General features: G+C 37.3%; 45 protein-coding genes, 3 pseudogenes and 1 CRISPR repeat array (2 of these 49 cut by a window edge). Of the genes and pseudogenes, 31 read left to right on the top strand and 17 right to left on the bottom strand.

Annotated features, from left to right (window positions below; all coding sequences use genetic code 11):
- Positions 1–346, bottom strand: the start of a protein-coding gene (locus ACVIJU_RS04090; protein ID WP_456687290.1) for an IS1182 family transposase. Its footprint begins 1,508 nt before the window's first position; only the first 346 of its 1,854 coding nucleotides appear in the window; the start codon lies at positions 344–346; the stop codon falls past the left edge of the window.
- 776 nt (positions 347–1,122) lie between these two features.
- Here ACVIJU_RS04090 and ACVIJU_RS04095 point away from each other — a divergent pair.
- Positions 1,123–1,338, top strand: a pseudogene (locus ACVIJU_RS04095) (IS4 family transposase); the annotation flags it as partial.
- 630 nt (positions 1,339–1,968) lie between these two features.
- Positions 1,969–2,302: pseudogene (locus ACVIJU_RS04100) on the top strand (antibiotic biosynthesis monooxygenase family protein).
- Positions 2,303–2,762: 460 nt separating this feature from the next.
- Here the strand turns inward: ACVIJU_RS04100 and ald are convergent.
- From ald to ACVIJU_RS04120, 4 genes are all read right to left on the bottom strand, one after another.
- Complete coding sequence (ald, locus tag ACVIJU_RS04105; RefSeq protein WP_456687291.1) at positions 2,763–3,893, bottom strand: alanine dehydrogenase; 1,131 nt, start codon at positions 3,891–3,893, stop codon at positions 2,763–2,765.
- Between the two features lie 112 nt (positions 3,894–4,005).
- The gene (locus tag ACVIJU_RS04110) at positions 4,006–5,256 is read right to left on the bottom strand and encodes a PucR family transcriptional regulator (protein WP_456687292.1); all 1,251 of its coding nucleotides are present in this window, start codon (positions 5,254–5,256) and stop codon (positions 4,006–4,008) included.
- Positions 5,257–6,736: 1,480 nt separating this feature from the next.
- Entirely contained in the window at positions 6,737–7,492 is a 756-nt protein-coding gene (locus ACVIJU_RS04115; RefSeq protein WP_063387708.1) for an amino acid ABC transporter ATP-binding protein, read from the bottom strand.
- 324 nt (positions 7,493–7,816) lie between these two features.
- Positions 7,817–7,948 carry a hypothetical protein gene (locus ACVIJU_RS04120; RefSeq protein WP_339193393.1) on the bottom strand — a complete coding sequence of 44 codons (132 nt, stop codon included), beginning with the start codon at positions 7,946–7,948 and terminating at the stop codon, positions 7,817–7,819.
- Between the two features lie 1,015 nt (positions 7,949–8,963).
- Between ACVIJU_RS04120 and isdC the strand changes: the two genes are divergently transcribed.
- The 10 genes from isdC (at position 8,964) to ACVIJU_RS04170 (ending at position 18,122) form a co-directional block, all read left to right on the top strand.
- Complete coding sequence (isdC, locus tag ACVIJU_RS04125) at positions 8,964–9,641, top strand: heme uptake protein IsdC (RefSeq protein WP_339210445.1); 678 nt, start codon at positions 8,964–8,966, stop codon at positions 9,639–9,641.
- A 15-nt stretch (positions 9,642–9,656) separates the two neighbouring features.
- Positions 9,657–11,432 carry an NEAT domain-containing protein gene (locus tag ACVIJU_RS04130; protein ID WP_456687293.1) on the top strand — a complete coding sequence of 592 codons (1,776 nt, stop codon included), beginning with the start codon at positions 9,657–9,659 and terminating at the stop codon, positions 11,430–11,432.
- A gap of 129 nt (positions 11,433–11,561) precedes the next feature.
- Positions 11,562–12,443 carry a heme ABC transporter substrate-binding protein IsdE gene (isdE, locus tag ACVIJU_RS04135; protein ID WP_063387711.1) on the top strand — a complete coding sequence of 294 codons (882 nt, stop codon included), beginning with the start codon at positions 11,562–11,564 and terminating at the stop codon, positions 12,441–12,443.
- Between the two features lie 29 nt (positions 12,444–12,472).
- Complete coding sequence (locus tag ACVIJU_RS04140; RefSeq protein ID WP_063387712.1) at positions 12,473–13,453, top strand: FecCD family ABC transporter permease; 981 nt, start codon at positions 12,473–12,475, stop codon at positions 13,451–13,453.
- A complete protein-coding gene (locus ACVIJU_RS04145) occupies positions 13,443–14,240 on the top strand; it encodes an ABC transporter ATP-binding protein (protein ID WP_456687294.1) in 798 nt (265 codons plus the stop codon). The genes ACVIJU_RS04140 and ACVIJU_RS04145 overlap by 11 nt, the downstream gene beginning before the upstream one ends.
- On the top strand, positions 14,237–15,004 hold the full coding sequence (gene srtB, locus ACVIJU_RS04150; protein ID WP_063387714.1) for a class B sortase: 768 nt from the start codon (positions 14,237–14,239) through the stop codon (positions 15,002–15,004). The genes ACVIJU_RS04145 and srtB overlap by 4 nt, the downstream gene beginning before the upstream one ends.
- A gap of 74 nt (positions 15,005–15,078) precedes the next feature.
- On the top strand, positions 15,079–16,026 hold the full coding sequence (locus tag ACVIJU_RS04155; protein ID WP_327856949.1) for an ABC transporter substrate-binding protein: 948 nt from the start codon (positions 15,079–15,081) through the stop codon (positions 16,024–16,026).
- The gene (locus tag ACVIJU_RS04160; protein ID WP_063387716.1) at positions 16,023–17,018 is read left to right on the top strand and encodes a FecCD family ABC transporter permease; all 996 of its coding nucleotides are present in this window, start codon (positions 16,023–16,025) and stop codon (positions 17,016–17,018) included. Before ACVIJU_RS04155 ends, ACVIJU_RS04160 begins: the two co-directional genes overlap by 4 nt.
- Positions 17,005–17,820 (top strand): ABC transporter ATP-binding protein, encoded by an 816-nt coding sequence (locus tag ACVIJU_RS04165; protein ID WP_429645871.1) that lies wholly within the window; start codon positions 17,005–17,007, stop codon positions 17,818–17,820. The genes ACVIJU_RS04160 and ACVIJU_RS04165 overlap by 14 nt, the downstream gene beginning before the upstream one ends.
- Positions 17,790–18,122 carry an antibiotic biosynthesis monooxygenase gene (locus tag ACVIJU_RS04170; protein WP_063387718.1) on the top strand — a complete coding sequence of 111 codons (333 nt, stop codon included), beginning with the start codon at positions 17,790–17,792 and terminating at the stop codon, positions 18,120–18,122. The genes ACVIJU_RS04165 and ACVIJU_RS04170 overlap by 31 nt, the downstream gene beginning before the upstream one ends.
- 426 nt (positions 18,123–18,548) lie before the next feature.
- On the opposite strand, the gene ACVIJU_RS04175 is transcribed toward ACVIJU_RS04170, so the two are convergent.
- The 5 genes from ACVIJU_RS04175 to ACVIJU_RS04195 are packed head-to-tail and all read right to left on the bottom strand — an operon-like array spanning position 18,549 to position 21,885.
- Positions 18,549–18,977, bottom strand: coding sequence for an OsmC family protein (locus tag ACVIJU_RS04175; RefSeq protein ID WP_063387719.1), 429 nt, complete (start codon positions 18,975–18,977; stop codon positions 18,549–18,551).
- A gap of 19 nt (positions 18,978–18,996) precedes the next feature.
- Positions 18,997–19,743 carry an amino acid ABC transporter ATP-binding protein gene (locus tag ACVIJU_RS04180; RefSeq protein WP_066250100.1) on the bottom strand — a complete coding sequence of 249 codons (747 nt, stop codon included), beginning with the start codon at positions 19,741–19,743 and terminating at the stop codon, positions 18,997–18,999.
- A gap of 12 nt (positions 19,744–19,755) precedes the next feature.
- Positions 19,756–20,397, bottom strand: coding sequence for an amino acid ABC transporter permease (locus tag ACVIJU_RS04185; protein WP_130157528.1), 642 nt, complete (start codon positions 20,395–20,397; stop codon positions 19,756–19,758).
- An 18-nt stretch (positions 20,398–20,415) separates the two neighbouring features.
- A complete protein-coding gene (locus tag ACVIJU_RS04190) occupies positions 20,416–21,246 on the bottom strand; it encodes a substrate-binding periplasmic protein (protein WP_063387722.1) in 831 nt (276 codons plus the stop codon).
- Positions 21,247–21,261: 15 nt separating this feature from the next.
- Positions 21,262–21,885 (bottom strand): TetR/AcrR family transcriptional regulator, encoded by a 624-nt coding sequence (locus ACVIJU_RS04195; protein WP_232515597.1) that lies wholly within the window; start codon positions 21,883–21,885, stop codon positions 21,262–21,264.
- 894 nt (positions 21,886–22,779) lie between these two features.
- Between ACVIJU_RS04195 and ACVIJU_RS04200 the strand changes: the two genes are divergently transcribed.
- The 9 genes from ACVIJU_RS04200 to ACVIJU_RS04240 all read left to right on the top strand — a co-directional run bounded on the left by ACVIJU_RS04200 (position 22,780) and on the right by ACVIJU_RS04240 (position 36,683).
- Positions 22,780–23,727: a helix-turn-helix transcriptional regulator gene (locus ACVIJU_RS04200; RefSeq protein WP_456687295.1), complete on the top strand. Its 948-nt coding sequence runs from the start codon at positions 22,780–22,782 to the stop codon at positions 23,725–23,727.
- A gap of 182 nt (positions 23,728–23,909) precedes the next feature.
- Positions 23,910–26,336, top strand: coding sequence for a CRISPR-associated helicase Cas3' (cas3, locus tag ACVIJU_RS04205; RefSeq protein ID WP_456687296.1), 2,427 nt, complete (start codon positions 23,910–23,912; stop codon positions 26,334–26,336).
- A 255-nt stretch (positions 26,337–26,591) separates the two neighbouring features.
- Positions 26,592–27,308: a type I-C CRISPR-associated protein Cas5c gene (cas5c, locus tag ACVIJU_RS04210; protein ID WP_456687297.1), complete on the top strand. Its 717-nt coding sequence runs from the start codon at positions 26,592–26,594 to the stop codon at positions 27,306–27,308.
- Positions 27,309–29,195: a type I-C CRISPR-associated protein Cas8c/Csd1 gene (gene cas8c / locus ACVIJU_RS04215; RefSeq protein ID WP_456687298.1), complete on the top strand. Its 1,887-nt coding sequence runs from the start codon at positions 27,309–27,311 to the stop codon at positions 29,193–29,195.
- Position 29,196: 1 nt separating this feature from the next.
- The gene (gene cas7c, locus ACVIJU_RS04220; protein WP_094244424.1) at positions 29,197–30,048 is read left to right on the top strand and encodes a type I-C CRISPR-associated protein Cas7/Csd2; all 852 of its coding nucleotides are present in this window, start codon (positions 29,197–29,199) and stop codon (positions 30,046–30,048) included.
- A complete protein-coding gene (gene cas4 / locus ACVIJU_RS04225; protein ID WP_130158742.1) occupies positions 30,038–30,697 on the top strand; it encodes a CRISPR-associated protein Cas4 in 660 nt (219 codons plus the stop codon). Before cas7c ends, cas4 begins: the two co-directional genes overlap by 11 nt.
- Positions 30,694–31,725 (top strand): type I-C CRISPR-associated endonuclease Cas1c, encoded by a 1,032-nt coding sequence (cas1c, locus tag ACVIJU_RS04230; protein WP_094244426.1) that lies wholly within the window; start codon positions 30,694–30,696, stop codon positions 31,723–31,725. The genes cas4 and cas1c overlap by 4 nt, the downstream gene beginning before the upstream one ends.
- 9 nt (positions 31,726–31,734) lie before the next feature.
- Entirely contained in the window at positions 31,735–32,025 is a 291-nt protein-coding gene (cas2, locus tag ACVIJU_RS04235; protein WP_094244427.1) for a CRISPR-associated endonuclease Cas2, read from the top strand.
- Between the two features lie 168 nt (positions 32,026–32,193).
- A CRISPR array of direct repeats spans positions 32,194–34,289; the repeat unit is 32 nt; unit sequence GTCGCATCCTTTATGGATGCGTGGATTGAAAT.
- A 690-nt stretch (positions 34,290–34,979) separates the two neighbouring features.
- Complete coding sequence (locus tag ACVIJU_RS04240; RefSeq protein ID WP_456687299.1) at positions 34,980–36,683, top strand: methyl-accepting chemotaxis protein; 1,704 nt, start codon at positions 34,980–34,982, stop codon at positions 36,681–36,683.
- Positions 36,684–36,798: 115 nt separating this feature from the next.
- Here the strand turns inward: ACVIJU_RS04240 and ACVIJU_RS04245 are convergent, their stop codons facing one another.
- Positions 36,799–37,128, bottom strand: coding sequence for a CHY zinc finger protein (locus ACVIJU_RS04245; RefSeq protein ID WP_066250083.1), 330 nt, complete (start codon positions 37,126–37,128; stop codon positions 36,799–36,801).
- 655 nt (positions 37,129–37,783) lie between these two features.
- Between ACVIJU_RS04245 and ACVIJU_RS04250 the strand changes: the two genes are divergently transcribed.
- The 3 genes from ACVIJU_RS04250 to ACVIJU_RS04260 are packed head-to-tail and all read left to right on the top strand — an operon-like array spanning position 37,784 to position 40,141.
- Positions 37,784–38,350, top strand: a complete 567-nt coding sequence (locus ACVIJU_RS04250; RefSeq protein WP_456687300.1) for a tyrosine-type recombinase/integrase — start codon at positions 37,784–37,786, stop codon at positions 38,348–38,350.
- A 54-nt stretch (positions 38,351–38,404) separates the two neighbouring features.
- The gene (locus tag ACVIJU_RS04255; protein WP_066250077.1) at positions 38,405–38,905 is read left to right on the top strand and encodes a cation:proton antiporter regulatory subunit; all 501 of its coding nucleotides are present in this window, start codon (positions 38,405–38,407) and stop codon (positions 38,903–38,905) included.
- A gap of 9 nt (positions 38,906–38,914) precedes the next feature.
- Complete coding sequence (locus ACVIJU_RS04260) at positions 38,915–40,141, top strand: cation:proton antiporter (protein WP_144598418.1); 1,227 nt, start codon at positions 38,915–38,917, stop codon at positions 40,139–40,141.
- 344 nt (positions 40,142–40,485) lie between these two features.
- Here the strand turns inward: ACVIJU_RS04260 and ACVIJU_RS04265 are convergent, their stop codons facing one another.
- Complete coding sequence (locus ACVIJU_RS04265) at positions 40,486–41,664, bottom strand: M20 metallopeptidase family protein (RefSeq protein WP_456687301.1); 1,179 nt, start codon at positions 41,662–41,664, stop codon at positions 40,486–40,488.
- A gap of 1,125 nt (positions 41,665–42,789) precedes the next feature.
- Between ACVIJU_RS04265 and ACVIJU_RS04270 the strand changes: the two genes are divergently transcribed.
- Entirely contained in the window at positions 42,790–43,965 is a 1,176-nt protein-coding gene (locus ACVIJU_RS04270) for an acetyl-CoA C-acetyltransferase (protein WP_063386832.1), read from the top strand.
- A gap of 323 nt (positions 43,966–44,288) precedes the next feature.
- Here ACVIJU_RS04270 and ACVIJU_RS04275 read toward each other — a convergent pair.
- Positions 44,289–45,717: pseudogene (locus ACVIJU_RS04275) on the bottom strand (DHA2 family efflux MFS transporter permease subunit).
- A gap of 177 nt (positions 45,718–45,894) precedes the next feature.
- On the opposite strand from ACVIJU_RS04275, the gene ACVIJU_RS04280 reads away from it, so the two are divergent.
- From ACVIJU_RS04280 to ACVIJU_RS04295, 4 genes are all read left to right on the top strand, one after another.
- Positions 45,895–46,737 (top strand): TetR/AcrR family transcriptional regulator, encoded by an 843-nt coding sequence (locus tag ACVIJU_RS04280; RefSeq protein ID WP_456687302.1) that lies wholly within the window; start codon positions 45,895–45,897, stop codon positions 46,735–46,737.
- A gap of 66 nt (positions 46,738–46,803) precedes the next feature.
- Positions 46,804–47,574, top strand: coding sequence for a threonine/serine exporter family protein (locus tag ACVIJU_RS04285; protein ID WP_063386830.1), 771 nt, complete (start codon positions 46,804–46,806; stop codon positions 47,572–47,574).
- A 17-nt stretch (positions 47,575–47,591) separates the two neighbouring features.
- On the top strand, positions 47,592–48,017 hold the full coding sequence (locus ACVIJU_RS04290) for a threonine/serine exporter family protein (protein WP_063386829.1): 426 nt from the start codon (positions 47,592–47,594) through the stop codon (positions 48,015–48,017).
- 273 nt (positions 48,018–48,290) lie between these two features.
- A complete protein-coding gene (locus ACVIJU_RS04295) occupies positions 48,291–48,677 on the top strand; it encodes a gamma-glutamylcyclotransferase family protein (protein WP_456687303.1) in 387 nt (128 codons plus the stop codon).
- Between the two features lie 256 nt (positions 48,678–48,933).
- Here the strand turns inward: ACVIJU_RS04295 and ACVIJU_RS04300 are convergent, their stop codons facing one another.
- From ACVIJU_RS04300 to ACVIJU_RS04315, 4 genes are read right to left on the bottom strand one after another with little or no spacing between them, the layout of a single operon-like run.
- Complete coding sequence (locus ACVIJU_RS04300; protein ID WP_456687304.1) at positions 48,934–50,088, bottom strand: mannitol-1-phosphate 5-dehydrogenase; 1,155 nt, start codon at positions 50,086–50,088, stop codon at positions 48,934–48,936.
- 2 nt (positions 50,089–50,090) lie between these two features.
- On the bottom strand, positions 50,091–50,525 hold the full coding sequence (locus ACVIJU_RS04305; protein WP_063386826.1) for a PTS sugar transporter subunit IIA: 435 nt from the start codon (positions 50,523–50,525) through the stop codon (positions 50,091–50,093).
- A gap of 1 nt (position 50,526) precedes the next feature.
- Positions 50,527–52,629, bottom strand: a complete 2,103-nt coding sequence (locus tag ACVIJU_RS04310; RefSeq protein WP_456687305.1) for a BglG family transcription antiterminator — start codon at positions 52,627–52,629, stop codon at positions 50,527–50,529.
- Positions 52,630–52,669: 40 nt separating this feature from the next.
- Positions 52,670–54,109 (bottom strand): PTS mannitol transporter subunit IICB, encoded by a 1,440-nt coding sequence (locus ACVIJU_RS04315; RefSeq protein WP_456687306.1) that lies wholly within the window; start codon positions 54,107–54,109, stop codon positions 52,670–52,672.
- Positions 54,110–54,398: 289 nt separating this feature from the next.
- Here ACVIJU_RS04315 and ACVIJU_RS04320 point away from each other — a divergent pair, with 289 nt between their 5' ends.
- Positions 54,399–56,174: a putative bifunctional diguanylate cyclase/phosphodiesterase gene (locus ACVIJU_RS04320; protein WP_235600410.1), complete on the top strand. Its 1,776-nt coding sequence runs from the start codon at positions 54,399–54,401 to the stop codon at positions 56,172–56,174.
- Positions 56,175–56,411: 237 nt separating this feature from the next.
- A protein-coding gene (locus ACVIJU_RS04325; protein WP_456687307.1) for a hypothetical protein crosses the window boundary here: on the top strand, positions 56,412–57,671 show its 5' portion. It continues 96 nt past the right edge of the window; 1,260 of the gene's 1,356 nt are visible here — the first part of the coding sequence; it begins with the start codon at positions 56,412–56,414; the stop codon falls past the right edge of the window.

Consider the following 57,671-nt stretch of genomic DNA (forward strand, 5'->3'; position numbering starts at 1 on the left):
CTTTAACGAGTTTTTCGATTCCTCGGCAGGAATAAACCTTTTGAGAATAAGCATACAGAATGATTTTCAGCATCATTTTGGGATGATAGGAACTTCTGCCGCCGCCTTTATAATGAGAAAACAATTGTTTATCTGGTATCGCCTCCACCATTTCGTCCACGACACGTGCCACGTGATGTTCGGGTATAAGAGATTCAATATCATAAATCATTTGAACTTGACGGTTGTCATATGGTTTGAAAGTAGGGGCTAAATTTCTTTTGGCAGGAGTTTTTTCTTCTTTTCCATCTAGAGGAAGTGTCATTTGTGTGTTATAATTTTCACGAGTAATCATTTGATTGCTCATAAAAAATCGTCCTTTCTGTAATGTTGTGTGGTAACTTCATTTTACTAGAAAGGACGATTTTTTTGTGCATTTTTTTTAAAAAGTGAAAAAATGAGGGGCTCCAAAAAGTCAGTTACCCTGACTTTTTGGACAGCCCCAAATAAAATCTATATTAACCAAATTATTTAATAAAAAATACTTGACTAGAGGTAAGAAAGAGGGATGTCTAATAAGTCGTTTTTTCGATTTATAGACCTCCCCTTTAATGTTTTAGTAACGTTTATATATTGATGTTTATGTGTTTTTTGTTTTAATGACGTTTTGATTTTTGATATGCCTCCCCATTAGGTAGACAGATTAAAAAATAAAAATCTGTTTATCTTCATGGGGAGTTTTATTATGATAACCAAAAGAGTTTATCCTTACGGTGTTACACACCCTATTAACAGAAAAATGTTCATGTGAGTCGACTAATCGTAAGAAATAAATATTTAATAATTTTCGAATTTTAAAAATAGTATAATTTAGAATGAACAGCAACAAATCCGTATTAATAGCATTGTTTACTAGTCCGCTTTATATGTTGATCACATGTTTTGATTTATCTATACAGACTGATAGAATGAATGCACTAATGTTCCTTGGATATACGTATCCGATATTTTTCCTTTTGTATTATTTAGTTAACTCAACTGTCTCACAGTAAATTGAATTTCTAAGCCTTACGGTTAAGGGGTTTGTTGGTTGTTTAGAATACTTCTTGACATAAAAATTTGCAAAAAAAACCTCAACTTTATCGAACATTAGGCGGCATTTTTTATGAACTTTGTGATGAAATCGATGAACTAGATTGGACCTTTGCACTTCAACTACTCATTGAAATTCTTGAAGATGCACTTCAAAATGTAAATCAAAAGATTAAAAAATTAATCGAAAGTCAATTACGTAAATGGATTGTAGTTTTGCCTAATTATATCAAGGCTTATTTGCCAAAATTGAGCTGCGAAAGTTGAGTAAACAAGTTATTCTTTATAATACTGCAATCATGAGTGCAGGTACTGAAAAATACAAAACTTATTATGATCAAATACTCACATGCGGAATTTGAATGGAATTATGGAGAAGCCATTTTTGACAATAAAGAGCTTGCTCTGCCGCAGCCTTAAAAGAATTGTAAAACTTGTGTTCGTAAAAAGACACCTGTCTTGGATAAGATTTAAACTTATTTATCAAGATTGACAACAATATTGCCACGTAAAAAACACATGTTAGGAGTTGATTTCGTTTGACTTCATAAACGTGTGTTTTTTGTTGCGCAACTTTTATATTAAAATAGTTTTTTAAAATAATGAACGAATATTATCTTGGCTAATGGAGTATCTGATACGAAAGCCGGACAAGTAGAGAACAATTAAATAGTGATAGTGTGCCGGCAATTCAATTTTTCATCTGATGGGGACAGCGGAGCCATATCGTCATATGTTGTGCTGCGGATCAGGCGCTTTGCTATTGGCCATCATCTTTTTAAATGAATTGATTGAGAAGCGTTTTGAAAAAGATGAATATTTCTTGCGGGTATTATTGAAAATGATAATTGTTATCAAATATAATAATGTATAATCACTATGAAAGGAGCAATGTGAGTGTTTGTTCAAATAAAAACTATTTTAGTGACAGAAGGACATGCCGATCGAATTGTTGACCGCTTCACTTCACAGGGAATAATCGAACAGCAGCCGGGTTTTATCGATTTAAGCGTGCTTAAAAAAAGGCAGAGAAAAAGGGAATGAAGAAGTACTCGTTATGATTCGCTGGGAATCAGAAGAGGCTTGGAAAGCCTGGGAGAAGAGCGAGGCTCACCTTGCTGGTCACCGGGCGAACCGAGGCAAGCCTGCTCCCTCCTACATTTTGGAGAGTCGTCAAGATGTCTTCTATGTGCTGGGTCAGAAAGGCTATGTAGAGTCCTCTACTCGATAAAATAAAGCAGCCTCCAGTCCAAAAGTAGGTTTTTCCTGAACATATGCTCTAAAAATTTTTAAGTGCCCATTCATTTTTAGATGATGGTCTATTGTGAATGGGTGTTTTTTATTGCTTAAGAATCTATTCATGCGTGGGGTTTCTGGATGCAATTGAGCGTCAAAAAGGATTAGAAGAACTTATTAGAAGAATAGTAGATACATAAGAAGGGGAGATCGTTTTGATTATCATGTTGGACGCGATCTCCCCTTCTGGATTTTATGGTATGCAAAATCCGTACACGGTGGCATTAAGACACACATCTAATTTTCAGTTGCTGAGTGTTGTTGAGAATTATTATTCAATAATTGGCATGATGTGCCGAAAAAAAAGTGGAATAAATGCAAATGAACGTTCGACCATTTAAAGAATCCTAAAAACACCCTTCACAGCTAAGCATGAAGGGTGTTTCATCACCGTTTTAAGAATACAATCGTTCGGAGATAACGTCATCGACTGGAACATAGTCATAGCCAAGGTCATGTGCTACTGCTTTAAAGGTTATATTCCCATTCATGACGTTCACGCCTGTTTTAATCGCTTCACTTTCTTTAATTGCTTGAACTACACCTTTGGAAGCAATTTGCACAGCATATGGAATCGTGACATTTGTTAGGGCAATTGTTGCTGTACGTGGAACCGCACCTGGAATGTTGGCGACTGCATAATGCAGCACTCCATATTTTTCGATAATAGGATTGTCATGAGTTGTTGCATAATTAATCGTTTCAAAGTTTCCGCCTTGATCAATAGCAACGTCGATTATGACTGACCCGGGCTGCATAGATTTTACCATTTCTTCCGTTACAAGCTTAGGTGCTTTTGCACCGGGAATCAGCACCGAACCGATAACTAAATCGGAGTCTTTGACAGATTCTGCAATATTATAAGGATTTGACATTAACGTCTGCACAGTTGAACCAAAAATGTCTTCTAATTGACGCAGGCGTGCAGGATTTAAGTCAATAATCGTTACATCTGCACCAAGGCCGTGTGCAATTTTTGCTGCATTCGTTCCGACTACACCGCCGCCAATAATCGTGACTTTCCCGCGTTTGACACCAGGAACACCGCTTAGCAGTATTCCCTTTCCTCCTTTAGATTTTTCCAAATATTGCGCCCCGAGTTGAGCTGCCATGCGGCCGGCAACTTCGCTCATTGGTGTCAATAATGGCAATGTATTATTGACAGTAATTGTTTCATAAGCAATAGCGGTCACTTCATTTTCCACTAAAGCTTTGGCCAATTCCGGTTCATTTGCCAAATGGAGATAGGTAAATAAAATTAACCCTTTTCGGAAATATACATATTCAGCCGGGAGGGGCTCTTTTACTTTCAGAATCATTTCTGCTATTTCCCAAACCTCTGAAGCTCTTTCAACAATCTCGGCACCAGCCTGTTTATACTCTTCATCGGTAAAACCGCTTCCGATTCCAGCGTTTGCTTCAATAACTACTTTATGTCCTGCATTTATTAATTGCACAACCCCTGCAGGTGTGATAGCTACACGATTTTCATTATTTTTAATTTCTTTCGGTACCCCGATGATCATCCTCACCATCTCCTTAAAATAACATCTGCACCACTATCATATCTCTTTTAGTTGAACCTTACTTTATGAAAAAATCAGAAAACCGCAAAAGTAATTTGTGTAAATATACAAATTACTCGACATTCATGCTTTCAAGTTTTAAATCCAGAAATAATGTTATTTTCTGGTTAGGGTCTTTCAGGTTTACTCCTGTTATTTCTACTACTCTTTTTAAACGGTAATTTAACGTATTCGGATGAACATGTAATAATTGCGCTGCTTGATAAACATTGCAGTCACATTCTAAATAACTTTTAAGCGTAAGCAATAAATCGGTGTGATGCTTGAGGTCATACTCTCTTAATTTTTTGATTGCCTCACTTTGATAGTGGTCACGAACTCGGATTTGATAAAGTTCATCTAAAAACTGATAGATGCCGATCTCCTGAAAACTATACTTTTGCTGTAATTCATCGGGGAATTTTTCCTTAAGCCTTAATACTTTCAATGCTTGTTTATAGCTGCAATGAACATGCTCCGGAGAATGATAAACAGAGCCGAAAGCACCAGATATATTTCGGATTTGTAAACGCATACTTATTTTGTTGATAAAATCTTTAATAAAACCGGAAAGAGCGTTAATCGCCTCTTTTTCTGTTCTGAGCCGGGTAAGCAATATTAGTTGATTTTGATCAAATAATTTGCTGACTACTTGAACTTGGTGCAATGTTTCAGCTAAATAATAGGCATGTTTTTCAATAGCTTGTGTTATATCATTTTCAAAGTTAATGATAGCAACAGCAAGATTTCCATCCAGATTAACCCCAACTCGTTTAGCCTGGTGTTTAATCTTAGACACATCGTTCAGATGACCTGTTAATAGCTTCCATAGAAATTCTTGATGACTCTCTTCTTCTTTTCGTTTTCTTATTCGCTGAAGGAGGAGCTGGTTTTTCACAAGCTTTGCAGCTTCCTTTAGCAAATGCAATTGATCATCGCCCATTGTTTTATCATTGATTTGTGCCCATATAAAACCTAAAACCTCATTATGTTTTCGAATCGAAACAGCGACACGGTTGCCAAGTCCAACTTCTTCGATTGCAGGGACAATAACAGGTTCATCGCTTTCGAACAGTTTTGACATAATCCCATTTTTCCAAAGGCTGTTAATGATTTTATCTGGCACTTTTCTACTCATAATCGTGGCCATTCTTGCTTCATCTACATTTTCTTTATGTCTGCTGTAGGAAATGATCTGATGATTGGAATCCTCTATCGTAATTGGACATTCAAGCATTTCACCAATACGGTCTGCCAAAAGGTCTAGGGAATCGTCTTGCCGCAACTGCGAAAGTAATTGTGGATAGCCTAATGAATTCCTCATTAATTCTTGCCCCCTTTTGCATTTTTACAGTCTTAAATCCAATAATGAAGGGTCAATTGAAATGAACAAGAATCACCCGTTTAGTCGATCATTATTGAAAAAATTCTAAACAATTAGAAGAGTCTAAACAATATTCGTACTAAAATATCCTGCGCAAGAAGCTCATACCGCCGAAGGTAACATAAAGAGTAAAATAGCGAAAAAAAGAATATCTACATGGTCAGCCAAACACCGAGAATCGCAGATTACATTTTGTTTGCTTCTATAAATGCAGCCAATTCTCCAAGGATTTACAGTTATGAAGAAAACTAAATATTTGCTTTTCCTTTTTCAATTACGTGTTTTGCTAATTTCATGATATTGATTTTTCCTAAATTCGGCCTGGCTTTCCTTTTTGATTGATCGATTCTTTGCCGATCATTTATCCTGCAAAAGGGATGTAATACGAAAAATTACTAATAGGAAACGCACTTTTTGCTAAGTAGAAAAACACGGGGTCAGCATATATAAAAATCTCTGTTAGTTCATAGTTATTTTTAATTAATCTTGCCGATTGTTCAGCAGTTTCACAAATCAAAGGTGTCGTCATCAATTTATTACATTCGGCAGCGATCTTACCAATTTCATGGTATTAGGCTCAAGCACAACATCTGCAATCATTAATTGAATGATTCCACCTCCTTAAAATGGTTTTAATAATCTATAATGAAAATATTCCGTCTTTATTAAAAGCAGCATCCCATATAAACTGTCTTTAAATAGATTATTTTTTTAAAATGCAGCATTCTCAATATTATCGTCAGGAAATCTGACAAATTATAAAAAGTAAACGTTTTCAAAACCACCTATTTTAGAAAAAGTTGGCGAACGTATAGGATAAAATCTGGGTAAAACCGATGAACTGCTTGTTCATTGCATAGACGACGATGCTTTACATTTTGCCGGGTTTCAAAAGAATAGGACATTTTTTCTGGAAACATATGGATAGATATTCAGCTTTGTATAATTGCCACTTGATCGAAATCTTCCTTGAAAAACTTCTTCGCATAACGGTGTGAGAATTTTGCATTACTGTTGGATCAATAAAGTGCTTGTACTCATGCATTTCGAAAGAATACTACGCTGCTGAACAGTGCTATGCTGATGCTATTATTTTACCACGTTCTTGAGAAACTTGCTTTTGCTTGTCGTGTTGTTAAAATATTTGGCAGTGATGGCTATTTAATACTTTAATGGGAAATTTCGGATCGTTTCGAAGGTTCTTTATTTTTACGGGAGAATCCACATCCTGATATGTTCATTCCGTAGGATGCCCAGTGGAAACAGCTTGAATAGTGGTGCTCGTAAAGGATATTGAAGGAAATCAATCAATATTCGGCAAAAGCCCTAAACAATTCGTATTTGAATCGTTTAGGGCTAGGAATTCTATGTTTGGGTCTGTATTTACAGTGATGTGAAAGGACAAAGGCTGTTCAATTGTTTAAATATAGTAAGTAAAATCCTCGGGTATTACCCGCTTTAAGAACTGTTTTGTTCTTTCTTCTTTTGGATGTGTGAAAATTTCTTTAGGTGATCCTTCTTCTACAATGACTCCGCCATCCATAAAAATCACCCGATTGGCAACATCTTTCGCAAAAGACATTTCATGAGTTACAACCAACATTGTTGTTCCTTCTTTGGCAATTTGCTTCATAACTGTTAAAACTTCACCAACTAATTCCGGATCCAGTGCGGAAGTTGGTTCATCAAATAAAATGATGTCTGGATTTAAAGCAATCGCTCTTGCAATGCCAACCCTTTGCTGCTGCCCGCCCGATAATTCACTAGGGTAAGCATTGTATTTGTGGGACAGTCCTACTTTATCCAATGCTTTTTTTCCAATTTCATTCGCTTTTTCTTTTGGAATCTTCCTGCCAATAATAAGCCCCTCTGTTACATTTTCTAATGCTGTTTTATTATTAAACAAATTGTAATTTTGAAATACAAATGCAGTCTTTTGTCTTATTGCATGAATTTGTTTTCTAGTTGCTTTATGAAGATCAACCTGAATATCCCCAAAAATTGCCTGACCTTGATCTGCTTTTTCAAGAAAATTTATGCATCTTAGCAATGTTGTCTTTCCTGATCCGCTCGGTCCAAGAATGACGACAACATCCCCTTTATCTATTTTTAAATCAACTCCGTTTAAAACTTTGTTTTTCCCAAATGATTTATGTACATTTTTAATTTCCAGCATGTGATCCACCTCTTGCCTTCAAGCTTAAGTCTGGTAGTTTTATAAATATTCTCCAAAACTACATATCAATATAAAATTCAAAAAATTGAGACATGTTAGACTCTTAATATTATTTCATGCAATAGCACCCTATGACTTAATGATGTGCTTTAATAAAATTGACAGTGGCTGTACAAAAATTTGAAAGTGCTTCAGCCGGCGTTTGAGGAATGAGCATTCTAAATGTCTGATCATTTATTAATCCAACTGACTGTGCAGTCAATAAGGTATATATGATTTCATTTGCATAAGGATAGGATCTGTCATATGCAAGCTTTTGAATCACTATTTTTGCAGTGTCAAATGATGAACGAGAGGATGTATTTGATCCACACCCTGTTTGTAGATGAGTAATGCTAAATCTGTACCTACCGCTTCGTCGTCTGCACCTTTTATCCATTCAAAAATCTGTACCATCTAATTGAGTCGTTCTAAATTTAAATCATACTATTTAGCTAGGTTTAATTTTCTATAATAATAGATCTTAATAATTTGAAAGTCAACAGTTGATTGTACAGATCGGACAAATTGATAAAAAGAAATGAGAGTTACTAGTACTATGAGCTTGTTTTGAAGTTTCATTGTAGGTACAGCGAAAATATTATTGTTTGAAGAAATGCTCATATGTATTTTCAATACATTATTGCCTAGTTGTAAACTCATATAGAATAGCTGGCGAATATTATTTAAAAAAATTATTCAAAAATAATTAATTCCGTTTTACACTCCATTTCGTATTCACACTTTTTAAAAAAGTTCATGTCCAATTTTTACCGTTTTTGTATCTGCTCTATATTACTTTTTTATAGAATCTAAACTTATTTTTATGGAGATAACAGCTTCTCCATACATATTTTTATGGACTTCATATTGCGTTATCGATACATAAAGAAGAAAGTGCTGGTACAAACATTAAATTTTCTTAATAAAGTTTAATCAATGAAACAGCATTTTTTAAAAATACTCCAAATCTTCCATTTTTCCCTTGGCCTTAACAGCTTTATCACACTACCTCATTTCCAAAAAAAGGGAACTGATCTAATTTGTTGCATCTCCATTTTTTTCTATTCATTTTGTTAATCGATAGCCTATATTCACATGAGTAATACACTGTCCGAATAATTTTTCAGACATAAGGCGAATCAATCATTCTGATAAATACAAATTATTTTTTTATGAATGAAATTCAATTAAACAAGATTTTTCTATTTTCCTGTAAAAAATTCGACTAAAGTCTTCTAATACGGAGTATCCAACTAAATAAAAAACTACTAAATGAAAAATTTCTATAATTATGGAAAACTGGAAGATTCATAAAAATTTATTGACAATGAGAATCGTTATTAATAAGTGACCGAAAGGGGGAAAGCTATTTAATTCTGGAATATAACAATCTATTAATTAAATTTTAAAGGAGGGTACGGATCAAAAAATGAAAAAAATTTTTTCAGTCGTCTTTTTACTATTTGTAGTTTTTTATGCTTCATTGCCGGCATCGGCGAATAATTCCTTGGCTGATGGAACATATACCATCAACTATAAAGTTTTAAAAGCAGATAATGATTCGGTATCCATGGCCAATGATTATTGGGAAAAGCCTGCAAAACTAATTGTGAAAAATGGCAAATACTTCGTTCAAGTAAGATTAAATCATAGTTCGTGGATTAAAGAATTTAAAGTTTCTAATGTGGATACAAAAGTGATAAGCACAGATACTTCTGCAAATAAAAGAGTTGCGCAATTTGAAGTAGATCAAGTTCCCGACATTGTAACCTCTCAAATACATGTTTATATTCCAGAAGACGAATTTCCTGGAGAGGGTGTTTATGACAGCCATTACACAATAAGACTAAAGTTTGATCAAAATAGTATTAAAGCTGTTAGCTCAGATTCTAATAGTTCAAACGAATTATCTACCTCTGCTTCTACAAAAACAAGCAATGAAAAAAGTAGTCAAAATAAAACAAACAATCAAAATGAAACAGACAAGCAGACAGAAAATAATCCGGAAACTAGTGACAGCACGTCACTTTATGTTTTCATCGGTTTATTTTTATTATCTGCAGCATTTCTAATTTTTAAATTCAAATCTAGATTTAAAGTTTTGTAGAAGGGGAGGTTTCTTGTGAAGAAAAGGATTAGAAAGTTTTTTGCCATTTTTATGGTTTTCCTGCTATTATTGCCGACCGTCAAAATACAGCCTGTTTTTGCTGAATCGGCTTTAGCAGACGGAGAATACACGATTGGCTTTAGGGTCTTGAAAAACGGGACAGAAGATACCTCGACAATGGACGGCTATACCGTGAAGCCGGCCGGCTTAACAGTGCAGAACGGCAAAGCATATGTATCAGTGACATTAAAAAGCAGCGAATGGATTAAAACTTTTCAAGTAGAACGTAATGGTGAATACGTCGATGCGGAGGTTGTATCGACGAATGGAGCAGAAAACACGAGAGTCGTCAAGTTTGAAGTGGATGATTTAACGAAAAAATTGAATGTTCAAACAAGAGTCGCCGTACCAGGCGTATATGATACAGTTCATACGGTTCAATTCCAATTTGATGTAGACAGCATTACACCAGTGCAGGCGGAGCAGCCGGAAGAGGGCGGGCAAGAGCCTGAAAATCCGGATCAAGAAGATGGGGAAGAGCCGAAAGATCCAACTCCTGGAGATACTGAGCCAAATCCGCAGCCGGGAGAAGATGGCAATCAAGATGAACAGCCTGCGGAACAGCTTCAAGACGGCGAATATACGATTGGCTTTAGGGTCTTGAAAAACGGAACAGAAGATACCTCAACAATGGACGGCTATACTGTGAAGCCAGCTGGTTTAACAGTGCAGAACGGCAAAAAATACGTCTCAGTGACGTTAAAAAGCAGCAAACGGATTAAAACATTTCAAGTAGAGCGAAACGGTCAATATGTCGATGCGGAGGTTGTATCGACGAATGACGTAGAAGACACAAGAGTCGTCAAGTTTGAAGTGGACGATTTAACGAAAAAACTGAATGTTCAAACAAGAGTTGTTATACCGCAATATGGTTATGATGGATCTTATACGGTTCAAATCCAGTTTGATGTAGACAGCATCAAACCAATGAAGAAGGATCAGCCGGATGAGGATGGACAAAAACCAGAAGATCCTGGGAAAGATCCGGGTACAAATAAGCCTGGAGACAATCCATCGAACAATAACAATCAAAATTCTGGAAATAACAATGGCGGCCAAACAAGAAATGAGTTGGCTGACGGTTTATATACCGTGGAATTTACTGTATTAAAAAATGGTACAGAAGAACCGTCAATGGTCAATGATTATGTTGTCAGCCCGGCACTATTAACTGTAAAAAATGGACAATTAGATGTTGCGTTCACATTGCTAAAAAGCTCATGGATCACGAAATTACAAGTGGAAAGAAACGGCCAATATCAAGATGTGGAAGTGCGAAGCAAAAATGAAAAAGAAGATACAAGAGTAGTAGGTTTCCCGATCGAAGATTTATCTAAAAAAGTGAATGCTAAGATCAAGGTGGATATTCCAGATCTTCAATATCACAATACGTATGATATCCAAATTGCTTTTGATCCAGATAGTGTAAAACCATATGATGGAACAGGCGTTCCAACGAAGAATACGAATTCCAGCGATCAAGATCAAAACCAAAATCAGGATCAAAATCAACAAAATAGCAATAGCGATGACGATTCACTAACCTTTAACCGAGATGCAGATCAACAGTCGACAGACGATGACGCTTCCAATAACTCAAATAATTCAACCGTGAATGCCAAAACGGCTGATCTTTCCCAAATTGGTTTGTATTTGGCATTGCTGCTAGGATCTCTTGCCATCATAGTTTGGAAGAATCGCTCAAGGCTCCTTATTCATTTGAAAAAATAACCTGACTGTTGTCTTGATGCGGACATGCCCATCAAGACAACATTTTCTTATTTAAAAAAATATGACAACGACTTTTTAGGTCGGTCGAAAAAGCGGGGAGGCTTTGTTTAAGTGTGTAAACAAAGAAGAATGGGATGGCTGATCCTTTTGATAATGCTGCTGGTTGTCGTCGCCGGTTGTTCTTCATCTGCTGCTGAATCAACGGAACAAAAAAAGCCGAAAAAACAGGATCATCGAGTTGTCTCATTATCTGTTGCCGTTACGGAAATTTTTGATGCGTTAGATATTGATTTAGTTGGCGTCCCCACAAGCAGCAAAAAACTGCCGGAGCGGTATAAGAATGCGAAAAGAGTGGGGTATGCTAAAAATCCTGATATGGAAGTTTTGATGTCTTTAAAACCTACTGATGTATACTCTGTTTCAACTATTCAATATGATTTAGAGCCAGTGTTTGAAAAACATAACGTTCAAGTAGATTTTTTGGATTTAACCAGTCTTCAATCAATGGAAAAGGAAATTCTTGCACTCGGAGAAAAATATGAACGACAAAAACAAGCGAAGAAGATCGTTGATAGATTCGAAAAAAAAGTAAAAGAAATCCAGAAAAAAACTCGTAACTTGGAAAAACCAAATGTTTTAATCTTACTCGGAGTTCCCGGAAGTTACTTAGTGGCAACAGAGCATTCCTATATTGGCGATCTAGTGAAATTGGCGGGTGGAAACAACGTGATTCAAGGAGAGAAAGTGGAGTATTTAGAATCTAACACAGAATATTTATATGAGTCCAATCCCGATGTCATATTAAGGCTTGCTCACGGCATGCCGGAGGAAGTAGTCAAAATGTTCGATGAAGAATTTAAGAAGAACGATATATGGAAGCATTTTGATGCTGTCAAAAATGGCAGGGTGTATGATCTGGAAGAAGAATTGTTCCCGACTACCGCAACCATTCGAGCGGATGAAGCTTTAGATGAATTGGTGAAATATTTGTATCCTGAGTTTCATGAATAAGCGGACAAAAAAGAAAAGGGTGCTGATCCATGAAGAAAACGTGGCTAACTTTTGCAGTAGTGACCACAATGCTGGTTGTTGTCACTTTTTTCTCTATTGTGAACGGAAGTTTGGAAATTGGCGTTGCTGAGTTGATCAGAGGCCTTTTGTTTGGTGGAAATGAAGATGTAGAAGTCATAAAGGATATGAGATTTCCACGGATCATTGTGTCCCTTTTTGCTGGAGCAAATTTGGCGGTATCGGGATTATTATTGCAGGCAGTCATGAGAAATCCTTTGGCGGAAGCTGGGATCATCGGGATTTCTTCAGGAGCCAATTTTGTTGCATTAACTATGATCAGCTTCTTTCCTACGTTGTTTTTTTGGATGCCGCTGTTTGCTTTTCTTGGAGGGATACTTGCCTGTTTTCTTGTCTATTCCTTTTCATGGAAATCAGGACTCAGCCCCCTTCGATTAATTTTAGTTGGGGTGGCAGTCAATGCGGTGTTTACTGCATTATATGAATCCTTTAACTACAGAGGCTATACGACAACCAGTTCTGCGAAAGCTACTGCATCAACATTATCTCAACAAACGTGGGACGATGTTCAAACAATTGTTATATATGGTTCCATCGGTTTAATATTGTCCTTGCTCGTTTATTCTTGGTGCAACATGCTGGCTTTACAAGATAAAACGGCGCGAAATCTGGGGCTTCACGTGACAAGAGCTCGGGTTATTATATCTGCGATTGCAGTTTATTTGGCAAGCGTCACAACCGCAACTGTTGGGGTCATTGCATTTGTCGGTTTGCTAATTCCCCATATTGGACGGCTATTAGTCGGTTCAGATTATAAAATATTAACACCATTCTCCATTTTATCAGGAGCTTTGCTTATTTTAACGGCCGACACAATCGGAAGGGTGTTTTTAGCGCCGACGGAACTTCCTGCATCCATTATTATGTCATTAATCGGCGGTCCCTTTTTGATTATATTGATTAGAAGGAGTGATCGCATCTATGGAGGTTAAAAATGTTTCATTCTCATATAATCAAAAAGAGGATCAGTTAAAATCAATTAACCTTGCTGTTGAACCTGGTAAAATTACGACGATTATCGGTCCGAATGGATGCGGAAAGTCCACATTATTAGAAGTTATGTCTAGCCACAATGCACCGCAAAAAGGCCAGATTATTTTGGACGGAAAATTGATTCAACAATATAAGCCGAGGGAATTGGCGAAGAAACTATCGGTTGTTCATCAAAAAAATGAAATTCCTTTTGATATCAATGTCGAGAACCTGGTGAGCTACGGCCGCATGCCGTATAAAAGATTTTTTCATCATCATAACTCAGAAGAGGATGAAGAAGTGATTGATTGGGCGCTTTCCATTACCAATTTGCAATCAAAACGAAAAGAAAAAGTAGAACAGCTGTCTGGGGGAGAAAGACAGCGAGTTTGGATAGCGATGGCATTGGCGCAAAAAACTCCTATTTTGTTTTTGGATGAACCGACAACATATTTGGATGTTTATTATCAATTCGAAATTTTAGAGCTCATCAAGAAGTTAAACAGGGAGTATAACATTACGATTGTGATGGTGCTGCATGATATGAATCAAGCCATTCGTTATAGTGATTGGATTATTGTGATGAAAAACGGCGAAATTGTGATGGAAGGTTCTCCAAAAGAAGTGATCACGGAAGGAATGATTGAAAGCATTTATGGGGTAAGAGCCATAGTCAATCATAATGATCAAAGCGGATTTTATGTTGTGCCAATGGGAGTTGCTAGAAGGAATGACAATGCGACATGAATGATCGGGGATTGAGAAAGATCATTGGGAAACTCGTTAGCATTGTTTGCATTGGGATTTTGTTTTTTTCAGCGTATCAAATTATAAGTATCCTTTACGATTACTATACAAACCGGCAAGTTTTAGCTGAAATTCAAGAGGTTTATCAAGAAAATCGTACCGAGAGAACTTCTCACGAAGGCAAGGACTTTGAAAGAATTCGTTCGTCTTTTATTGAATTGCAGCGCATTAACCAAGATATTGTTGGTTGGATTGAAATTCCCGACACATACATTTCGTATCCGATTCTTCAAGCGGAAAACAATGAGTTTTATTTAACAAGAAATTATAAAAAAGAGAAATCAAGGGCTGGAAGCATTTTTATGGATTATCGAAATGATGTGAAAGGCCTAAATCAAAATGTTATCCTTTACGGACATCGTATGAAAGATGACACGATGTTTGGACAATTAGATAAATATCTGGATGAATCGTTTTTCCAGCATCACCGCACCATTTATTTTGATACGTTATATGAAAGCTACGATGCTGAAATCTTTTCAGTATATAAAACGACTACAGATTTTTATTATATCGATACTGAATTTTCCTCTGATGACGAATTTTTATCATTCGTCAATCAGTTAAAAGATCGTTCCATTTATAAGACCGATATTGATATCGAACCGAATGATCAAATTTTAACTTTATCTACTTGTGATTACACGTTTCCTGGAGGAGAAGGGAGACTTGTCATACATGCAAAATTAAAGGAGAACAAGTAAATGGTTGAAAATTTCGAAAATAACAATTGACAATGATAATCATTTTTAATTAAAATGGTAAAGGAGGGATACTTTTGAAAACAAAACTTTTCCAATTCACCCTCACGTTTTTCTTATTGCTCTTATTTACCGGATGCGGGGTAAAAGGAACTGAATCAACAGGAGGGACAAAAGTAACAGAAAGCAAAGTGAAAGTGACCGATGCATCAGGTCGTGAAGTTGCTTTTGACACTCATCCGAAAAAATTTGCTTCATTAACGATCGGTGATATGGATATCATTCATCAATTAGGAGGGGAAATTGTCGGCAGGCCTAGTACGAAGGTAGAGATACCGGAAGAATTAGAAAAAGTAGCAGAAATCGGAAATACACACCAGCCGAATATAGAGAAGATCGTAAGTTTGAAGCCAGATGTGTTAATTGCCAATGTTGGTTTTGATAAAAACATCCCCGCATTGGAGAATCAAGGAATACAAACTATCATGACGGAAGCGAATTCCATTGAAGATATAAAGAAAAACATCGAAACATATGGAACTCTTCTCGGTAAAGAATCGAAAGCTCAAGAGTTGATTAAACAAATCGAGCAAGTCGTTGAGAAGCAAACGGAAGCTTCCGAAGCTCAAGCATTGCTTGTTTATGGAGCACCTGGATCATTTTTAGCAGCTCTCCCAACGTCATTGGCAGGAGATATTTTAGAAAAATCGGGTGGAATCAATGTAGCATCGAACTTTCCAAAGTTAAAAGAATATCCGCAATACGCTCAATTAGCGGTAGAACGTGTGGTGGAAGCTGATCCAGATATCATTTACTTAATCACACACGGTGATCCTAGCGGAGTAGAAAAAGCTTTTAAACAAGAAATGGAAAAAAATGCAGCTTGGAAAAACTTAGATGCAGTAAAAAAAGGAAACATTGTGGTGCTGCCATCGAATTTGTTTGGCACTAATCCGGGGACAAAGATCACAGAAGCAGTGGAATATATGCGTCAAAGCTTGAAAGATATAGGAAAGGATTCATGATGAATCGAAAGAAACGAATATGGCTTATCATCATTCTGATCATCTTATTGTTTCTAAGCGTATTCTATAGCCTGACAGCAGGCAGTATCTCTATTTCATTTAAGGAATTTTTTGCGGATATGGGCGATAAGGAATCGTTAGTGTACCGTGTTGTTTGGGATTTGCGGCTCCCAAGGATTCTCGTTGGGCTGCTTGTCGGCATGTGTTTAGCGGTTTCGGGTGCGATTTTACAAGGTGTAATGAAAAACCCGCTTGCGGATCCCGGTATTATTGGCGTGACGTCTGGGGCAGGACTGGCAGCGACGGTGATCATGGTGCTGTATCCCGATCAACTGCACATTTTGCCTTTAGCAGCCTTTCTAGGCGCTTTTCTTACGGCTATGCTGATTTATTTGCTAGCTTGGCAAGATGGAACTTCCATTGTTCGAATTATGCTGGTCGGGATTTCAATCAACGCCTTTTTAGGTGCGATCATGTCATGTATTATGATTTTACATAGCGACAAAGTTCAAGCGGTTCTGCCATGGCTAAATGGCGGGATTAGCGGCGTAAGCTGGGTGCATGTAGAGATGATTGTTTATTATGCCATTTTTGCACTGGCATTAGCGTTTTTTTCCATCAAACATATCCGCATGCTGATGCTGGGGGATGAGGTGGCCACTTTATTAGGCCATCAAGTGGAAAGAAGCAGATTTTTCTTAATTTTTGTCAGTGCTCTTTTAGCTGGAATAGCCGTCAGTGTGGCCGGACTGGTAGGATTTGTAGGTCTTATCGTTCCGCATATCATTCGATTGCTCATCGGAAACGATTATCGTTATTTGCTGCCATTATCCTGTGTAGGCGGCGGCATACTCGTTGTGTTCGCAGATGCTGCGGCAAGAAGCTGGTTTGATCCTATTGAACTGCCGGTAGGGATCCTGCTGTCTTTTCTAGGCGGTCCGTTTTTCCTATATTTGGTCTTTAAAGGGGGAGTGAAGCATGCTCACCGTTAAAGATCTGACTTACCACCATTCCAAACGATTTGGCATCAACGAAATGAATCTGGAATTGCCAAAGGGTGAAGTGATTAGTATTATCGGGCCTAATGGATCAGGAAAATCCACCTTGCTGCGGCTCATCGCTGCCTTATTACAGCCCCAAAATGGCGAGATCATTCTCGATGGAAAAAATATCGTTTCTGCGAATCGAAAAGATATCGCAAAACAATTAACTATGCTGCCGCAAACACATGATGTTACGCTCGATTTTACCGTACGTGAATTAGTAGAGTTCGGCAGGAACCCTTATAAACGAAAATTTGTCCCATTCAGTCAAGAAGATAAAGAAATCGTTGATTGGGCGTTAGCTCTTGCCAATGTGAAACAATATGAACATCAACACTTGTCTTCCTTATCAGGAGGCGAGAGGCAAAGAGCATGGATTGCGATGGTTCTTGCCCAGAGTACTGAATATTTATTATTGGATGAACCGACCACGTTTTTAGATATTGTACATCAATTGGAAATTTTGGAGGTTGTCCAAACGATCAATCAACAGTATAACAGGACGGTCATCATGATTCTTCACGATCTGAATCAAGCCGCACAGTATAGTGACCGCTTAATCGTGATGAAAGACGGGACGATTTATCAACAAGGCAGTCCAGAGGAAGTATTTTCGGAAAAAATGTTTGAAGAGGTATTTGGTATTTCTGTCTCCATCCATGATATGGATGGAAAACCAATGTTTATTCCAAAACGATTCAAAAGAAAGGGGAAAAAAGAATGTACATCGTTACCAATTCCATTCGCGTGAAAAAAGGATATTCCGGAAAGTTAGTGGAGCGTTTTAAAATTAGAAAGGGAATTGAGAAATTTCCTGGGTTCATTCGTTTAGATCTCTTAGTAACAGACGGATTAAAAGATTATGACGAAGTTCGTGTATACACAACATGGGAGAACAAAGAAAGCTTCGAAGGTTGGTTCCACAGCGATGTGTTCCAAAAAGCGCATGAAAATCGAAAACAACATGACTATGTTATTGGAAATCAAGTGTCCTTCCATGAGCTAGCATATTCCTATGTAAAAGAAGATGAGCGTGCTGTCGAAAATTTATAAATAAAAAATGGCAGAACGATTTTTGTGAAGTAGGTTACAAAAATTGATTGGAAAAAGAATAGATATCCGAATTGCGGCCTTTTCCAAATGAATTGCGGGAAAAGGTCGTTTATTTTTTTCAGCAAAAACAAAAAATGTGGCACGGGGCTGTCCAGAAAGTCAAATCCCTATTGAAAACCAAAAATCATTAACATCGATATTTCATAAAAGGGGGCCGTCAATAAGCCGAAAAAACGACTTATTAGACAGCCCCAATCAAGAAAATAGTTAGTTAAAACCGCAAACACTCCGGCTTGGACAGCGGAACAGCTGTTAGAAACAAGAAAATAGGTAGTTAAAGGCAGCTGCTAAAACAAAATTTGTATAAAAAAATGATTGCAAAAGATTTTTCAATATCCTTTGCAATCAAAACTTTACTTCGTTTTTTCACTCTTTTTCAGCAGGAATTTCTTTGCCGTTCAATATTAGTTTGAACGTAACGTCACCTTTTAAAGATGCAGAAACCGCACAATATTTTTGTTTGCCTAATTGGATGGCGCGCCAAACTTTTTTCGGCGTTATATCCCCATTTACTGTAAATGTGATGGTATAAGCGGTGAAAGAAGAGGGCAATTCTTCGCGACGCGTGCCGTCGACTGTAATATCAATTGCCTCAATATGATCTAATTCATGTCTTAAAATCATCGTTACATCAATTCCAATGCAGCCGGCAAGAGCCGCTAGGAGCATTTCTGTTGGGGTTGCGGCACTTCCTTCTCCACCGTAGTTTTCCGTGGCATCCATTGCCATTTTGTATCCGGATGGACCGACTGCTTCAAAAGCACGGCCGCCCTGCCATGTTGCTTTAATTTGCATATTGTTCAATTCCTCTCTTTTAAAACTCTGTAACTTGTTGCAAAAATTTTTGTGCCCGCGCTGTTTGCGGATGTTCAAAAAATGCTGCTGGCTTCGCATCTTCTACGATAACGCCGTCTGCCATAAATAAAATGCGGTCAGCGGCACTCCGGGCAAATTTCATCTCATGCGTTACAATAATCATCGTCATGCCGTCTTCTGCTAATTCTTTCATTACTTTTAATACTTCTCCTACAAGCTCCGGATCAAGTGCAGAAGTCGGTTCATCGAATAGCATCAACTTCGGTTCCATCGCAAGAGCTCTTGCGATCGCTACACGTTGTTGCTGTCCGCCTGACAGCTGAGACGGATAAGCATCTTCTTTTGCTGCAAGCCCGACTTTTTCTAACAAATTGGCTGCGATGCTGTATGCTTTTTCCTTCGGCATTTTTTTCACTACTAATAAAGCTTCCATTACATTTTGGACGGCCGTTTTATGCGGGTATAAATTAAATTGTTGAAACACCATCCCTGTTTTTCGACGAATGGCATAAATTTCTTTTTGTTGTGCTTTTTTTGAAGCATTTGCATCAATCACATGACCGTCGACTGTAATGGTGCCGCCTGTAATTGTTTCAAGTCCGTTGATGCATCTTAAAAACGTACTTTTTCCTGAACCGCTTGGACCAATGACTGCCACTACTTGATGGGCTGGAATGGATAATGAAATATTTTTTAATATTTCGTGCTGTCCAAAATTTTTCTGTAAATTTTTAATCTCTATCATGCTGTCACCACCTTAATAAACAGACAGCCGTTTTTCGATTTTATTTAATAAAAATGTAAAGAATGTACTCATAATCCAATACATCGCTGCAATGGCTGCATAAAACGGCATGTAAACATAATATTGCGCCACTAATAATTGAGCAGAGCGCATTAATTCTGTGACCGCAATAACGGATACGAGCGATGTTTCTTTTAACATTCCGACAAATGTATTGCCAAGTGGGGGGATAGCGTAGCGAATCGCTTGAGGGATGATAATTCGGCGCATCGCCTGGCGTTCCGTCATACCAGTTGCGAGCGCTGCTTCTGTTTGCCCTTTTGGTATGGATTGAATCGCACCGCGAAACGCTTCTGAAACATAAGCGCCGATGTTAATACTTAGTGCAATATACGCAGCAGTTAATGGGCCTAATTCAATCCCATAATCAACTAAGCCATAATAAACGATGACGATTTGCACCAATGCCGGTGTCCCCCGAATAATGGACACATAGGCTCTTGCTATACCACGCAGAATGCGATTGCCCTTAAGCCGGGCAATCGCAATGATTAAACCAATGATTAAACCGAAGAACATGGAAACTACAGTAATGAGTAATGTATAATATGCCCCTTTTAACAAAAATGGCAAGTTTTCAATGACTAAGTCCATTTTGGCAACCTACTTTCATCATTCTTCGGTCGGCTCTTCGTCAAACCATTTTACATAAATTTCTTTATATGTTCCGTCTTCTTTCATTTCTTTCAATGCTTTATTTAAAGCATCCACCAATTCTTTATTGCCTTTTTTCACAGCAACGCCAGCTTGGTCCTCCTTAATTGGATCGCCGACGGCTTTAATTTTATAGCCGTTTTCTTCAATGACTGGTTTTAATGCATAGACATTGTTGATCGTTGCATCAATTCTGCCAGCATCCAAGTCTTTTAATGTTGTAATCACGTCATCATATGTGTTGATTTTAAAATCGCCCACTTTTGGCAATAATTCATTTCGCAAATATGCTTCATCATTTGTACCAAGTCCAACTCCGATTGTTTTTCCTTTAAAATCATTAACAGATTTGATGTCATTATTGTCTTCCCGAACGATCACTTTGACTTTATTTGTAATATATGGTTCTGTAAAATCGATTTGTTTTTTCCGTTCATCTGTGATTGTCACTTGGCTTACTAAAATATCGAATTTACCTTTTTGAAGCCCAGGAATTAAACCAGAAAATTCTTGTGCAACAAAATTTGCTTTAACGCCTAGACGTTTTGCCAATTCTTTCGCAATGTCAACGTCAAAGCCGTCGTATTCTTTGTTTTCATTCATAAAATTATAAGGTGCATAAGTACCCATAATGCCGACAGTGATTTCGCCTTTATCTTTGATTTCCTGTAATGCGTTTTTCTCTTGATCTTGAGTTTGTTTTTCTTTTTGATCATTGTTATTGCCGCATGCTGAAAGTATTAGAGCTGCTATTGCAATGAGTGAAATGAACCATCTTATTTTTTTCATGTTTATCCTCCTTCATTAGACACCAAAGATTCCAAAAAATTCAAAGTGTACAGTTTCTTCAATGAGCTGTTGAAGTGTTTTTTGCTGTAATGCATCTTTTGATGATGGCGATTGAAATAGCCATCTGGCTAAAACTCCTTCCAGGAGGCTCATGATGAATACTGCCAGTAATTTTGGATCTACTTCACGCGAGATCATTTTCAGTTCTTTGGCCTGTGCAATATTTTCCGCAAAAGCTGTTTCCATGTCTGCTTTAATCTCTTCCACTTTTTCTTGTATCTTTGGCTGAGAATGAATGCCTTTTAGCAATATGTTCATGAAATACTTATTGTTTTCAGCGAAATGAAAAATACGTTCAAACATTTGTGTCGTGGAAGCAACGGAATCTTGCAAGTCCACTTTTTTTGTGCGGTACCCTAGTTTGATTGCATCTAAAAGTTGGGCACGACCTATTTCCAGCATCTCAAGCGCGATCGCTTCTTTGCTTTTAAAATACCAATAAAATGTCCCTTGGGACACATTGCCTTTTGCGACGATATCTGAGACTTTCGTTTTTTCATAGCCAACTGTCGCAAATAATTCTAATGCAATTTGCAATAATTGCTGTTTTCTTTCCTGTCTTCGAGCTTCTGCCTGCACTATACCCCCCCTGACTGACTCATTAGTCAATTAAATCCTATAAGATTACTATAAATTAGTCAACACTTTTGCTTCATTTTTTTCAAAAAGCATGCTGCAAATTTAGAAATGGTTCGGCTGAAAAGAATAACAGAGCGAATCACCGTTATTTTATGGAAATCTGCATTACGTTATTCGTCCCGCTTTCACACACAGTCCTCTGTGTTCGTTCATGAACAGAGCAAGAGAAGAAATCAAAGAAACAATGCTTTTCATGTGGAAAAAATAAATCTGCCGATGTCTGCAGTTGTTTTGCTGTTAACGAGATCAACTATCAACGTTTTCTTCATTATTTTCGACTGTATATCCCAGCAATTGATTTAGCTGACTTAGGAAATCAGTGAAAAAGGAGATAAAGATGGATTCATTGTGACTTTTCCCCTTTAGGATTTTATTAGCAAAAAACAATGACGCCGTTTGCGAGCACTGTCCTTCTGCAAAGAGCCTTGCTTGTATGCGCGAAAAAAGAGCAGGAATGAGGATAAAATTTTGACACGTAATCAAGTTGTCTTGCATTTAGTTGTGGATAAAGAATATCAAGAATACCAATTCACCTATATTTTCAAAATGATCCTATCTTCTGTAAGTTTTCCTTCAAAAATATCTTCCTCAATTTCTGCTCGACGGTTTTTTATGAAATGTCCTTGCCTTTGTCCACCTAACGTGTGCTAAAGATACCTTTACTATGAAAAGCCGATGGCAAGAGCATCTTCTGTGGTTGAAGCGATCACACTCTGTTCTAATAGACCTAATTTCAAAAGTTTTATAAATTTTCCATACAGATTATCTATAGGATTAATTTACTATGGTAAAATATTACACGTAAATGTTGTTAGGTATTTTGGAGGTATCATTATGTCGAAAATTGTCAATGCTTTTCGAATGCTTCTTTTATTGAAATCACGAGGACGAATGCAAATTAAAGAATTAGCAGAAGAACTTGAATTAAGTGAAAGGGTTATTCGAGTTTATCGAGATCAATTAGAAATGGCTGGATTCCATATTCAGACAGCTAGGGGAAGATATGGAGGTTATGTTCTGCCGAAAAGCAATATTTTTGAATACTTGTCGCTTTCACCAAAAGAATTAGAAGCGTTAGTACAGGCAAGTGAATATTTAAAAAATCATCCTACCTTTTTGCAATTCGATGATTTTGAAAGTGCCGTCATGAAGATTCAAAGTATTTCCAAACAGCAGATTCAGTCTTCGTCTGAATGGAAGCCAATTATTTTAGAGGAAAAAGCAAATGTCGATTGGAATCATGAAAAAGATAAGTATGAACAATTAAATTTTGCAATCGCGGCTCGCAGAAAAGTGAAGATTGTTTATGAGGCTTTAAATTCAGACCGCACTGAACGCATCATTCATCCTTACAAACTGATTCCGTATAAAGAATTTTGGTATTGCATTGCTTATTGTGAGCTGAGAAATGATTATCGTGATTTTAAATTAACTAGAATTCAAGATTATCAAATATATGAAGAAAGGTTTCAGCGTGATGAATCATTTCGGCTCGAAGACTATATAGGTAAAACGAGTATTTATGCTGATACCTATTTTGTTGAATTGCATGTAAAACCACCATTTTCCAAGATTTTAAGTGAAAAGATCTATTCAGAGGATCAAGAAATAGAGCAACAACAAGATGGATCCATCATTTTTCGGGCGACGATGTCCGGGTTGCCGGAATTAACTAGTTTTGTATTAAGCATGGGATCTGCAGTTCAGGTGCTCGGTCCGAGTGAACTTCGCCAAAGCGTCGAGGAAGAAGTAGAAAAAATGTCAAAAAATTTTTTAAACTGACATATTAAGTTCCGGAATAGATGATAGGATGATGATAGAAAAGCTTGGAGGGAAAAGAAATGAGACTTCGATGCCAATTTGAGGTTGAAAGGCTACCCGTTGCTTTCTCGAATATTAATATGAATTTTAGTGTATCTAGAGTAGGTGCAAATATTTAAAAATATCGCAGGGAGCGGGATTAAATGAAGTTTATTGCCCATATACGCGAAAGTGATAATAAAATACAAACTGTTAAAGATCATTTGTTAGAAGTAAGAGATTTAGCTGAATCCTATGGGGAAAAGCTAGGTGTAAAACATTTAACTGGTCTTGCGGGTGTGCTTCATGATCTTGGAAAATGCACAAATGAATTTAGAGAATACATATTAGAAGCAGTAAATAATCCTGATGCACCGCCTAGAAGAGGAAGTGTTGACCATTCAACTGCAGGTGGGAAACTTCTCTATGAGATTTTTCATACAAGCGAGAAGTTAGATCCTCATAAAGGTCTCTTAGCAGAAGTGGTGGGAAATGCGATAATTTCTCATCACTCGTATCTTCAAGATTTTTTAAATCCAGATTTAGAATCAAATTACTTAAAAAGAGTCCGTGATAAAGAATTGCCTGAATTTGATAGGATAAAGCAATATTTTTTTAAATATGTTATGAATGAGAGAGATTTTCATAATTATGTTGACAAAGCAGCTGAAGAGTTAAAACAATTTTTAGCAAAAGAGTCATCAGGAAATTATGAAAAGCAACTAATGTTTTTAACCAAATTTGTATTTAGTGCTTTAATTGATGCTGATAGAACGAATACAAGATTATTTGAAGAAAATAAAACCAATGACCCTATAAACAATCATGAAGAGTTATTTGATATATACTACGAAAGGCTCATGAGAAAAATCAATTCATATAGTAAACAAAAGGATGCCTGTACAACTATTAATCTTCTAAGAAAAGAAATGTCTGATCAGTGTGATAAATTTGCTGAGAGAGCATCAGGAATATATACGTTATCTATCCCAACTGGTGGAGGGAAAACATTAGCAAGTTTAAGATATGCTCTTAAACACGCGAAACTTTATAACAAAAAACACATCATTTTTGTAGTCCCCTATACAACTATTATTGAACAAAACGCAGAAGAAGTTAGAAAAATATTAAAAGATGATGCCAATATATTAGAGCATCATTCAAACGTTATTGAAGATATAGATGATGATGAAAATCAAGATGGCTTGATTAGTGTGCAACAAAAATTAAAATTAGCCAAAGATAATTGGGATTCACCAATTATTTTTACAACGATTGTACAATTTTTGAACGTTTTTTACGCAAATGGGAGTAGAAATATTAGGAGGCTACATAATTTAAGTCATTCAGTGATTATTTTTGATGAAGTGCAAAAAGTTCCTATTTCATGTGTATCTCTATTTAATCAGGCACTAAACTTTTTAAAAACTTATGGTTGCTCCAGCATCGTGCTTTGCACTGCAACTCAACCAGCATTAGACTTCGTTGAGCATAAATTAGAAATAAATACGGATGCGGAAATGGTCAAAAACCTAAATTATGTAATTAATGCATTTAAACGGGTGGAAATCATTGATAAAGCAACAAATGAAACATTTAATAATGAAAAACTATCCAATTTTATTGAGGCAAAAATAAGAGAAGTACAAAGTGTGTTAGTTATTTTAAATACGAAATCAGTTGTGAAAGATCTGTATACTCAATTGAAAATGAAGAAGATAAATTTACCAATTTATCATTTGAGTACATCAATGTGTGCTGCTCATCGTAATAAAATTTTAGGTGAAATAAAAGATCATCTGAAAGAGGGTAATAAAGTAATTTGTGTAAGCACCCAACTGATTGAAGCGGGGGTAGATGTTAGTTTCGATTGTGTGATTCGCTCATTAGCAGGATTAGATTCCATTGCACAAGCTGCAGGCAGATGCAATCGGCACGGTGAAAAGGACATACAAAATGTTTATGTTATAGACCATGAAGAAGAAAAGTTAAATCGTTTAAAAGAAATAGCTGTTGGAAAAGAAGTTGCGAAAAGAATTTTGATTGATATAAGCCGCGATCAGGCCAATCATGGTGGCAGCATCTTGTCTATGCAAGCGATGGAAAGATATTTTAAAGAGTATTATACGGAATTCAAGCAGAGTTTGAATTATTTTATACCGAAATTGAAAAAAGAAATGGTAGAGCTATTGATAGCCAATAGAAGAAAAAGCTCCTATAGCCAAGCATATTTTCAAAAAAATGGTGCGCTTCCTCCGTTATTTTTAGTAAATAGCTATAAAACAGCGGCTGAACATTTCCGAGTGATTGACGACATGACTACTTCCGTAATTGTTCCGTATGGTGATGGTAAGAAAATTATCGCTGAATTCAATAGCAATAAAAGCATTTATGAATTTTCCCAGCTTTTGCGAAAGGCTCAGCAATATACGATCAACATCTTCGATTATGAGCGCGAACAATTAATCAAAAATGATGGGTTAGTGCGTTATTTAGACGGCAAAGTCCTAGCCTTAAAAGAAGGAGCATATGATAAGGAATTCGGCCTCAACCTTGAAAATGACAGCCATTTGGATGTAAGTATATTTTAAAAGATGCTTACTTAAGAGGGGTCTGGGGTCTTAAATAAAATAAAGTACAATCAAAAGGGTGCCAATTACTTTTGGTGCACCCTCTTTCAAATAATATAATATATTTTTCAATCCACGCTTTTAAAAGCGACAATTTATTATACCATAATCAAGATTCAAATATTATATTTCATATACTATATTATTTAATTTGAATATTTTCTGAAAAAAGATTATTATTAAATTATTAAAAAATTCAAAAAGGAGGTGTCTGTATTGAGAAACGCTATTGAATTTGAAGTTTATGGTGATTACGCCTTATTCACGGATCCTTTGACAAAAATGGGAGGTGAAAAGCTGTCCTATCAAGTGCCAACCTACCAGGCGTTGAAAGGAATTGTCGAGTCGATTTATTGGAAGCCCACCATACTTTTTATCATTGATGAGGTTCGAGTGATGAATCCGATTCGAATGGAATCCAAAGGCATTCGGCCAATTGAATATGGTGGGGGAAATACACTGGCTCATTATACGTATTTAAAAGACGTAAGATATCAAGTGCGTGCACATTTTGTTTTTAATCCGCACCGTCCTGATCTTGCTTTTGATCGCAACGAACATAAGCATCACAACATACTAAAACGTTCACTGAAAGCTGGAGGGCGAAGAGATATCTTTTTAGGCACTAGAGAATGCCAAGGGTATGTTGAACCGTGTGTATTTGGTGAAGGTGAAGGATTTTATGATGATTATGGCGATATTCATCTAGGTACCATGGTTCATGGGATTAATTACCCAGATGAAACCGGTAGAAACGAAATGGAAGTACGTCTATGGAATCCAGTTATGAAGAATGGCATTATTCAGTTTATTAGACCAGATCAATGTACACATGTTCGAAAAATCAAGAAAATGAATCCGAAGCGTTTCGATAAAACAAATATTGAATCTGCTGATGAACTGCTAAATCAATTAGGAGGGGGAGGTGAATAAATGAGCTGGTTATTAAATTTATATGAAACATATGAAGCCAATTTAGATCGTGTAGGTGTAATGGAAAAAAAGCATAATGAACAAGAGTATACTTTGTTGCCGATTTCTCATACGACTCAAACCGCGCATATTACAGTGAATATCACAGAAGACGGGCAATTCCATTCGGCAACAGTCATTAAGGAAGTGACTGTCATCCCTTGCACAGAAGATGCCGCGAACCGGACTAGTACGAAAATAGCCCCTTATCCGCTTCACGATAAATTAAGTTATGTAGCAGGCGATTTTGTTACATATGGTGGAAAAATAAAAAAAGAAGAACCTTTTAGCTATTATATTCAACAGTTGAAAGATTGGGCAGAATCACCCTATGCAACAAAAAAACTAAAAAGTATTTATAGCTATTTAAGTAAGAAACGATTAATTAAAGATTTAGTGGATGAAAAAATTTTGTACTTAGATGCTGAGGGTCATTTAATAGATAAATGGGATAAAAAATACGAATCTTTGTATGGTAGTAAACCACCCATATTTTCAGTAATAAATGGCGGTATAGAGAGTGCCTTTATTCGATTTAATGTTTATTCGCCTAATAAAATACTAACAAAGGTTTGGGAAGACCCTGAAATGTATGAATCTTTTATTTTATTTTATAAAGATTTGTTAAGTGATGAGGATCTATGTTATGTAACGGGAAAAAGGCTGCCAAGCACTGACAAACACGCAAACAAAATTAGAAATGCTGGCGATAAAGCGAAACTAATTTCTGCCAATGATACGAGTGGTTTTACGTTCAGGGGACGTTTCCATGAAAGTAATGAAGTGGCCAGCATTAGTTATGATGTTTCCCAGAAGGCGCATAATGCATTGAAATGGCTGATTAACAGGCAGGGAAAAATCATTGACCAACGCGTGTTTCTTGTATGGGGAAATGATGAAATTAATCTTCCAGATCCGACAGAAGATACTTTTGCTATCCATCCCATGCCATTAGAAAAAAAAGAAAGAAAATCGTTTACGAATCAGGAATTTGCCAATGAAGTAGCCAAAGCTTTGGAGGGGTATAAAGCGAATCTGACAACAAAGTCCGAGGTGAATATTTTAATCCTTGATTCTGCTACCCCGGGGCGTCTTGCGGTGCTTTATTATCGAAATATGGATAGAAAACTGTATTTGGATAGACTGATTAAATGGCATTCGACTTGTGTGTGGCTCCATCGTTATCGAAAAGATGAACAAAAGAAAACGGTTCAATTTTACGGGGCTCCCGCGACTAAAGATATCGCGTTTGCTGCTTACGGGCCGACAGCAAATGATAAAGTGGTGAAAGGGCTGATGGAGCGCATCTTTCCTTGCATTGTCGATGATAAAAAAATTCCTCTGGACATTATAAGAAGCGCTTTTTATCGCGCTTCAAATCCAGTGGCAATGGAAAACTGGGAATGGGAAAAAACGTTAAGTATTGCCTGCGCTTTAATTAATAAACAGGAGGGATTAAATGTGGCGCTAGATACAGAAAATAACGACCGCGATTATTTATTTGGCCGTTTATTAGCAATTGCGGATGTGTTGGAAAGACGCGCTTTAGATTCTGATGAAACGCGAGCTACTAACGCCATCAGATATATGAACGCTTTTTCCAAACACCCCGCAAGAACATGGAAGATCATTCAGGAAAGTATTCAACCTTATCAAATGAGGCTCGGGACAAGAGGGCTATATTTGTCCAAACTAATTGATGAAGTGGCTTCTAGAATGAAATTTGAAGATTTTAATAACAAACCGTTATCTGGTAAATACCTATTAGGTTTTTATAGCCAACGACATGCATTATATCAAAAATCAGAAAAAAATACTGAACCATCTAATGAAGTAGGAGGAATGTAATATGTCAATCTTAGATCATAAAATTGATTTTGCTGTTGTATTATCGGTTAAAAAAGCCAATCCGAATGGAGATCCATTGAATGGAAACCGTCCGAGACAAAATTATGACGGACATGGAGAGATTTCGGATGTGGCCATTAAACGGAAAATCAGAAATCGACTGCAGGATATGGGAGAGTCCATTTTTGTTCAATCGAATGATCGAAAAGTCGATGATTTTAAAAGTTTAAAAGAGCGTGCAGAAGCACACCCGGAATTAAAGAAAATTATGAGTTCTAAAAACGGCTCAAGTGAAGAGTTTGCGAAGATAGCTTGCCAGTTATGGATAGATGTCCGGGCCTTTGGTCAAGTTTTTGCCTTTAAAGGATCCGATTTATCTGTCGGTGTTCGTGGTCCTGTTTCAATCCATACGGCAACAAGTGTCGACCCTGTTGATATTGTCAGCATGCAGATTACAAAAAGTGTAAATTCTGTAACAAATGAAAAACGCAGCTCTGACACTATGGGAATGAAGCATCGTGTTGATTTTGGTGTGTATGTTTTTTACGGCAGTATGAATACGCAATTGGCAGAAAAAACAGGATTTACAAATGAAGATGCGCTAAAAATCCAACAAGCTCTTGTTACATTGTTTGAGAATGACGCATCTGCTGCGAGACCTGAAGGAAGCATGGAAGTGCACAAAGTTTATTGGTGGGAGCACAATTCAAAACTGGGACAATATTCTTCCGCTAAAGTTCATCGTTTATTAAAAATTGAAAAAAATGTGGAAGAACCAAAATCGATTGATGATTATACGATCACTTTAAATGAGCTAGATGGTTTAAAAGCTGTGGTCATCGATGGTAAATAATGAGGAAGAAATTTATTTAATGTTGTCCGGTATTCAGCATTTTCAATTTTGTAGACGCCAATGGGCTCTCATTCATATTGAACAGCAATGGGAAGAAAATGTAAGAACGATTGAAGGACAATATCTTCATCGAAAAGCTGACAAGCCATTTATTCGAGAGAAGCGTGGCAATAAACTGATTGTTCGAGCAATGCCTGTAAAGTCAAATGAACTGAAAATTACCGGTGTTTGTGATGTTGTTGAATTTGTTAAAGATAATAATGGTGTAGAAATAGTGGGTGCTGAAGGAAAATATGTTGCCTATCCTATAGAATATAAACGTGGAAAGCCGAAAATAAATGATTCAGATATATTGCAATTAACAGCACAAGTTATGTGTTTAGAGGAGATGTTACTTTGCAAAATAAACACAGGATATATGTTTTATAACGAGATAAAACGGAGAGTAGAAATACCTATAACATTAGAAAATAAAAATAAAGTAAGGTCAATTGTCTTAGAAATGCATGATCATTATAAGCGCAAGTATACGCCTAAAGTGAAAACTGGATCTTTTTGCAAAAACTGTTCCCTCCAAAATATTTGTTTGCCAAATTTAATGAATAAGCGGACTGTAAAAAGTTATATTGAAGGAAAGATAAAAGAATGAAAAAACTGCTTAACACATTATTTATCACTCAATCAGATGTTTATTTATCATTAGACGGCGATAATATTGTCCTTTTAAAAGAGAATGAGAAGATAGGTAGATTACCGCTTCATAATTTAGAATCAATCGTATCCTTTGGCTATACTGGTGCAAGTCCTGCATTAATGGGATATTGTGCAGAAAAAAATATTTCATTAGTTTTTTTAACTAAGAACGGTCGATTTCTGGCAAGAGTGATCGGAAAAAGCAAGGGTAACGTCATCCTTAGAAAGAAACAATATCGTGTGTCTGAAGATGAAGTTATGTCGGTAAAAATTGCACGTAACTTTATTATTGGAAAGATTTATAACAATAAATGGATAATAGAAAGAATGACTAGAGATTATCCATTACGAGTGGATGTAGCTCTTTTTAAAGAAATCTCTCAACATTTATCATCTATCATTCATGATGTGCGAGAGTGTGAAGATTTAGAAAGATTAAGAGGTTTGGAAGGACAAGCTGCTATAAGTTACAATAAACTGTTTAATCAGATGATATTACAGCAAAAAGAGGATTTTTATTTCCACTCGCGATCACGAAGACCGCCATTAGATAACGTGAATGCAATGCTTTCATTTGCTTATACGTTATTGGCAAATGATATGGCATCAGCGTTGGAGGGGGTTGGTCTCGATGCATATGTTGGTTTTTTGCATCGAGATCGACCAGGAAGAGCATCTTTAGCTTTAGATGTAATGGAAGAATTGCGGGGTGTTTACGCAGATAAGTTTGTCTTAACATTGATTAATAAAAAAATTGTTAACAAAGAGGATTTTATAAAAAAAGAAAATGGAGCTGTAATTATGACAGATGAAGCTAGAAAGAAATTCTTATCTGCATGGCAAAATAGAAAACAAGACAAGATAACACATCCATATTTAGGCGAGAAAATAACTTGGGGATTAGTTCCACATGCACAAGCTTTACTATTGGCCCGTCATTTACGTGATGATTTGGATGAGTATCCACCATTTTTATGGAAGTAGGTGTAAATTTTGTTAGTTTTAATAACTTATGATGTTAGTACTGTAAGCAGTGCAGGACAAAAAAGATTAAGGAAAGTGTCAAAAGTATGCCAAAATTATGGCCAACGAGTCCAAAATTCAGTTTTTGAATGTAACGTCGATGCAGCCCAATTTACAGCTTTAAAATTAGAACTTACCAATATTATTGATGAAAATAAAGATAGTCTCAGGTTCTATCAACTAGGAAACAATTATAAGTCTAGAGTAGAGCATATAGGTGTGAAAGCATCACTTGATTTAGAGGATCCTATAATTTTTTAGTGCGAATGTATAGTGAGCTTGAAATTCTTGATGCATTCGCACCTGATTTTTTTTGAAATTATTGCCATATTTTATTTTTTTTTGAAAAAAGTTCTTTATTTTTATAAAGAAAATGGCGGTTTTTTGTCAAAATTACATCAATTTAAGTAATTTTGAGAAAAAATCGCTGTCGCATCCTTTATGGATGCGTGGATTGAAATTAACATTGTATTATTTGCTCTATCTTGTTTTTTGGTCGCATCCTTTATGGATGCGTGGATTGAAATATGCACACCGCCAACACTTGCCGGCTCATCTTCGTCGCATCCTTTATGGATGCGTGGATTGAAATTTTTGTTTGATTGCATCCAAAACTGCCTTTTGTCGTCGCATCCTTTATGGATGCGTGGATTGAAATATGCAGCGAGGGTTGCAGCTTCATGGGTGGTTGCAGTCGCATCCTTTATGGATGCGTGGATTGAAATCACTCACAGCAGAAGAATATGTCGGAAATGAGCCGTCGCATCCTTTATGGATGCGTGGATTGAAATTTTTTGCTTAATATTGACTTTTGGAATAAATAGAGTCGCATCCTTTATGGATGCGTGGATTGAAATTTCCGGGCTTTAGCCACCTTGTCTGTCGCTTTGGCGAGTCGCATCCTTTATGGATGCGTGGATTGAAATAACGTTTGCTGTTGTCGGACAAGAGTTTGCTAGTTGTCGCATCCTTTATGGATGCGTGGATTGAAATATACAATTCAGCAGCCAACTTCATGTCTCCGGGAAGTCGCATCCTTTATGGATGCGTGGATTGAAATTACCGATACTAAATGCAGTTTTGCCTACACTTACGTCGCATCCTTTATGGATGCGTGGATTGAAATAGCCTTTAGGGTTTTATCAATTTTGTTAATTTCCGTCGCATCCTTTATGGATGCGTGGATTGAAATAATTACAAAATCCATATCATCAGCCATGCTGTTAAGTCGCATCCTTTATGGATGCGTGGATTGAAATATCTCCTTTCGCCCTATATTTCGACAAAAGGAGAGTCGCATCCTTTATGGATGCGTGGATTGAAATAGTTTGATAAGTCCCCTTCTGGCCTCATGTTCATTGTCGCATCCTTTATGGATGCGTGGATTGAAATACTAATATCACTTAAAATCCCATAATACGTCTTAGTCGCATCCTTTATGGATGCGTGGATTGAAATGGTCTTGTTTAAGCAGCCATTCGAGATAGTCCGGCGTCGCATCCTTTATGGATGCGTGGATTGAAATTGTATTGACTGGAAAAGCAACCGTATGACTTGTTGTCGCATCCTTTATGGATGCGTGGATTGAAATCATCTTGATGGAAGCCTTTAAATTCAATCGGTGTGGTCGCATCCTTTATGGATGCGTGGATTGAAATCAAGGAACTGGTACTTTCTGTATTGTCGCAATGCCGTCGCATCCTTTATGGATGCGTGGATTGAAATAATCCCGTCCCAGTATAACTCATAAATTCGATCAAGTCGCATCCTTTATGGATGCGTGGATTGAAATAAATGTACAGTCCTCTCATCATCATGTCCGCTGAAGTCGCATCCTTTATGGATGCGTGGATTGAAATATCGATTGGAACCGTTTTGAAGAAGTCCACGCTGAGTCGCATCCTTTATGGATGCGTGGATTGAAATGACAAGTCGGTAGAGTTGAAATATATTTACTAGACCCGTCGCATCCTTTATGGATGCGTGGATTGAAATATCAAAGATGCGTTTCAGCCTGGCTTTTTTGGCGTCGCATCCTTTATGGATGCGTGGATTGAAATGAGCAATGGGCGTGTCAGCAGCAAACGAAATTAACGTCGCATCCTTTATGGATGCGTGGATTGAAATTTGCCTTACGTTGTAATGGTTTTTTTGCTCGGTCGTCGCATCCTTTATGGATGCGTGGATTGAAATAGGTCCGTATTTGTAGGGTTTAGACCTTAAGAAAGTCGCATCCTTTATGGATGCGTGGATTGAAATATCTTGTTGACTGTTTGTAAGCTGTTTTGCTAGGTCGCATCCTTTATGGATGCGTGGATTGAAATAATCCGTTTGCGACTGCTCCCGGATCGTTACCGCCGTCGCATCCTTTATGGATGCGTGGATTGAAATAATCACAAATTCAATATACTTGCCATCCTCGTCGGGGTCGCATCCTTTATGGATGCGTGGATTGAAATATCTTTTAGCAAAAGAAAAGGTGGTGCAATCGTGGTCGCATCCTTTATGGATGCGTGGATTGAAATCTTTATATCCCACTTAGTTTAGATAAAACATTGAGTCGCATCCAATACGGATGCGTGGGTTAATACTCCATATCCCCCTTTGCTTTATACATGTCTGAATTGTCACATCTTTTTAGATATGTGAAGAGATTGAAATTTCACAATAATTTGTGTTGAGTGCCTTGTTGCCCAAGTTTGTTGTAATCCTTAAGTTTTTTAATGAAAATATTTTTGTAAAGGTTTAAAATGAAACATATACTAGTGCTTTTGTCATAATGCAAGAGAAATTAGCATTGCATGAATCAGAGGCTGGTTTAGGGGGAGTTTCCAATGGCTTGAAAAAGCGGTGAGACGATAATGAATATAAGCTTCTAAAGGAAAAATATTTTATCTATTTGGTTAGCATTCGGCTTGCTTCTTATTCGTGATGCCATTCGGAAAGATTTTATATTGCATTTTTCCCGAAATGGTTGTTTTTATATTTTAGTCGGTGCTCAAAATAGAAAGATTTTTGGTTATGCGGCAGCTTAAGTGCTTTCTGGTTTACCTGTTTTCTTTTTAGTATTTTCCGGCTCTTTTGCAACAGCTATATTCAAATAGCTTCCTGCTTTGCCGCTTTCATTTTAGTAATTCCATACGTTCTTTGCCGATGTGTAACCTCCAACTAGAAAAAGAAAAAAAGTTACATAAGAAGGTACGAGGGGGATTATTATGATACGGATGTATAAAAATTTAAATATTGGCTGGAAATATTCAATTGGTTTGATCGTAACAGTGGGATTATTTATTATAGCGTCTATTATTATAGGAAACCAATTTTTTCAAATAAAAAACAACATTGAACAAATTGACCGTAGAGGAGAAAAGGCTGTACATATAACTGAAATGGCTTCGCTTTTCAGAGCTGCTGACATTCGAGTGGCCAATTATATAAATACAATGGATGAAAAAAACTTGCAAGAGTTTAATGATCGTATGCAGGAGTATGAAGACAAAAAGAAGGGAATAGAGTCTCAACTGGAGACTAAAAATCAACGGGATTTATTAGCAAATATTGAAACAAACAAGGAAATGATTAATGATCTGTTTTTAAACCAGCTAGTTCCGGCTTTGAAGGGTGGAAACAAGGAAGAAATCGGCAAGTTAAGAGAACAAATCGCTGAATTGCGTACAGAAACAGTTGCTCAGCTAGATCAATTGACAAAGGCCGTAGAGGAAGAACGCATTGTAGCTGTCAATCAAACATTAAATGTTATGCAGCACAGCCTACTCATATTGGTTTTATCTGTCCTTTTATCAATCGTTCTTGGGGTAACAGTGGTTTTCCTTATTACGCGGACGATAAGGAAAAATTTACTTGTAGCAGTAAAAATGGCGAATCAAATCGCAGACGGGAACCTGCAAGGTCATGCAGTCATTTATGACGGTAAAGACGAAATCGGCCAATTAATCAATGCTATGAATAAAATGAAAGGAAACTTGCATCAGATTATTGGACATATGACAAATGTTTCAGGCAATTTAAGCAAACAAAGCAGAACGCTGTCACAATATTCCGAAGAGGTTCAGCAAGGCAGCCAACAGATTGCTTCTACCATGCAGGAATTATCAAGCGGTGCTGAAGAACAAGCGAACTCTGCATCAGAGCTATTAGAACAGATGAATGAATTTGAATCGATCGTAACAAATGTGTTAAAAAATCAACAAGAAGTGCAGACATTTTCAGACTCCATGCTTACTCTGACGGAGGATGGCAGTCAGGCAATGATAAAATCAATCGAAAAAATGGAATCAATTGATGCGAAAATTCAAGGTTCACTCGCAATGGTAAAAGGGTTAGATACAAAAACAAACGATATTGCCAAATTAATTAACGTCATCCAAGAAATTGCCGATCAAACCAACCTTTTAGCGTTGAATGCTGCGATTGAGGCTGCGAGAGCAGGAGAACATGGAAAGGGTTTTGCAGTTGTCGCTGATGAAGTGCGCAAGCTTGCAGAACAGGTAGCTTCCTCTGTTTCGGAAATTACTTCTATCATTCAAGGCATTCAAACTGAATCTAAAAATGTTGTTATTTCATTGGAGGATGGCTATAGAAACGTAGCAGAAGGTACGGAAACTATTTCCAAAACAGGTGATATCTTTAATGAACTAAAAGAGACCATTAAAAAAGTCTCGCATAAAATTCGCGGTATGTCAGAATCGATTAACAGTGTTCTTGACAATACGAAAAAAATGGGAGAATCCATTGAAAGTATTGCATCTGTATCAGAAGAATCTGCAGCTGGAATAGAAGAGGTGACAGCTACTGCTGAACAGTCTAATTCTTCTATGAAGGAAGTAGCAAATTCAGCAAAACATTTGGATAAAGAAGCAATGGATTTTGATCGATTAATACAGCAGTTTAAAATTTAGTTAGTTTTTGAGATTGTATGTAACACACGTCTATTTTAAAAAATGAGGGCCATTTCAAACTTTGATAAATGTAAGTTTGAAATGGCTTTTTGTAATGCGTTTTGAAATGAATTTTTTAAGTTTCAAAATAATAATGACGGTGAAGTCCACAGCCTGGATTAAACTGCGCATTGCAGTTCGGGCATTGATATGCACTGTGCAAATACTCATTAATAGTCAATTCTTTCCCGCAATGGCCGCATAAAATCGCCTTCTCATCAAACAAGGCTTTGGGCCAAACTTGTGGATTTCCGCATCCCTCTTCCTCATGGCATTTATGACATGGATAATAAGTCTGGCAGCAATAAAATTTGATTGCAATAATATCCACATCTTTATGGTAATGCTTGCAACGAGATTGTCTGTCGACAACTTTACCTTTCACTTCTATTCCATTTATGTGCATTGGCTTTTCACCCCAGTTCAAAACGTCTTTATCATGTGCCACAAACAGAACGAAAAATCGTCATTTTTTATATAAAAGTATAGCATAACTGTTTCTTTCAATTGTGCTTGGTTGTGATGACTTTGGGGGCTGTCTTAGAAAGTCAAATCGCCATTGAAAACAAAAAATCATAAACACCGATATATCAACGTTTCTAAAACATTAATGAGGGCGTCAATAAGCCGATTTTCTAGAAATAGATCAGTCTTTTCTTGATGATTTTGTGATATTGAGCAAAAACGATTATTTTAATGGCGCACAATATGGGCTTAGGGCATGCCGCAAAAGGACAAAGGTGCAGTTCGAAATTTGGGAAGCGATGAGGTTCAAGCAAAATTCATAAAAGTGCAAGATTTAAAGCAGGTACCTAAATTGTTTCCTATGAAATGGAATAAAGAAAATACTGTATGCAAAATTGTTTAAAGAAGGCTTGAAACGGGCAGGATTACATATTAAAATTCCTCTTTTTTAGGAATAACAGAACTGCTAAACATAAAAAAAACAGTTTGTTTACCTTATCCCTTATTTTCGTCTTAAAATACAAAGCTTTGTTTGCGTGTTACATAATAATAGTATATAATAGTATTAAGTAACGTGGATTAAGGGGAATAACTATATGGAATATGTTGAAGCTCTAAGAGATATAAAACAAATCAATGCCATGAAAAGATATTTAAAAAAGCATTCAGAGCGAGATTATGTACTCTTTGTGTTTGGCATCAATACCGGTTTAAAGATCACAGAAATATTGGAAATAAAAGTAGGAGATGTTTTGGGGGATGACGGTTACATAAAGGATTTTTATCTGCTTCCACATAAAGAATCTAAAACGACTAAGGAAGTGTATCTCAACCAAAAAGTAAAAAGGGCGATTCTCCACTATATCCAATCGAGACAATTGAACCGCGAAGATTATTTATTCCAGTCCGCGAAAACGAAAAAGCCCATCACGCGTCAACAGGCTTACCGCATTATCCATCGTGCCGCAGAAGTGGTCGGCATACAAGGGAAAATTGGAACGAACTCTATGCGTAAAACCTTTGGATTTCATGCCTATAAACGAGGAGTCGCCATTTCTTTGCTTCAGAAATATTTTCACCATTCGTCTCCTTCTGAAACACTCAAATATCTAGGAATTTCGAAAGATGAAAAAATTAGAACGGAAATTGATGTAAACCTTTAATATTCAACAACCTTAATCCATTCATTTAAAACATTTATAAGGAGGAATTTTTGCATGAATATTAGAGAAAGTGAACTTCCGGGAATTGGATATAAGTTTGAAATTATTACAAAGAACCAAGATAAGCTTGTTATTGTCATCCATGATGATGGACGGAGAGAAATTTATCATTTTGATTCAGATGATCATGATGAGGTTTTAAGTACTGCCACATTTGATGACTCAGAAGCAAGACAAATTGCTGGAATTTTAGGCGGAATGGCATATAAACCTAAAGCATTAGAAACCGTTGACTTTGCGTTTGATGATTTAATTATTGAATGGTATCAAGTAGAACCTGGTGCACCAGTTGTGAATAAAACGATCGGTGAGATTGATATAAGAAACAATTATGGAGTTACGGTCATTGCTATTAAGAAAAAAAAGACAAAGAAGACACACAACCCAGGTCCGGATACGGTGATTGAGGCAGGCGATACATTAGTAATTTCAGGAGAACGAAACCAACTAAAACAACTAGTTAACAACTTATTATCGAACAAAGGAAAGGAGTGAGGTTTATAGATGGATCATTTAGTCTTTGAAGTTGGTACAGCACTTGTCCTTGTTGCAATTGCAGCTATTATCGCAAATAAGCTTAAATTTTCCATTATCCCTTTCCTGATTGTCCTAGGTATGCTTGTTGGCCCGCATGCCCCAACGATTGGGATTATCGACTTAACCTTTATTGAAAGTAAAGAAATTATCCAATTTTTAGGACGCATTGGTGTTCTGTTTTTGCTTTTTTATTTAGGTTTGGAATTTTCTGTTGGAAAATTGATGAAATCAGGCCGAAATATTGTGGTAGGCGGGAGTCTTTATGTAGCAATCAATTTTGTTTTAGGCCTTTTATATGGATTTATCGTCGGGATGCCATGGATGGAGACTCTTATTATTGCTGGGCTTGTCAGCGTGTCTTCCAGTGCAATCGTCGCCAAAGTCCTTGTTGATTTAAAAAGAACAGCAAATCCAGAAACAGAGTTAATCCTTGGGATCATCTTATTTGACGACATTTTTCTTGCTTTATTTTTAACCACAATGTCAGGTGTCTTGCTTGCCGGCTCTACTTCTGTCCTCGGTATCATTACCTCTGTTCTTATTTCGGTTGGCTATATGCTGCTGTTTTTTTTCATTGCACGAAAAGGTTCGCCTTTATTAAATAAATGGTTGAATATTAAATCTGACGAAATTTTCATTATTGTTATATTTGCTACATTGTTTTTTGTTGCTGGGTTTTCAGAAACCCTTCATGTTGCAGAAGCGATTGGCGCATTGCTGTTAGGTCTAGTTTTTTCAGAAACTGACTATCGAGACCGCATTGAACATATGGTAGTTCCGTTTAGAGATTTCTTTGGCGCAATCTTCTTTTTCAGCTTTGGATTGAGTATTGATCCATCAACATTAGCTGGTGCGATCTGGTTAGCTTTAGGCGCTGCCGCACTCACAATTGCTGGGAACTTTGTAGCTGGTATGATTTCGGGGAGGAAAGCGGGGCTATCCCATAAAGCTTCTACCAATATTGGTTTAACCATTATGGCTCGTGGAGAATTTTCGATCATTGTCGCAAATTTAGGGATTACAGCAGGATTAAATCCCATTTTAACTCCTTTTACTGCCCTTTATGTTCTTATTTTAGCGATCGTAGGACCGCTACTTGCGAAAGAAAGCAAAAATATTTACAAGTTTTTAAATAAAATTTTCAAATGGAGTAACACACCGGAAAAGAAAAAAATAAAAGTCCCAGGCGAGTAGCTCGCCAATGGGAAATTTTATGCTCAATGAACATTATTATACACCAAAAACATCTCTCAAGAAATATAGAAATAAAACGCGAAAAATGTACGTAAGCTGTTTTCAAAAATTTATTGAAAATGCAGGTTTTCTCCTTAAAACAGAAAACCTGCATTTCCTTGTAAACTATTACTTTGCGTACAAAATTTCGCATTTTTTGTTTGCGTTTCTTTAACGTATGGATCGAAGCGGCTGAACAGAATGTGCATTTGCTTGTTGACAGTTTCGCTACATAAAATCATCATTATTGTTGTTTCAATGTACATTTCGAATTTGTTGCACCACTTTTAATTGACATCATTTTTTTATTGTAAAAGATAATGATTGACAATACTTAAAAATATTTTCCCTGAGACGAGAAGCGCACGCTCGTCAAAGTCAAAGCGGGGATGGTGATGAGGATAATGAGTTTTTGGATCGTCTCCTCTTGCACCGACATGAAAATAAACACCTGGTTTATGCTTTAAATAGTATGCAAAATCTTCTGCTCCCATTGACGGCTGATAATTATAAAAACAGTCAGATGCATACGTCTCGCTAATAATGGCTCGCAATTGTTCGGTTTCATTTCTAGGATTGATAACTGGAGGATAGCCGTTTAAATAATCAATTTCGTAGCTTGCGTGCGAAGCTTGGCATAGCCCTTGAACAATCGCTCTGATTTCCTCCTCAATTTGCTCCCTAACGTTTGGATTAAATGTTCTTACTGTCCCTTCTATTCTAGCGTTTTCTGCAATGACATTGAAAGCTGTTCCTGCTTGAAACACACCAACTGTCACAACAGCTGAATCTATCGGATTCACGCGTCTGCTGACAATTTGCTGCAAGTAGTTCACAATTTGGCTGCCGATGACAAGAGCATCTACTGTTTCATGCGGACGGGCCCCATGGCCTCCTTTTCCTTTTATTTGAATCGTAAATGCATCGACAGCAGCCATAACGGGTCCTTCTCGTAAGCCTATTTTGCCGTACGGAATATCAGTGGAAACATGTGCGCCAAATACAAGGTCAACATCGTCCAGGCATCCATCTTCAATCATAAACTTGGCGCCGCCGGGCGGTTTTTCCTCCGCGTGCTGAAAGATGAATACGATGTTGCCTTTTAAACGGCTGCGATCGATTTCACTTAATACTTTTGCAACCCCGAGGAGAGCTGCTGTATGCCCGTCGTGGCCGCAGGCATGCATAACTCCTTTTACGGACGATCTGTAAGGAGAGTCATTCTCTTCATGGATCGGAAGCGCATCAAAATCTGCGCGGAAGGCAATGGTTTTTCCTTCTTTTCCGCCCTTAATCATTCCGATAACTCCATTTCCGCCGATTCCGGTCTTTACCTCAATCCCAAAGGAGGAAAGCTTCTCTGCAATAAATTTTGGTGTATTTTCCTCTTGAAAAGAAAGCTCAGGATGACGATGCAAATATCTTCTCCACGAAACCAATTGTTCGAAATGTTCCATTAAAGAACGATGAAGCTCCTTAATCATTTTCGCACCTTCTTTCAAAAATAATGATCCTTTTTTTCGATTAAAAGCTGTTAAATCATCATCAGAAATATGAAGTATCTAGTGGTCTAGCTGGGAAGAGAAGTAAGCTGAGTTTTAAGATCAAAAGTAACTCTTTAGCAGCGTTAGATAAAACTCGTCTTTACTTCTAAGCCAACTAAAAAAGGCTTCATCACGTATTATTTTCTTTAATATTTCGCCTTCTTTAGAAGTACGAAAACTGCTTTTTCAGGTATGGTTAAATATTTTAATCACCAATTCTTTATTAAACCTATACAATATATTGCAATTACTTAATATTCATTTTACCTCCCTTTTTTTGTCACACCAAGTAAAATTTTTCATTTATTTATATTTTACAGAACCATCTAAGAATGTATTCGCTGCCTCTATTCTATATAGAACTCTAGTAGAAACAAAAGAGGTTAACTCATGAAAAGTTCGCTATTGCTCAAAACGAAGAACCAAGCTGGAAAAGGGATATAAAGAAAGCGCCATAAAAATAATCGAACAACCAGAACGTTCGAACATAAAAATGATCTGTCCTTTTCCTAAAGCGAGAAATGTAATATTCGATGATTGGTTTTTAAAAACAACAAAAATTATTTTATTCGTCCGGATAGTTACATAAGATAAGATGCCATCTTCTTTTCCGGGTTTCTACCATTTTTAAATTGTACATTCCAGAGTGGTTTAATAATTAATTCTTTTTTTCTAGAATATAATGTATCTCTAATTCTTCAAGATCCAATACTACTGTTTTTTCTTTGGCAACCATCATACTTTCATCAAATGATCGAAAATATTCACCCCAACTTATTTTGACATCATTCCATTTTTTACCTTATTAACAATCCAGCGGTTGTTTTTGAAAAACCGTTTTTACCTGACGTTTAGTTCATCTATACGCAAATTTGCTGAATTCTCCTTTGATTTTTAAGTATTTTTAACATTGTTATTTAATTTTCGTAATTTTATAATGAGCGTGTAAATAATTTTCATTATTCTGATAAATGAAAACGCTTTTTTATGCGCTAACGCATCAGAAATATTTGATACATGCAAAGGAACTGTTGGAATACCGAAATGTTTAGAGGAGTGAATAAAATGAAAGATATCGTTTTGCTGGAAGGAGCAAGAACGGCATTTGCTGAAATATCTGGATCATTTCGAAACACTACTGCGACTGATTTAGGTGCATTTGCGGCTAAAGAAGCTATTCGAAAATCTAATATTTCGCCTGATGAAATTGATCATGTTGTGTTTGGAAACGTTCAGCAATCAAGCAGAGATGCACACATTTTAGCAAGACATGTTGGATTAAAAGCCGGCACCCCGATTGAAGTTCCTGCCGTAACGATTAATCGTTTATGCGGAACGGGGATTGAAGCAATCCTAACAGGCGCCCGCTACATTTTAACGGGAGAAGCAAATGTTGTGCTGGCTGGCGGCACGGAAAATATGAGTCAAGTACCGCATGTCATTCGCGGTATGAGATGGGGAAGTCCTCTAGGTTCGCCTGTTGTAGAAGACTGGTTATGGGATGGACTATATGATACGTATGGCGGCTGCACAATGGCTGAAACAGCTGAAAATTTAGCTGTCAAATATAATTTAACGAGGGAAGAAATTGACCGTCATGCTTTATCTAGCCATGAGCGTGCGATTGCAGCGAGAGAAAAAGGGTATTTTAAAGAAGAAATTGTACCGGTTACTGTGAAAGGGAAAAAAGGAGACATCATTATTGATCAAGATGAACATATCCGCCATACGAGCATGGAGCAGCTTAGTAAATTAAAGCCTAGATTTATTGAAAATGGTGTTGTCACGCCGGGAAATGCAAGCGGTATGGTTGATGGAGCAGCAGCTGTTGTCATTGCATCAAGTGATTATGCAGAAGAAAAGGGGTTAAAACCGATTGCCCGCCTTGTTTCCTGGGATGTTGTAGGAGTAGAACCGAAGTATATGGGGATCGGTCCGGTTCCTGCTATTCAAAATGCATTAAAGAAAGCAAATTTAACGATTTCTGATTTGGACTTAATTGAAATCAATGAAGCTTTCTCTGCTCAATATTTAGCATGCCAAAAAGAATTAGGCTTTGATCTTGAAATAGGTAATGTAAATGGGGGAGCCGTTGCGCTAGGACATCCTCTTGCTGCAAGCGGAACAAGAATCACGACAACTCTTATTTATGAATTAAAAAGGCGAAACAAAAAATATGGCGCTGTATCTGCATGTATTGGCGGAGGACAAGGAATCGCCGCTGTTTGGGAAGCGCTGTAAATCCGCAGAAAAAATTGAATGCTTCGGCTACACGAGAAAATAACGGGTTAAATATATTGTCGGATCAAGCCTTATTTGTTTCCATTCGGCAATGGGATTTCAAAAGAAAAATGGGACAACTGTATCGGAATGTCAACTGCTGATGCAGAACATATTATTGAAGCAGTCTCTGCAACTTTTTTGATTATAAGAGAGTTGATGATAAATAAAAAGGTATGAAATGTTCAGCTGCTGTTGAAGCTGCCTTTTAATTCCGGCTTGGATAATCTATTTTGAATGAAAAAGCCTCTAGACTTATGAACTTCGTCTAGAGGCTTTCTATTTTATGATGCGGATTGCTTTAAATATGCTTCTCCTTCAGGTTTTGCCCGTTTGATAAAGAAAGTGAGAACGAGGGCGATCAGTGCAATTAACAATGATATTTTGAAAGAAAAGTTGATTCCATTCAGCATTGCCTCATTCATAATATCGGCCATTTTAGCTGGATCACCCGCTGCGGCTTGAGCCAATCGCTCCGCCTCCGCCTCCGTTTTATTTTGCATGAGCGTGACAAGCAGCGCTGAACCAGCAGCTCCTGAAACTTGCTGCAACGTGTTGTTCATCGCTGTAGCGTGCGGGTTCATAGTTTGCGGCAGCTGATTGATTCCGTTTGCCATGACGGGCATCATCACCATCGACATTCCCAACATTCTTAATGAGTACATAAGCATTAAAAAGCTGTAGGATGTATCCATTGCTAAGTGGCTGAATTCGTATGTTGTAAAAATGGTAATAGATAAGCCGATAATGGCGAGCGCTCTAGCGCCAAATTTATCAAAAAGCCTTCCTGTTATCGGCGACATAATTCCCATGATGATTGCTCCCGGCAGCATTAAAAGTCCGGAATCAAAAGGTGAAATCCCGCGAATTGTCTGAATATATATTGGCATAAGCAGCATCGCTGAGAACATCGTCATCGAAAGAACGATCGAAATTGCGGATGATAAGGCGAACATCGGATATTTATAAATTCGAAATTGCAAAAGAGGCTCTTCCATTTTTAATTGCCGCACAATAAATAAGACTAAGCTGATCGTTCCGACAATAATGGTTCCATATACATGAACGGAATCCCAGCCTTTTTCCCCGGCGGAGCTAAAACCCGTATAAAATGCCGCCAAACCCGATGCTTGATAAGATGAGCGATAAAATATCCAAAGATATTTGTTTTTGCGGCAAAATGTTTTTTAATTTAAAGATTGCAAGGATGAGTGTGAGAGCAGCGATCGGAATAACGATGTCAAACAGTGTGCGCCATGAATAATGCTCAACAATCCATCCGGATAGCGTTGGTCCTATCGCTGGCGCAGTGATCATCACTAGTCCAAAAAATCCCATTGCTGTGCCGCGTCGTTCAACAGGAAAAGCGACAAGCATGACATTCATTAATAAGGGAGCCATGATCGCTGAACCGGCCGCTTGAAACATTCTTGCAACCAATAACACGCCGAATGTCGGCGAAAGTGAAGCTAACACCGTACCGGCTGTAAACAAGCCCATTGCTGTAATATATAGTTGGCGATTCGTAAACTTTTGCAACAAGAACGCGCTGGCAGGAATTAAAATCCCATTAATCAACATGTAGCCTGTTGACAGCCATTGCGCAGATGAAGGGGATATTTCAAAATCCTTCATAATGGATGGTAGTGCAACATTTAGAAACGTTTCGTTAACAAAAGACACAAATGCACCAACAAATAAAATGGCAATCATCCCATAAGGCGGTTTGTTTAATGTTTCATGATTAGTCAAGTGAGAATCCTCCTTGTACTTATAGTATATTATTTTATACTGTTGTTATAAAAGATAATAATAATATATACTGATAGTATAAAAAAATCAACAATAACTTTTATTTTTGAGTTCAATCATAAAGGATGTGCAGTCAAATTGAACGATCGAAAAAGACAAGTAATGGAAGCGGCGCATACTCTTTTTGTTGAAAAGGGATTTGTGAGAACATCAGTTCAAGATATTTTAGATAAAAGCGGGATATCGAAAGGGACATTTTATAATTATTTCTCATCGAAAAAAGAACTTTTAATTAGTATTTTTGAAAAGATTAAAATGGAAACAGATCAGCGGAGAATGGAAGTGTTGGCTGGCAGGCAAGCAAACGATAAAAACGCGTTTATCGAACAAATTCAAGTCAAGATGGAAATCAGTAAAGAAAATAAACTATTCGCTCTGTTTTATGGTGTGCTGATGTCAGAAGATGAAGAGCTTAAAGGATTGGTGCAGCAGTATCATTTTGATGAACTTTGCTGGGCACAGAAGAGGATTGCAGAAGTATTCGGGGAACAAATACGTCCGTATTCGGTTGATTTGGCCGTGTTGTTGTATGGAATGGTTCAAAACGCCATTCATTTCGCTGTCACTGCCGGAGCAGAAATAGAAATTAACAGCATAATCGCTTATTCGTTGAGAAGAATTGAAAAAATAGCGGAAAATGTTGTGAAAACGAAGGATCAGCTATTTGATCCGGATATAGTAGAAAGGCTGGAGCCGGAAGAGGCTTTGAATCGGAAAAAGAAAAAGGAATCCCTTTTCAATCAAATTGATAAAATAAAAAAATCGGCAGATGAGGAGCAAAAGGAATTGCTATCCTTTCTAAAGGAAGAATTGCAATCTTCTGTTCCGCGGCGAGCGCTGATTTACGCGGTGATGTCCCAAATTGATCAGAAGAAAAAGCTTGAGCATTTGGTCGATGAGGTGCTAAGATTTAATACTTAAAGACCTATAAAAGGCTGAATCGTTTTGCCATTCACTTACCAAAAGACTTGGATATAATAATAGGAAATGAAGTTTATTGGAGAGATTAGCGTGCAATTAAATTCCAACAAGATTATTGAAGCCTGTTTGCTAGCTGGTAAAATTATGCTTGAAAATGGAGCGGAAACGTACCGCGTTGAGGATACGATGCAGAGGATGGCTACATCCCTTGGTGTAAAGCAGTCTCATTGTTTTGCTATGCCCACTGGAATTATATTTTCCATTGACGAAATGGAACAGACAAAACTTGTACGTGTGCTGGAACGGACAATAGATTTAAATAAAGTTGCGATGGTGAACAACATTTCTAGAAGGATGGCGCAGGGTGAAATATCTGTTGATGAAGCTTTGCTGGAACTGAAGCAAATAGACGAATCAAAACCTGAATATCCAGTTTGGCTGCAATTGACCTCCGTTTCCATCTTGAGCGGCTGGTTTTTAATCATGTTTCAAGGAAAGTGGGCAGATTTTGTTCCTGCCATGATTTCAGGCGGTTTAGGTTTTGCATTTTTAGTTTATGTTCATCGTTTTGCTAAAATTAAATTTTTTTCAGAGTTCCTAGCATCGTTTGTCATTGGATTTACAGCCATTTGGCAGGTGAAGCTGGGCATCGGGACAGATTTAGATAAAATTATTATCGGTTCTGTCATGCCGCTTGTACCGGGGCTGCATATCACGAATGCTGTCCGTGATTTGATGGCAGGACATTTAGTGGCTGGATTATCAAAGGGAGCTGAAGCGTTTTTAACAGCTTTTGCGATCGGGTCAGGAATTGCCATCGTTTTATCGATTTATTAATTGAAAGGATTGTTGTCATGCTGTCACAACTTGCAGCAAGCTTTATTGCAGCATTTGCATTTGGAATTATTTTTAATGTACCAAAAAAGACGTTATTTGCATGCGGAATTGCGGGAGCAGTTGGATGGCTTTCGTATTTATTCTTGATTCATTTTAAGATGGATTTAATTATCGCTGCATTTATTTCAGCGCTTCTTGTTGCCTTCATTAGTCACTTGTTTACGAAAATGTATAAAGCGCCGATCATCATTTTTTCTGTTCCAGGTATTATTCCGCTTGTCCCAGGAGGGATTGCGTATGATGCCATGCGCCATGTAGTCGAGCAAGACTATTTTACGGCGATTGAACTAGCAGCTAAAGCTTTTATCATATCAGGAGCCATCGCCATGGGACTAGTGTTTTCCGAAGTATTGAATCGGATGATTATGAAAATTATTCGGTAGTAGCTCTTTTCAATTAGTTTACCGGTGCATTTGCCGCTTAGGGAACAAATTTTTATACATGTCAGTTTTCATGGTCTTGCTTAGCTGGTTATGTTTTTTAAGGTGGGGGCGGTAGCTCTTTTCAATTGATTTGCCGCCTAGGAATAAATTTTTTTACATACTAGCTTTCATAGTCCCGCTGACCGGCTATGAATTTTTGAGGTGGGAAATCACTCTTTTCAACTGACGTGTCGATGTTCACTGACCGGATTAAACTTTTTGAGGTGAGCTGCCATGCTTTATCAAGTTTTTGTGTATGGAACGTTGTTAGTCGGCGAAGCAAATCATCATGTTGTAGAGCCCTATTTAATCTCTTGCAAAAAGGGGCATGTGAAAGGCCGACTGTATGATGTAGGAGATTATCCAGCGCTTGTTCTTGATGAAGGAGAAGACGAAGTTGCCGGTGAATGGCTCATTGTGACAGAAGAAGGATTAAGGCAAATGGATTTGCTGGAGGATTTTATAGAAGGCCGGTCGAATAATGAGTATGAGCGTGTTTGGGTCAAGGATAGCAGGCGAAATATAGAAGGTTTTGTTTACGTATATTCCTTGGAAAAAGCGCAGCATCTTCCTATCATATATTCCAATTCATGGCGAGAGCATCGGAGAAATCAAAAGTAAAAGGCTGATTCAACACATTGCTTTTCAGCGATGTTGAGTCAGCCTTCTTATTGGTTGTTTGATTAATACGTTTTCTTGTTCATTGCATTCGATTGAGGGGCTGTCCAGAAGGTCAAATCCCTATTGAAAAACAAAAAATCATAAACATCGATATATCAACATTTCTAAAACATAAAAGGGAGCCGTCAATAAGCCAAAAAACGACTTATTAGACAGCCCCGTGTTTAAACAGGCAGAATGAACCATCCTGCTTACATTATTTCAATTTGATGAGCTGTTCATATTTTTCAAGAATTAGTTTTGTTAACGGGTCGTTTTCGTCAAGCTGGCTGTACTGCTTCAAAGCTGCAGATGCTCCTTTTGTTTTAATGATTTCTTGCAATTCGACTGCCTCTTGGTCTTCTTTATAGTCAAACAATAGCGCAGCTGCTACGGCTGTTGCGAGATTTTCAGGTTTTTGACCGAATTCCATTAATCTTTTTGCTGGTAAAATTAATCGGTCGTTTGCGCCAAGCTTGCGAATAGGTGATCTGGCTACTCTAGTGACATTATCGGAAATTTGTTTGTTTTCAAATCTAGAGATAATCTTATCGATATATTTTTGATGCTCGGAACGATCAAAATGATAAGTTTTCGCCAGCATGTCGCCGGTTTCAGCTAGCGCGCCTTCTAAAATTGGGCGGACAAACGGGTCCAATACAGCTTTGTCGATTGTTTCTATATTTTTGAAATAGCCTAAATAAGCTGCAGTAGCATGTCCAGTGTTGACAGTAAATAGCTTGCGCTCAATATATGGATTTAAGTCGTCAACATAGGTGATTCCTTGAATATTTGGCAAGCTTCCTTTTATGTCTGTTTTTTCCACGACCCATTCAAAAAATGGTTCAACAGAAACTTTTAAAGGGTCCTCGTGGGTTTGTAATGGAACGATGCGGTCGACAGCTGCATTAGGAAAGCCAACATATTGATCCAATTTTTGTTTTTCTTCATCTGTAAGCGATTTGCGCACTTCTTCTTTTAATAATTGGCTGCCGCCGATCATATTTTCACATGCAATAATGTTTAAAGGCTGGACTGACTGTTTAAATCGTTCCTTAAGTCCTGAAGCGATTGTCGGTGCAATGATTTTTAAAATATTTGGACCGACAGCCGTTGTAATTAAGTCAGCTTGGCAAATGAGATCGATAACTTTGTCAGTTTGTTTTGCACTGTTAATTCCTTTTACACCTGTGACGGTGATTGTTTCTTTTTTTTCGCTGGCTAATTCGATGATATAACTTCCTCTTTTATTTAGCTCAGAGATTAGATTTTCATTCACGTCAAGAAAATATATTTCATAGTTAGCTTGATTTAGAAGAGCGCCGATGAATCCTCTTCCTATATTTCCAGCGCCGAACTGCAAAGCGATCATGTTTATTCCACCTCATTGAATAAATTGATTAATTCTTCTTTGGTTGCTGCATTGATTATACGGTCAACATTTTCTTCCTCTGAGCAAAGGATGGCGATTTTCGACAAGAGCTCCAAATGTTCGTTGTCTTTTCCGGCAATTCCGAACACTACTTTAGCAATGTTGCCTTCTCCATATTCTACGCCTTCAGGAATTTGAATAATGGAAATACCTGATGATAAAATGTCTTTTTTTCCTTCTTCTGTTCCGTGAGGAATAGCTATATGGTTTCCCATGTATGTGGAAGTGATTTGTTCTCTTTCAAGCATTTTGCTGATATAATGTTCGTTCACATAGCCGTTTTCCACAAGAACCTTTCCAGCTAATTTAATAGCTTCCTCCTGATTGTCCACTTTTGCATTTAAAACAATATTCTCTGCTGTTAATATTTGCTTCATCTTAGTCACTCCAATTAAAAAATTTTTCTTTCATATAACGATGGAAAATCTCATTCAGCTTATGATAGACAGCTGCTTCATCTCCGCTTTCAAATAGTGTTAAACTGCTATTGCTCTCAATAATATATGAACTGATTTGGCTTAATATTTCCAGCTTATTTTGAGTTAGCTGTTCAGGAGCTAAAAGCAGCAATATCCGGCTGATTTCCATCGCATTTCCGTCCATTCCGAGGACGTTGTCCGCTTTGTCCAAATCATAAATACGAAATAAAGGAATCAATACTTCTTCATCTTTTAAATGAAATAAAGCAATTTTTGTCCCGGGAATTCCCAATCCTCCTTTTTGTTCTCTCGCCAAAAGCTTCTTCGCAACGGATTCATCATTTGTGATCAATTTTTCTTTATGCAATGTGCGGGCGATTTCCAAAAGATTTTTTTTATGCTGTCCTGTATTTTCAAGCAAGCTCACATTGAAATGGAGCAAAACTGTTTTGATAATATCGCCCAGTTCAAAAAATTGATCGATGATGTGAATCATATCGTTTGAAGGATTTTTCCGGAAAGGAATGCCCGGAACATTGTTTTCGCTTCTTTTGAATTCTGTCAGCTTTTCATTCATGTACCTTTTTATTTTGGCGATATCATGCTCATTTAACAGCGGGTTAACTGTAATATATGGCACATGACGATACGGAAGATCGGTAGTTGAAATAATAATATCGTATTGGCTGACATCCAGCCTTTTTAAATCAATAAGAGAAGCAATATGAATGTTTTCTATTTCAGGAAACTCCTTGCGAAGTCTCGTTGCCAGCATTTTGGAAGAACCGATTCCGCTGGGGCAAACAACTAATCCCTGCAGCGAAATATTCTCCATCTTTGATTCTAAAGCGGAGCCAAAATGCAGCACGAGAAAGCCAATTTCATCCTCTGATAACTGAAGATCATAAAAGATTTTTTTTACCCCTTCTTCGACAGACGCGAAAAGGGTGGAAAATTTTGTTTTGATCTGTTGCAGCAGAGGATTGTGCGTATGAATCTTCTCTTTTGAACGTGTAATAGCAGGGACAAAATGGGCTACCAACCCTTGATATAAAGATTGATCTTCCGTCAAGGGAAAGCCGGTTTTGTTGGAAACAAATTCAATGAGCGCATGGACCTTTCTTGAAATGTCTACATCTACATCAAAGAAGGAAAAATCTTTATCTTCTTTTCTGCGCGCTCCTAATAAATGAGTCGCGACATAGCCGATTTCCGCTTCAGGGAACTTGACCTGAAAGGCTTTTTCCAATTCTTTGACGATCATGCGGGCGGATTCGAATTCTTTTGTGCCTTTCAATTCTTGAAAAACTTGAGGATCGATATCGATTGTTTCGCCTTTTTGGATTCTTTCCGCTGCCAGCATTAAATGGACTGCAAGAGCAATATAGGCACTGTCCGCAATAGAAAATAAAATGGTTTGCCGAAAATTTTCAAGTACTCCTTCAACCGTTTTTATTTTTTCTTCATCAATGATTTCAAAAATTTTTTCCCTTTTTTCATTTTTCTCTTCTTTTATCTGCCTTTCAATTGCTTGCAAAAAACTTTTTTCATCCAATTTCTCCATTATAATGTTTCCAAGGAGAGCCCTCTTTCCATTTTCTGGTCCAATGAGTTCTATTCCGTATCCTCTTTTTCGGATGAGCTTCAAATCAAATTGAGCAATCCATTCTTCGATTTGATCTAAATCATTGCTTACGGTTGCAGAAGTGACGTTTAATTTTTCAGCTAGTGTAAACAGTTTTAGAGGCTCGCTGGCCTCTAAAAGTGAACATAGGATAAGCACTTTTCTTTCTTCCTGGCTAAAGTCTGTGTGCTCTCCAGATCGGATATCTTTTAATAAATTTTGTTTCCGCAGCGATGGACCGAATAAGCGAATTCCTTTTCCTTGCAGGCTGTCAATATAAAGACCATATTTTTTTATCACTTTTTTTATATTTTTAAGCTCCCGGTGAACTGTTCTTGAGCTGACGTTTAATCGTTCAGCGATCTCTTTTGTGGAAATGTGTCGGTCCTCCTGCAGCATTAATTCGATGATTTCCCGTTCTCTCGCCCGCAAGTACATGGAATTCACCCCTTTTAAAGTGCACAGCTGTGCAATCTGCTTATGACTGTTCTTTTAATTTTTCTAGCAGTTCATCGTACTTAGGACTGTTTAAGAAATTCTCAACAGAAATGTGTGTTGCATTAGGAAGCTTTGCTTTTGCTCTATCTGTTAAATCTTTATGTGTAAATACAATGTCTGCGTCATCAGGCAAATTGTTGATGGCAGTGTTTGTTACTTCGATATTTAACCCAGCTTTTTTGACTTTGTTTCGCAAAATGGAAGCGCCCATTGCACTGGATCCCATGCCTGCGTCACAAGCAAAAACAATCTTTTGGACATTGGCTAATTCATTTTCTTGCAGCTCGGCATCTTCGCTGTCTTTTTGCGCTTGATTTGTGAGCATTTCTGCTGCTTTGCTTTCTTTACCTTTTAATTGCTGCATTTTCTCTGCTGCTGCTGATAAGTCTTCCTCGCTGTCTGCTTTCGCTGCTTTTAAGATGATGCTTGAGATGAGGAATGAAACAGCAGTTGCAACAATAACACCAGCCAACACACTTATATAATGTCCTTTTGGAGTCATAATCATTAATGCAATAATACTTCCCGGTGAAGGCACTGCCACAAGTCCGGCATCAAAAAGTAAGAATGTTAACACTCCGCTCGCTCCGCCGGCAATAGCAGCTAAAATTAATAATGGTCTCATTAAAATATAAGGGAAGTAAATTTCGTGAATTCCGCCCAAAAAGTGAATAATGGCTGCACCAGGAGCAGTTTGTTTAGAATTTCCTTTTCCAAACAGCATATAGGCAAGCAAAATTCCTAGACCTGGCCCTGGATTCGTTTCAAGCAAAAATAAAACGGATTTGCCTGTTTCTGCTGCTTGTTCAATTCCGAGCGGGCTTAAAATTCCATGATTAATCGCATTATTTAAAAACAGCACTTTTCCGGGTTCGATAAATATACTTGCGAGCGGAAGCAGGTTGGCATCGACAATGAATTTAACTCCACCTGCCAAAATGCTGCTCAAAGTTAAGACAATCGGGCCGATTCCTAAAAAAGCAATAATCGTTAAAATAGCAGCGACAATACCAGCTGAAAAATTGTTGACAAGCATCTCAAATCCGGATTTAACTTTTCCTTGGAACAGTCTGTCCACTTGCTTTATAATATACCCACCAAGAGGCCCCATTATCATGGCACCTAAAAACATTGGAATGTCCGCTCCAACGATTACTCCCATCGTTGCGGTTGCACCCACAACTCCTCCGCGCAGATCATACACCATGCGCCCGCCGGTAAAACCAATTAGAAGCGGCAACAAATATTGTATCATCGGATTCACTAGTTTTGCTAAAGCTTCATTTGGTGTCCAACCAGTCGGTATAAATAACGCAGTGATGAGTCCCCACGCAATAAATGCGCCGATATTTGGCATAATCATTCCGCTTAAATAACTGCCGAATCTCTGTATTTTTACTTTAATATTTGATTCTGCCATTGTGTTCACCCCTTTTATTTTTTTAGAATAATGTTTCTACATTTTAAATTTTAAAGCGTTATCATTGCGAGTCTCAATTTAAAGAAAAGTCAAGTTTGTCACTTTTGCTGCTGACAAAATTTATTTGAAGTTTAACCAAACGCATGCTTTTTATCCTTCTTTTTAGCTATTTTTTGGCATCTATTAGATGACAAATTTCCTGTATTTTATTACTATAAATGTAACTTCTATTTTCTGTATAAGGTGCTTGAAAATGGAATCGTATTATGTGGAGGGTATCGTAGTGGGGATGAAAAGACACGAAGCTCTGGAAGAGATTGAGAGAGTGCTGGGTATACGGGCTGTTGAAGTGCTGACTCATGTTGGAGAAGAATACTTTCGCTCCCTTGTTAAGTATATTGCAGAAACATTACATGCGCCAATAGTCCTTGTCGGAGAAGTGGACGAAACATCTTCAAAAATAAATGTACTAGCAATGTATCGAAACGGAAATTTGTCTGATGGAGATGTTCAGCCAATACTAGCTTTGGAAAGTTCTTTAAAGGAAGCGAGCTTTTACGAAAAATTTATTCACCAGTTATTCTCTAGATTAAAGGGAGATATAGAAGGCGCCGGTTATTTGGAAATGCCTCTTAAAAGCTACAAAGGGGAGATCATTGGGCTCATTTTTATTATAAACATAGAGACGACGGAGACAAAGGAGAAAGCCGAAACGATTTTTCGCTTGTTTAGGGATCGGACTGCGAAGGAAATAGCTAGGAATAAAAAGGAAAAAAGATTATTAAAGCTGGCACACTACGATTCGTTGACTAATTTATTAGAACGGGCTACTTTTCGAAAAATGGTTGATGAAGAAATAGGAAAACATCCTGAAATAAAAAGAGGCTTTTTCTTTATTGACATTGACAATTTTAAAATGATCAATGATTCTTTCGGGCATAAGAAGGGAGACGAGCTGTTAGTCAAATTTGCAAAACGATTAAAAGACATAATGAAAAACGAAAACGCGCTTCTTTGCCGCAATAGCGGCGATGAATTTGTCATCATGCTGAGAGATGTAGAAAAGGATCAAGTTTATAATTTAGCAGCAAACCTTGTCAATGAGCTTCAATATCCACTAATTTTAGGAGAAAATGCTGTGTTTATCACAGTAAGCATAGGAGTTTCTTTTTTTCCTGAGCATGGCCACAATGCAGACACACTGATCCATCATGCTGACTTAGCCATGTATGAGGCAAAAAAGGATGGGAAAAGCACATATCGCTTCTATCAATCTTTTATGGAGCATCATTACGAACGTTTTCTCCTGAAGCAGGAGCTGCGGCGCGGTATTGCCAATAACGAGTTTGTCTTATATTATCAGCCGAAAGTTGACATCATTCAAAGGAGAACCATCGGGTTTGAGGCTTTAGTTCGATGGAATCACCCGGAGAAAGGGTTTCTTTCCCCATCAGAATTTATTGAGTTGGCTGAAGAAGATAATACGATTGAATTGATAGGAAACTTAGGATTGGATGAAGCGTGTAAACAGCTTAAATGCTGGCAGGAGGAATTTAGTAATAAACAATTAACGATTGCGGTCAATATGTCGGCACGTAAATTTTTTCATAGTGATTTAGTTCATCAAGTCCAGGAATCGATTTCAAAATACAAGCTGCCGTATTCTTCGCTTGTCATCGAAATAACGGAAACAACGGCCATAAAAGATTTTGAACATGCGGTAAAAATTATTCAAAAGCTCCAATCATTAGGTGTGCACATTCATCTGGACGATTTCGGCAAAGGTTTTTCCTCTCTTTATTATTTGAATAGACTTCCTGTCAATGCAATTAAGATCGACCGTTCGTTTATACAACAAATCGGGCAGGGGCAAAAGGAAAATCCAATCGTCAACGCCATCATCGCAATGGCTCATTCTCTAAATTTGGATGTCATTGCAGAAGGGGTCGAGACAAATGTTCAGCTCAAATATTTGCTAGGGAAGGGCTGTCATATTATGCAAGGATACTATTTCAGTAAACCTTTGCCAGCGGATAAAGCCGGGGATTATTTAAGAAGAATGTAAATAATGATTCACTTCTGCCTCCATTTCTCAAGCCGTTTTGAGAGAGGAGGCATTTATTTTTTTGGATCGGCGTGTTATCAGAGTGCGTTTTTTCATATAAAAGATGCCGGCATATCGAGTCCGGTCTTTTTGTTTTGTAAAAATGTTTATGTGTTTGATAGACTGTATTATGTTAAGGGAAGATCCCGTGGATTATGTATTAGTATATTTTGAGAAAGAAAGGATGAGGGAAAGGTTTTGCGCATTTTTGTGTATACAGTTTTGATAGCTATTTATATTTTATCTCGTTTTTTTCATGCCCCAGTCATAAGCTATAGCACTGGAGCTGTCGCTTTGGTAGCACTCGCAATTTCAGCGGTTTATGCCAGAGGACTATATCTCATTTCAGGTGCCATATTTTTATTGATTGGATTTGTTTTATTTATTCAAAGTAAGCAGCCATGGCATACGTTTATTTTGCATTTTGAGCAAGTGCTTGGTTTGCTTTCATTGTTTTTCGTATTGCCATTTATGAATTCCATCATTCGTGTCGGAAGGTATGATAAACATTTAAGCTTGTTACTTCAGGATCAAGCTGCTGATCTGAACCATTTATATCGGCGAAGCTCAGGAGTTTGTCATATACTCGGTCTATTTTTAAATATTGCTACAGCCCCCCTTCTTATTAAATCATTAAATGTTATACTGCATGATTTGCCCAAAAAAGTGCTAACGAAATTTTATTCGCAAAACTTGCTGCGCGCCTATGCTTTATGTCTTACTTGGAGCCCGATGGAGGTGATGGTGAGTTCAACGATAGACATTACAAAAGTGCAGTATTTTATCATTTTTCCAATTTTGCTTTCGATGGCAATCATAATGCTTGGGTTTGATTGGCTCATGTCTTCGTATAAATATAAAGGTATCCAAATCGCCTTTCATACGCCTCATTTTTTTAATAAGAAAAAGGGTTATAAAAAAGCTTTTGAATTAATCGGAATGCTGCTTTTGTTTATTTTCATGGTGTCGACTGTTCAACATTTTTTACAAAAAGGCTTTCTGTTTTCTGTTGTATTATTGATTATCCCATTTTCTGCTATTTGGTCTTTGTTTATTAAAAAAGGAAAAAGATATTTTACAGTTGCAATCCAGCATTGGAAAGAGCGGACAAGGGGATTAGCCAATTACTTTTTCATGTTTTTGGGAGCAGGTTTATTTGTAGAAATGCTGGCAGACTCGCAATTGCTATCATTTTTAAAACCTGTTTTTGAATTAGGAACTGAAAAGACGTTGATTTTATATAGTACAATAGGACTTTATTTTTTCATTACATCGTTAATTGGTTTTCACCCTTTAGTAGGTTTTGCTTTATTGTCAGAGCTCTTGCAGCCGCTTTTAGTCGACATACCATCAATTCCGCTATCCATTGTGTTAATATGCAGCAGCTTGTCGACTGTGATGTTCAGCCCTTTTAATATATCAGTATCAATTTTGTCTGATGAATTAAGCGCACAATCT

It is taken from the genome of Aeribacillus sp. SP014, from assembly GCF_054055575.1.

What these genes read in the sequence shown, in the direction of transcription:
- ald (WP_456687291.1), bottom strand. Translation starts at nt 3,893, where the DNA reads ATGATCATCGGGGTACCGAAAGAAATTAAAAATAATGAAAATCGTGTA.
- ACVIJU_RS04110 (WP_456687292.1), bottom strand. Translation starts at nt 5,256, where the DNA reads ATGAGGAATTCATTAGGCTATCCACAATTACTTTCGCAGTTGCGGCAA.
- ACVIJU_RS04115 (WP_063387708.1), bottom strand. Translation starts at nt 7,492, where the DNA reads ATGCTGGAAATTAAAAATGTACATAAATCATTTGGGAAAAACAAAGTT.
- ACVIJU_RS04120 (WP_339193393.1), bottom strand. Translation starts at nt 7,948, where the DNA reads ATGGTACAGATTTTTGAATGGATAAAAGGTGCAGACGACGAAGCGGTA.
- isdC (WP_339210445.1), top strand. Translation starts at nt 8,964, where the DNA reads ATGAAAAAAATTTTTTCAGTCGTCTTTTTACTATTTGTAGTTTTTTAT.
- isdE (WP_063387711.1), top strand. Translation starts at nt 11,562, where the DNA reads ATGGGATGGCTGATCCTTTTGATAATGCTGCTGGTTGTCGTCGCCGGT.
- ACVIJU_RS04140 (WP_063387712.1), top strand. Translation starts at nt 12,473, where the DNA reads ATGAAGAAAACGTGGCTAACTTTTGCAGTAGTGACCACAATGCTGGTT.
- ACVIJU_RS04145 (WP_456687294.1), top strand. Translation starts at nt 13,443, where the DNA reads ATGGAGGTTAAAAATGTTTCATTCTCATATAATCAAAAAGAGGATCAG.
- srtB (WP_063387714.1), top strand. Translation starts at nt 14,237, where the DNA reads ATGAATGATCGGGGATTGAGAAAGATCATTGGGAAACTCGTTAGCATT.
- ACVIJU_RS04160 (WP_063387716.1), top strand. Translation starts at nt 16,023, where the DNA reads ATGATGAATCGAAAGAAACGAATATGGCTTATCATCATTCTGATCATC.
- ACVIJU_RS04165 (WP_429645871.1), top strand. Translation starts at nt 17,005, where the DNA reads ATGCTCACCGTTAAAGATCTGACTTACCACCATTCCAAACGATTTGGC.
- ACVIJU_RS04170 (WP_063387718.1), top strand. Translation starts at nt 17,790, where the DNA reads ATGTACATCGTTACCAATTCCATTCGCGTGAAAAAAGGATATTCCGGA.
- ACVIJU_RS04175 (WP_063387719.1), bottom strand. Translation starts at nt 18,977, where the DNA reads ATGCAAATTAAAGCAACATGGCAGGGCGGCCGTGCTTTTGAAGCAGTC.
- ACVIJU_RS04180 (WP_066250100.1), bottom strand. Translation starts at nt 19,743, where the DNA reads ATGATAGAGATTAAAAATTTACAGAAAAATTTTGGACAGCACGAAATA.
- ACVIJU_RS04185 (WP_130157528.1), bottom strand. Translation starts at nt 20,397, where the DNA reads ATGGACTTAGTCATTGAAAACTTGCCATTTTTGTTAAAAGGGGCATAT.
- ACVIJU_RS04190 (WP_063387722.1), bottom strand. Translation starts at nt 21,246, where the DNA reads ATGAAAAAAATAAGATGGTTCATTTCACTCATTGCAATAGCAGCTCTA.
- ACVIJU_RS04200 (WP_456687295.1), top strand. Translation starts at nt 22,780, where the DNA reads ATGTCGAAAATTGTCAATGCTTTTCGAATGCTTCTTTTATTGAAATCA.
- cas3 (WP_456687296.1), top strand. Translation starts at nt 23,910, where the DNA reads ATGAAGTTTATTGCCCATATACGCGAAAGTGATAATAAAATACAAACT.
- cas8c (WP_456687298.1), top strand. Translation starts at nt 27,309, where the DNA reads ATGAGCTGGTTATTAAATTTATATGAAACATATGAAGCCAATTTAGAT.
- cas7c (WP_094244424.1), top strand. Translation starts at nt 29,197, where the DNA reads ATGTCAATCTTAGATCATAAAATTGATTTTGCTGTTGTATTATCGGTT.
- cas4 (WP_130158742.1), top strand. Translation starts at nt 30,038, where the DNA reads ATGGTAAATAATGAGGAAGAAATTTATTTAATGTTGTCCGGTATTCAG.
- cas1c (WP_094244426.1), top strand. Translation starts at nt 30,694, where the DNA reads ATGAAAAAACTGCTTAACACATTATTTATCACTCAATCAGATGTTTAT.
- ACVIJU_RS04240 (WP_456687299.1), top strand. Translation starts at nt 34,980, where the DNA reads ATGATACGGATGTATAAAAATTTAAATATTGGCTGGAAATATTCAATT.
- ACVIJU_RS04245 (WP_066250083.1), bottom strand. Translation starts at nt 37,128, where the DNA reads ATGCACATAAATGGAATAGAAGTGAAAGGTAAAGTTGTCGACAGACAA.
- ACVIJU_RS04250 (WP_456687300.1), top strand. Translation starts at nt 37,784, where the DNA reads ATGGAATATGTTGAAGCTCTAAGAGATATAAAACAAATCAATGCCATG.
- ACVIJU_RS04255 (WP_066250077.1), top strand. Translation starts at nt 38,405, where the DNA reads ATGAATATTAGAGAAAGTGAACTTCCGGGAATTGGATATAAGTTTGAA.
- ACVIJU_RS04260 (WP_144598418.1), top strand. Translation starts at nt 38,915, where the DNA reads ATGGATCATTTAGTCTTTGAAGTTGGTACAGCACTTGTCCTTGTTGCA.
- ACVIJU_RS04265 (WP_456687301.1), bottom strand. Translation starts at nt 41,664, where the DNA reads ATGATTAAGGAGCTTCATCGTTCTTTAATGGAACATTTCGAACAATTG.
- ACVIJU_RS04270 (WP_063386832.1), top strand. Translation starts at nt 42,790, where the DNA reads ATGAAAGATATCGTTTTGCTGGAAGGAGCAAGAACGGCATTTGCTGAA.
- ACVIJU_RS04285 (WP_063386830.1), top strand. Translation starts at nt 46,804, where the DNA reads ATGAAGTTTATTGGAGAGATTAGCGTGCAATTAAATTCCAACAAGATT.
- ACVIJU_RS04290 (WP_063386829.1), top strand. Translation starts at nt 47,592, where the DNA reads ATGCTGTCACAACTTGCAGCAAGCTTTATTGCAGCATTTGCATTTGGA.
- ACVIJU_RS04295 (WP_456687303.1), top strand. Translation starts at nt 48,291, where the DNA reads ATGCTTTATCAAGTTTTTGTGTATGGAACGTTGTTAGTCGGCGAAGCA.
- ACVIJU_RS04300 (WP_456687304.1), bottom strand. Translation starts at nt 50,088, where the DNA reads ATGATCGCTTTGCAGTTCGGCGCTGGAAATATAGGAAGAGGATTCATC.
- ACVIJU_RS04305 (WP_063386826.1), bottom strand. Translation starts at nt 50,525, where the DNA reads ATGAAGCAAATATTAACAGCAGAGAATATTGTTTTAAATGCAAAAGTG.
- ACVIJU_RS04310 (WP_456687305.1), bottom strand. Translation starts at nt 52,629, where the DNA reads ATGTACTTGCGGGCGAGAGAACGGGAAATCATCGAATTAATGCTGCAG.
- ACVIJU_RS04315 (WP_456687306.1), bottom strand. Translation starts at nt 54,109, where the DNA reads ATGGCAGAATCAAATATTAAAGTAAAAATACAGAGATTCGGCAGTTAT.
- ACVIJU_RS04320 (WP_235600410.1), top strand. Translation starts at nt 54,399, where the DNA reads ATGAAAAGACACGAAGCTCTGGAAGAGATTGAGAGAGTGCTGGGTATA.